The following is a 54,907-nucleotide window of genomic DNA, read 5'->3' as shown; positions in this document are numbered from 1 at the left end:
CGCGGATGATATAGCTCGACTCGGCCTCGAGCTGCTTGAGGTGGGTGGCGCGTTCGGGGGTTATTTCGGACATCGAGATCCCAGATGAATTCAGGGCTCAAGGATTGTAGAGGGAGAGCTTTAAGCTGTAGAGATAAGAGATAAGAGTTAAGAAAAGACAATAATCAAAGGACGGCGAAATCAATCAACGGGCTGACAATGGTGTAGAAAGGAAGGTCAAGGCGTAGGTTCGAGACTCATGGCGATGCTCCACTTCGATTGAGAGATTTAAGCACCTCGCCAACCTGAACCTCCAACATAGGCAAATCTCTCTCAACGGTCTTCCAAACCACATCTAGATCGACCTTGAAATACCCATGCGCCAACGCATTTCGTGTGCCGTAAGCTGCTTTCAGGGGAAATTCCGGATGCTTCGCAGCAAAGTCAGGAAAGTGGTGCTGGATATTACCCGCTGCCTCACCGATGATCTCCAGATTGCGGATCACCGCATCCTGCTTTTCTTCATTCATGAGGAATGCAGCATGGTCAACGTCTATGAGATAGCGCTGAATTCGACCTATGGCCTGCTGAATATGCTCAAGGTAGTCTCTTAAAGCCAACTCATCCCGACGACTCATACTGCCTGAGCCTCATTCAGCACTTCCATTTTCCACCTGTCAGGTAATGCACCAGGGGTCAGCACATCAACCTCCACCCCAAGGAGTTCTGTAAGCTCTTCACGGATAGCACCCACATCAAAGAGTGATGTCTCCTTGGTGGTGTCGATGAGGATGTCCAAATCGCTTCCATCCGTGTCCTGGCCGTGGAGGACAGAGCCGAAGATGCGGGGGTTTTTGGCATGGTGCCGCTCCACGATCTGCCGGATGGCTTCACGATGCTGCTGATATGCAATAGATGGCTTCATGCAGAGCCCCCCATTGGCACTTGAATAGCCAAACTTTAGGCCATGAAGCATTAGCCGTCAATCAGCCAACGCCTGCTTTTCCATATCTTGATTGATGAAAAAGGAATCAGGACAACGTCACCGGACTGGTACATCGTTCCAAACCTCGTCCTCGTCATTGCCCCATAGCTTTTCCATGCTCGATTCCTGTGCCTGAGAAAAGCTTTTCAATTCACTTTTTTCAAGTTTTTGCATCAGAAAATAAGTAAAGTCCAGCACCTCTTCCTGGAGTGACTCGTGAAGCCGGTTGATATTACTGACAATCTTTTCAGACGTGTTCATGATCTAGTCGCCTCGCTAGATAGCCAATAGGAATTCTTACATCTCAAGACTTCCAGCCTTATACTCTTGACCAGCCAAGGTGAAACATCAACACCATCATGAAAGTCCTGTATTGACGAGAGTCTGCCCTGTCGTACCTGCTGGGTTTCGCAGTCTTATGTAGGGCAGCACGCCTGCGGCCTTGTCTGAAAAGATTTCATAGATCTTTTCTCTCAATGCCTTCATGGCTCGCTTGTTCTCGAGGCTTGTCATTGTGCCTTTATCAACAACGATCCACACCCAGACTGCCTCTTCTCCTGAGGCATCGATGCCTGTCTCTACCTCGACGTCGCGGACGAAACCAGGTAATGGCAGGGACTCGATGGAGGTCTTCATCAAGTCCTTGTCAATAAGATTTTGAGCATACATAACGTCACCCTCGATTCGAGCCTTATTGCCAACATTCAGGCGGGCGCCTGGCGGCGCCTATCGCGTCTGAAGATCGCTCCCACAGGAGGCATGGGGCTTTGTCGGGGTCAAGGGGGTCCTTGGCGCTCGATCCTCGGTCCTGGAAGGGCGATCACTCTTTCAGCAGGGCTTCCAGGCTATCGGCACTCAGGATACGCTCGGCCCAGGCTTCCAGCTGGTCGGTGGTGGCACTCTCGAGCCTTTCTCGCCCAGGCGGGCAGCTCGCCGAACTTCAGCATGATCTGTCTGGTGAGCAGCAGGGCCCGGAGCGATCTGCAGGCGGTGACGCCCGCCCCGCCGCCGTGGTGGCGTATGTTCACGTTGCCTTCTTATTCGTAGTTAATAGCGGCTTCGATATCTTCCCGTTCGAGGTCGGGCATTTCCTCCAGGACTTGCTCGGTCGTCAAACCCTGTGCCAGCAGATCAAGCACATCTACTACCCGAATTCGCATCCCGCGAATGCAGGGCCGACCGCCGCACTGGTCGGGGTTAATCGTAATTCTTGATTGAAGGTTGCGCATGATCACCTCCTGACGGGGCACATCCACAAGACTAGACGTTATTGAACCCGCGATACCACTCCACGAGATGAAGACGTCGAGGTTACATCCTTGGGGCCTGACCCTGACGAAATCCCCACGTTTTTCTCGACGTTGATAGCTTGTTCGCCGAAGAAGGCGCCGAGGCCGCCCCTAAGGGATCAGACCCCAGCCAAGTCGCGAAGCCCGTCATAGTGCGTCTTGCGAGCGGATTCGACGCCGCCGGGGTCTGACTCTGCGGCCTCCCCACGAATTTCTCGATGATGGCGGCATGTTCGCCGAGTAAAGGCGCCGAGGCCCGCCCCTATGGGGTCAGACCCCAGCCGAGTTGCCAGGCTTGTCATGGTGCACGTGGCGAGCGGATTCGACACCGCCGGGGTCTGACCCCATAGGGCCTCCCAGCGCTGGCAGCCCACCGCCAAAACGCCCTCAACATGCTGATTTTTCAGTAAGACTCCTGGGGAGGCCTCAGGGTCTAACCCCATAGGGACCGGCAGCGCTGGCAACCTGCCACCCACCCATGCCCAACGCATTGATAATGCAGATATATTTCTGGGGAGGCCTCAGGGTCTGACCCCGTGCCCGATGCGCCTCGGCGATATAGGCTCCCCGCGGTGACCTCGACATCCCGGGGGGCAGGCCCCGGAGGCGGCGCCAGCGTCGGTAACCCGCCCCGCTAGCCGTCTGTCTTCAACTGCCTGGCAGGCTGGCACGCAGCGCCCTCTCCCACCGCTCATCCCGCTGGCCGCAGGCGATGAACCAGGGGTTGAGCACGCTGTCCTGCCGGTTGCAGCGCAGCGGCTCGAGGGTGTTGGCGTCGAGCACCTCGCCGCCGGCGGCGGTGACCACGGCCTGGGCGGCGGCGGTGTCCCATTCGCTGGTGGGCGCGAGGCGCGGGTAGAGGTCGGCGGCCCCCTCGGCGACCAGGCAGAGCTTGATCGAGCTGCCCATGGAGACCCGCTCGTGATGCGGCAGCGCAGCGCAGAAGGCCTCGAAGGTCTCGGCGCCGTGGCGGCGGCTGCCGACCACCTTCCAGGGCTCGACGTCGGGGTCGGGCAGCTCGCGCACCCGCACCTGGGAGTAGATCCCCCTCTTCACCTTGAAGGCCTCCCCACCCACCAGGCCGACCCAGGTGGTGTGCAGCACGGGGGCATGCACGATGCCGAACACCGGCACGCCCTGCTCGACCAGGGCCACATTGAGGGTGAACTCGCCGTTCTTGTTGATGAACTCCTTGGTGCCGTCCAGCGGGTCGATCAGCCAGTAGCGCTCCCAGCCCTGGCGCGTCTCGAAGGGGATCTCGCCGGATTCCTCGGAGAGCACCGGCACGCCCGGCGCCCACCTTTCCAGCAGTGCCACCAGCGCATGGTGGGAGACCATGTCCGCCTCGGTCAGCGGGCTCGCGTCGTCCTTGGTTTCCACCGCGAAGTCCTGCGCGTAGATCGCCAGGACCTCGCGCCCCGCGGTGTGCACGCCCTCGATCAGGCGGGCGCGCAGCTCATTGGTTACGAAATGGGTCAAAACAACTCCTTAAATCAGACGGAAGAGAGAAGAAGGAAGAGGGAAGAGAGTGACGCCCTCTTCTTACCTCTTCATTCTTCAGCCGCGAAGCGGCGTCTTGCCTCTCAAAACCCCCACACCAACGGTATCAGCCCCACCGCGGTGGCGCCGACGATCAGGCTCAGCGGGGCCAGATTCACTCCAGCTCGATCCCATCCGGATAGGCGCGGTTGCTGAGGTAGTCCAACCGTAGTTCTACGTGGTGGCGGATGTCATGGAGGGTGAATTCCTCCTCGGAATAGGCACTACACTGCCCCAGCACCACGCCACCGGCCTTGGCTTTCTCGACCAGCTCCGCGAATCGCTGCGAGACGTCCCCGGCAATGGCGATGGCTGCCTCCTCGGCTTCCGGCGAGTCGATCGTATACACGATGCTGATATCCAGATCGTAGGGATCGTCGGAGGCCAACTCTCTGGCTGGTGAAAAGGACAGCCAGTACCCGACGACGGTGGCCGCCTCGGTCTTCCCGTGCCTTTCCAGGCGCTGAACGACATGCCTCAACCTTTCCACCAAGCTGTCGGGCAAGGCCTGACGGCGGTAACGAGCAGCCAGCCAGCTTTGCAGGATACGCTGGCCGGCCGGCGTCAGCGTGAGGCCGGGGACAGGATGGCATGACGCCAAGGCCGCCTTATCGACTTGACACTTGCGAGTGGCCAGCAGCTCCAGGCAAAGCGGTTCCGCCTCCCCTTCCCAGTCGAGATGCAACTTGCGAGCGTTCTTGGCGTGTCGACAGTTTCCATCAGGAGACGAGACCGGTTGCGCCACAATCAACTCGACAGAGGGCTCTATTCCCAGGTTGTCGTTGGCCAAGTCGCAGTCGTGGGTGACCACTACTCCCCAGCACGCGTCCGCGGCTGCGAGGCCCAAGGCCACCATATCCTCACCGTCAATCAGGCTGCCCTGGGCCCAGGGCATCGTGCGCGTCCAGTCACTCTCCCCCACGGCCTATCCTCGCCGATCCAGCGGCACCGCCACGTCATCGAGCGCCTCACGACTGCCGCGGGCAGCCTCCGTCAATCCCTTATGTCGCTGACGGCCAGCCTGCTCACGCTGGGCGAGCGTCTTGAGCTCATCCAGCGCCTGCTCCAGCGGGGCCCCGCTCTGCAATCGTTCCAGCAGGGTGCCACCACAACGCAGAGGGCGGCGAATCAACTTGCTGATGCGCGGCAACTCGCACGCCGCCACTACGGCAGCACGCTGTTCTAACCGAAGGAGCCTCTCATGTACCTCGGGGCGAGGCTCCTGCCCGTTCAACCAGGCATAGACCGTCGGTCGCGACGTATCGAGCAGCCGTGACAGATCGGTGACCGTCAGCCCCAATGCCTGACGGACCTGCTCCAGCAACTCTGCCGGTGAGCGAAGGTCAGTGTTCCGATCCGGAGCCGATCCAGCGATTTCGATGAACTCGTCCTGGAGCCATTGGTGTCGTGACAGGGCGGCTTCCGGGGTCATGGCACCACCGGAGCCCAGTTCGCCTCCCAGCGTGAAGGGAACCAGGAAGCAGGTTGCGGCCACTGCCACAGTTTGCCGGGCACCAGCGCTCCACCCCCAGGGCGGCTGCGGCGCACCGCTGCTGCCGCTATGTTCGAAGCTTACAGTTGCCATAGCTGCGTCCTCGCCTGCTCAGTGGTCGCCCGCTCGAAGGCCTCGATGATGACATCATGCGAGATATCCAGTTGTCTCTCCACGGACTGGCTATCGAAGGTCTCCCGGCGTTCGACGAAATAGTCACTATCCAGCACAGCGGTTTCCTGGCCTTGCGACGCCGGAATCCGCGCGTCCAGATTCAGCGACATCGGCTGCAGGTCCGGGGGGAGGACCACGCCCTGCGGGGAGATCAGGGTACGCACCACCAGGGTACCTCCCCCTATGGCACTCACCGTTTCCGTCACGGTATGCCTGGGCTGGCCGGCGACCCCGCGGCAGAGCCCGATCAGCCCCGGACTGAGCAGCCGTTCCAGGGGGTAGGCCTCGGAAGGAATGACTGCATCCAGATAGCGCAAGCCGATGCGATCGACATAGGCCAACTCCACTTCCCCATGCAGCGCGCCAAGCCCCTTCAGTACAGTGTCCTTGAAATCAGTGAAGCGGGAGTAGCGAGCCGTCTGAAAGATCAGCGCATCCTTGAGCAGGATGAACCCCTCCTGACGCTCCTGATCGGTGAACACCCAGCGTTTGACCTCTTGCCGCTGCACATCGACCTGAGGCCCGGGCGTCACCTGCATGTGCAGCTGATGATCCTCGCGGAAGTCCGGATAGCCCTGACGGCGTAGCGCATCCTGCAGAGGCCCCACAAAGCTGGCCATCTGCTCGATCCGGTTGAACTTGATCTGAGCGAGGGCATAGAAAACGGGAGCCTGCGACACGGGCGTGGTCATGGCATTGAGCATCCTACTGACACGTGAACATGGAACATCGACAGACCTTTACACCCTACTTTACACCATATACCGCTATGCGTTCCCTCAGAGGCATGATTCTGGTTCATCGCGCATCAACGTGAGCTGCTGTGCAGGAGGCCGCGAAGCGGCGTCTTGCCTCTCAAAACCCCCACACCAGCGGTATCAGCCCCACCGCGGTGGCGCCGACGATCAGGCTCAGCGGGGTGCCCAGCCTCAGGTAGTCGGTGAAGCGATAGCCGCCGGGGCCGAGCACCATCAGGTTGGTCTGGTAGCCGAGGGGCGTCATGAAGCTGGCCGAGGCGGCGAACATGATGGCGATGACGAAGGGCATGAAGTTGACGCCCAACTGCTCGGCCACGGCGACGGCGATGGGAAACATCAGCACCGCCGCGGCGTTGTTGGTGATCAGCTCGGTGAAGACCACCGTCATCAGGTAGACCAGCGCCAGGGCCGCCCAGGGGGCCAGGTCGTCGCTCAGCAGCAGCCACTGGGCGATCTGCGCCGCGGCGCCGGTCTTGGTCATGGCGGCCCCCAGGGCGAAGGAGGCCGCGATGACGATCAGCACCGAGAGGTCCACATAGCGCCGCGCCTTGCTGGCCGGCACGCAACGCGTCACCAGCATGCCGCCGCCGGCCAGCAGCGCCGCTTCCAGGATGCTCAGCAACCCCAGGGCGCTGACGGTGACCATGGCGCCCAGGATGCCCAGCGCCACGGGGGCCTTGCGGAAGTCCGGCGGCGTGGAGTCGTGCAAGCCGCTGACCAGCAGGAAGTCCTTGCGGTAGCGGTACTGGTCGACGAAGTCCTGGGCGGTCTCGAGCAGCAGGGTGTCGCCCACCTGAAAGCGAATGTCACCCAGCTTGCCGGTCAGTCGCCCGCCATGCCGGGAGATCGACAGGATCACGGCCTGGTAGCGGGAACGAAAGCGCGATTCGCTTACCGTCTGGTTCAGGCCGCCGAAGTCGGGGCCGATCACCGCCTCGACCAGGCAGCGGTGGTGGTGGGCGATATCGAGCTTGTGGACGTCGCCGCTGGCGGGCTTCAAGCCATGGATGCGGCGCAGCTCCCGGGCACATTCGGGGTCGCCGATGAACACCAGGATGTCGCCGGCCTGCAGTTCGGTTTCCGGCGGCACCTCGGTCAGCAGCCGGCCGTGGCGCTCGATGTCGGCCAGGTAGCCGTGGCTGAGATGGCGCAGGCCGGCATCGGCGATGGTCTTGCCGACCAGGGGGCCCTTGTCATCGACGATCACGTCAACGGCGTACTCGCGGGCCTGCTCGAGCTGCTCCAGCACGCCCTGGCGGTTGGGCAGAAGCCGGTCGGCGAACAGGTAGAGGAAGCCGCCACCCACCACCACCAGCGGCACGCCGACCCACGCCAGCGAGAACATGCTGAGCCCGATGCCCATCTCGGTCTGCAGCAGGCCGTTCACCACCAGGTTGGTGCTGGTGCCGATGAGCGTGCAGGTGCCGCCGAGAATGGCCGCATAGCTCAGCGGCAGCAGCAGCTTGGAGGGGGGCAGCCGGAGGCGCCCGGCCCACTCCTGCACGGCGGGGATGAACATCGCCACCACCGTGGTGTTGTTCATGAAGGCGCTGAGGCCGGAAGCCGGCAGCAGTACCCGCAGCTGGGCCTGACGCAGGCGATGCGGCTGACCGAGGAGGCAATGGGCCAGCCACTGGATGGCGCCGGTTTCCTTGAGCCCTGCCGCCACCACATAGAGCGTGGCGATGGTCATCACGCCGGGGTTGGAGAAGCCTACCAGGGCCTCGCCGGGGGTGAGGATGCCGCCGATCACCAGGAAGGCCATAGCGGCCATCAGGATCACATCGGGGGCAATGCGCGTGAACGCCAGGGTGCCCAGTACGGCCAGCACGGTGCCCTGGGTCAGCAGGGCAGCTATCGAGAGCGCGTCGGTCAAGTGACTCGTGTCCATCCGTGGCCATGCGGGCACGCTACCGCCCGGGGATCATGCCGGGCGCCTTCCCATGCCCTGGACCAGGTGTGGATACCGAAGGTGGGCGAGCGGCGAGAAAGAACAAGGGGAGCCATGAAGCGCCCTGGAAGGCGGCATGAACGACGTCATGCCGGGGTAGCGGTTCTCCGCCCCCTTCATCGTCCCTTGCCAAGCCTCGGCTCGGCAGCCCCTGCGGTATCGTTTTAATGATCGCGCCATTCTACGTCACCGCACGGCCATGCTCCATGGCTGAGCGCCGAGAGAGCCATCGGCACCCGGGGTACGACCCCAAAGCCCCCTGAGGGGTCAGACCCCTAATTCTGCTTTGGGGTCTGACCCCTCAATCAACTTAGGACGCCTAATGTTCCCACTTCACGACCAGGCGCCCCAGCCACTCGTAGAGGGCGCGCTCCGTCTTGGCCAAGTGCTCGGCGCCCGGGAGCCAGTAGCGCCAGCCGCTGCTCTGCCGGCCCGTCAGGTAATGAGTCGGCGCCGGCAGCGGACGCAGCCCTGCCGCCTCGAAGTGCCGCTTGGCCCGGGGCATGTGCGATGCCGAGGTCACCAGCACGATACTGGCGCCCTCGCCCAGGCGGTCGCGAACGGCCCGGGCCTCTTCGCCGGTATCCCGGGCGGAGTCGAGCACGACGAGGCTCGCTTCCGGCACACCGAGCGCCTGCGCGGCCCGGGCGTAGCCCACCGCCATGCCCGGCAACCACGCCTGGCTGCTGCCGCCGCTGACGATCAGCAGGGCCTCGGGCCGGGCGTGCCACAGCCGCAGGCCTTCCATCAGGCGCGGCAGCGAGGTCTCGGAAAGCTGCGCGGTGACGGGCCACTCCGGTTCCGGCTGCCAGCCGCCACCCAGCACCACGATGGACTCGACCGGCGCATCGGGCGGCACCAGCATGGCCGGATAGCGCCGCTCCAGGGGCCCGAGCAGGCGATCGGCCACCGGTGCCCAACTCGCCAGCATCAGCAGGCTCACCGCCGCGATGCACAGGGCATTCCCCAGGCGGCGCAGGCCGAATTGCCGCAACGAGATACCGACCACCACGGCCACCACCATCATGGGCAGCGGCATCAGCAATTCCGCAGCCAGGCCCTTCAGGGCGTCGTACATGGCATTCTCCTGCTGGGCACCTGCCCCTTTGGGGTCTGACCCTTAAATCCCCTTTGGGGTCTGACCCCAAATTTCGCTTAGGGGTCTGACCCTGAGGCGTTACCAGGCTCCCCCCGCAACGCCTTGTACATGATGTAGGTGTCCACGAGCCCGAACCTGGCATGGTCGTAGCCCTTGGGCACCCTGCCGATCGTGTCAAAGCCCAGCGATTGCCACAGCCTGATGGCGCCTTCGTTCGTCGACACCACGGCGTTGAATTGCATCGCCAGGTAGCCGGCCTCGATGGCCAGCTCCTGGGAGTGCAGGCAGAGCGCCCTGGCGATGCCCCTGCCGCGCGCCTGGGGGGCGACCATGTAGCCGCAGTTGCAGATATGGGCACCCGGGCCTGCGGCGTTGGGCTTCAGGTAGTACGAGCCCAGCACCTCGCCGTTCTCCTTGGCGCAGTAGGTGAACTGCGGGAGCTCGCACCATAGGATGTAGGCGTCTGCGTAACCGAGGCCGGGGTCGAAGGCGTAGGTCTCCCGGGCCGCCACCACCGACTTGAAGGTAGGCCAGAAGCGCCGGAAATCGGCCTCCGTCATCTTCGCTATCTGCATGGGGGTATCTCTCTACCGCACGACAAAGGGGTCAGCTCCCTAACTCCCCTTAGGGGTCTGACCCCAAAGTTTACTCCTCCTTCACGAAGCCAGTGAGCATGTCACGCACCCTCCGCTGATGCGAGAATAGGAGCTTGTAGCCGTTGTCATGGTTGGCCATGTCGCCGGTAACATCCCTGTACGCTGCGTACCGAGTATAACGCAAGGGGGTCGTCGCGGCGGTGAGCCGGCTCAAGATCGACTCGCTGTTCAAGACCCTCTGGCCCTTCGTGCCGACGGCGACCGCCGTGCTGCTGTTGCTGATCCTGTTCCCTTCGCTGACGCTCTGGCTACCGACCACCCCTGGATGCCCCGATGTCGCACATGACTCCCTCCCCTCGATCCGCGTTCGCCTGCCCGGCGATCACCCACCGCGCCGAGCCCGACTGGGCCCGGGTGAACCGGATACCGATCGCCGACTGCGGCGAGCCCCTGGTACCCATGAGCCTCGCCCCCTGGCCGATCCGGGTCTACCCGGCCTATGCCCGGCTGGGCGTTCCCGGCGCGGTGCCCGAGTGCTTCGTGCGCGAGGGGGTCTACCGGCACCTGCTCGCCGCCGCCCGCGCCCTGCCCGAGGGGTTCGGCCTGGTGGTGCTCGACGGCTGGCGGCCCTGGCGGGTGCAGCAATACCTCTTCGATACCCTCAGCGAGGCGATACGGGCCCACCACCCCGCGGCCAGCGAGGCGGAGCTGCTCACCCGCACACGGGAATTCATCTCGGTGCCCAGCCGCGACCCGCAGGCCCCCAGCCCGCACCTGACCGGCGGCGCCGTGGACGTCACCCTGTGCGACGCCGACGGCCTGGCGCTGGACATGGGCACCCTGTTCGACGAGGCCGTGCCCGCCTCGCACAGCGACCACCTCGAGCGGCTCGGCGAACTCGACACCCGCCAGCAACGCGCCCGCGACCACCGCCGGCTGCTGTACAGCGTGATGCTCGACCAGGGCTTTACCAACCTGCCCAGCGAATGGTGGCACTACGACCTCGGCGACCAGCTGTGGGCCCGCTACGGAGGGCACCCGCACGCCGTCTACGGCCCCGCCGAGCTCGACACCATCGAGCACCGCTGGCGGCGGCAGCTTGGCTAACCCCCCTTTGGGGTCAGACCCCTAAATTCGCTTAGGGGTCTGACCCCCGCCAAGCACTAAGCAGATTTAGGGCTATACTGGGCATTGAACCGTCCCCGGCACAAGGAAGTGCGAATATGGCGCGTCCGGCTCGGCTGTTGCTTCCCGATACACCGCTCCACCTGATTCAGCGCGGCAACAACCGCGGTGCCTGCTTCGTTCACCGCAAGGATGCGCTGCACTACCTCGAACTGCTCGATGAGCTGCGGCAGGTGTACCAGATCGCGCTCCATGCCTATGTACTGATGACCAATCATGTGCACCTGCTGGCGACGCCCCGTGAAGAGCCGCAGGGCGTGAGTCAGATGATGAAGGAGCTCGGGCAGCGCTACGCCCAGTACTTCAACCGCCGTCACCAGCGCACCGGCGGGCTTTTCGAGGGCCGCTACCGCTCCTGCCTGGTGGCGGAAGAGTCCTACCTCTTCGCCTGCTACCGCTATATCGAGCTCAACCCGGTGCGGGCCGGCATGGTGGCCCGGCCAGCCGATTACGAGTGGTCCAGCCACCGTGCCAACGCCCTGGGCCGCGACGATCCCCTCGTGCAGCCCCACGCCATCTACACCGGGCTGGGCGCCACCCCGGATAAACGCCGGCACCGCTACCGCGAGCTGTTCCGCAGCGAACTGCCGGCCCCTCTGCTCGACGAGATTCGCCAGCAGACCCGCCGCGGCCGCGCGCTGGGCAGCGAAGTCTTCCAGCAGTCCGTTGCCCGCCGCCTCGGCTCGGCCCCCTAGCGAGGGATTTGTGGGGTCAAATTTGTGGGGTCAGACCCCAAAATTTGCTTAGGGGTCTGACCCCAGGAGTCCTATCAACCCGCTGATTTCAGAGCAACGCCTCAAGCTGTTCGTGGAACCACTCCGCCGAGACGTGATCGCCACATTCCTCTGCAAGTTCCAGCCACTCGGTCGCGGCTTCTCGGGCCCCTTCGTCTTCGCCCATGGCGCGCAGGGTAACGACGAGGAGCATGCCGTTGGTCACGTCGTCGGGGGCCTCGGCGCTGGCCCGAACCACCAGTTCGAGAGCGGCATGGGGCTGCTGCTGATCCAGTTGCCTTGCCGCCAACCACTGCAACGCCGCGGCGGCGGGCAGGCCGCTGAGTCGATCGGCGAGGTCGTGCAGCTTGCGCTCGCCGGTGCGCTCATCGCCCAGCACCTCATAGGCGTCGCCAAGCAGACTGATCGCCTGGGCGTGGTCCGCTGCGTTGCGCGGCGGATTCTCCACGACCACCAGGGCGATATCGCGGGCCTTGTCGGGATGGTTCCGCTCCAGCTCATCATCGCCCAGCAGCAGGCGGACTACTATGGGCGCTTCCTCCAGCGCCGCTTCGCGCTGCTGCTAGGTGAACTGAGACACGGCATAGGCCACAGGTGCCTACCAGGGTGAGGGAATCACCCCCTCTTCCCCCCGGCGTTCAGTCTGGCTACGAAAAGTACTCGGATCACCCTCGACTTCTTCCGCAAAGGCCGACTCGATGATCGGCGCATGGAAGTCCTGGCTGCGGTCACTGCCACAATCGCGGCACCAGGCACGCCACCAGACGAGCACCTCCCCCTCTCTGGAGAAGCCGGCCACCAGGTAATGGAGATACCGGGATGCCGGGTATTCGCGATACCACTGACACAGCAACTCATCCGTCTCCGGCAGCGCCAAATCGATCTCGTAGAAGGTCTGGGTACGATAGGAGAACCAGCGGGCCTGCATCGACGACGGTGCCGGCATAGGGCGGGATAGTGTTACCGTTTTTCCGCCTCTCGGCGGTTGGATATCAAAACCACCGCTCAGGCTACCTGCAGGCGCTCGCCAGGTGGCATCGAAAGTGAGCTCCTCCACCCAGACCGGCCACCCCTTGGGGCCGCCGTTGGTCTTTACCGCAAATACATAGCGGGGCGGCTCTGATTCTGCTGGGCAGGCAGCCATTAGCCACAACAGTGTCAATAACAGCAAGGCTCGACATAGGCGGTGCAATCTAGGCATCCTTACGTTGAACATGCCACTCACCAGGGCGAGGGAATCACCCCCTCTTCCACCCGGCGTTCAGTCTGGCTACGAAAAGTACTCGGATCACCCTCGACTTCTTCCGCAATGGCCGACTCGATGATCGGTGCATGGAAGTCCTGGCTGCGGTCACTGCCACAATCTCGGCACCAGGCACGCCACCAGACGAGCACCTCCCCCTCTCCGGAGAAGCCGGCCACCAGATAATGGAGATACCGGGATGCCGGGTATTCGCGATACCACTGACGCAGCAACTCATCCGTCTCCGGCAGCGCCAAATCGATCTCGTAGAAGGTCTGGGTACGATAGGAGAACCAGCGGGCCTGCACCGACGCCGGTGCGGCCATGGGATGAGGTAACGTGACGATCGCTCCGCTACGGGGAGGTCGTTTTTCGAAACCGGCATTCAGGTTACCTGCAGGCGATCCCCACGAATGATCAAAGGTCAGCTCTTCCACCCATACAGGCCAACCTCGCGGCCCACCAACCGGCTGCACGGAAAACTCGTAGCGTTGCGGTTCCGCCTCGCAGGCGGTTAGTCCCCATGACAGCACCAGTAGCAGTATGGCTCGCCCCAGGCGCAGCAAATCAGGCATCCTGGGCCTCCCGCGCCTCGTTGAATACGCCGCCGGGACGGTTGGCAAAGACACGGCGAACACCAGAGACCTCGGGGGCATGGGCCATGCTCTCCTGCCGGTGGGAGGTATGGATATAGCCTTGCAGGTAGTTTCGGGCGTCCTCCAGACGGGCGCCGGATTGCTTCCAGGCATCGAGGGCATCTTGGAGCTCGCTGGGGAGGATATGGTCTGCATCATTTCTCAGCTCATCCAAGGGCACACCGAGCTGCTGCGCCAGGCGATGCATCTGGTGCAGGGCGTGGATCGCCAGCTCCTTGCGGGTGGCGCGGCGTTCGATCTCGAGCACATCGGGTGGCTCCACGCGCAGTTCCAGCCCCCGTGCCGCGGCCTCCTCCTGCGCCAGGCGAATGGTTCGCCCGTTGCTGCCCAGCCCGCCCCGGCGGCGTACCAACAGCTCCTCGTGGTTGGCGAAATCCACCTCGGGATTCTCGTAGCCCCCACCCACATCCGAATGCGCTCCCGGCAGTGCGATCTCGCTGAAGCTGCCGGGCAGATTGCCCTGGGGATCGGCCAGGCTGCTGAGGGGAAAGTTGCGGCGGATCTCGTGGTGGGCGGTCAGCTGCACGACCCGCGTGGCGCTGCCCGGCGCCAGGTGCAGGTTGAAGTCGAGGTTGCGGGCGTTGCCGGGCAGATAGAAGCTGCCCACGGTATCGAACAGCCCCACGAAGCGGACCTGGGGAAAGGGGATGAAGCCGGGCGGGAAGGCCTCGATGCGGCGCAGCGGCACTGGGGGTGTCGGCAGCCCCGGGCGAAAGTCCGGCACCAGCAGCGTCTCCGGCCAGCGATGGATCAGGTTGACGAAGTGCCGGGCCAGGGCCGCGCCGCGGCTGAAGCCGAACACATCGAAGATCACCGTGGTGCCTTCGTTTCCCTGCAGGATCGGGCGGAGCTGCTCCAGGGCCAGCTCGATACGGGCATGGCCCCCTTCCGGGCCGACGCCAAAGGCCAACCCCGATAGATTGCGCAAGGCCGCAAGCCTGTCTGCAGCTTCATCGCCAGTCACCGTACCAACCCCATGCGCATAGACCCGGTGATAACCTTGGTCTTCGTTTTCCAGGTACAGGTCAAAAAGCTTGGCCACATTGGTGATATCGCGATCCGTCCGCCGGCGGTCGTTCTCCCTGTTGTTGCCGGTGCCATCGAAGAAGATGCCGATCTCGAGGATGCGCTCCCTCGGTGGCTCGGGAGCCGCCGGCGGTGGTGGTGGTGCGGGCTCCCGCCGTGGCTCGGGCGGCGACGCAGGGCGCGACACCGCCCAGGCGGGATACCGGGCCTGCCTGGCCTCGGCCGGGCCCAGGCCACGTTCATTGAGCCGGGGCAGCTGGTGCCTGAGCAGGCTCTCGTAGTGGAAAGGCAGCACACCGGGGGCCTTCACCCAGCGGCTGCCGTCCCACTCGACGATCGGCGAACGGGGATGCTCCTCGACCAGGACCAGGTCGCCCTCGCCCACCTGCTCTAGCAGCCGTCGATACCCGCGCTGCCCCTCGGATGACGAGAGGTTCAAGTTGACGCCGAGCGTCCAGAGCTCGTTGCCCGGGGCCCGGGCCTGCTGCCTGACCCGCTCCCGAGCCTGGTACGGCGACTCGACATGGGGCAGGTCGATATCGCGCAGGCGAAAAGGCGATGTGAGCTTCATGCGCTTCCCTTGCGGTCCACTCGTTCCGGAGATGCCGGGAAGGAAAGCCGCGGACCCTGACCGGTCGGCCATGGTCGCGCCTCCCTGCCCTCTGCCGCGCGCCTTGCCGGTTGCGTGACACACCGATCAGGTTACGGATATCGACGGCCGGCACCATAGCCGATCGCTTACATCGCCATAAGCGAGCACTCATAAAAGGGGTGCGAGATTGGCGGCGGAGGCCTCAGGATTCCTCAGGGTCAGACCCCAAAATCCGCTTTGGGGTCTGACCCCAAAATCGAAATCCGTGGCATCATCGGGCATCGATCCCATGAGCAAGGAGCCCCCCATGAGTCCTATCATCACCCCGGATATCTGCGACGCCCACCCCGAGGTCCGGGTCCTCGACCCGATCTTCATCAACTTCGGCGGCCTCGAGGCCTTCTCTGGCCCGATCCGCACCGTCAAGTGCTTCGAGGACAACTCCCTGGTCAAGCAGGCGGTCGGCGAAGCCGGCGAGGGCGCGGTGCTGGTGGTGGATGCCGGCGGCTCCCAGCGCTGCGCGATGCTCGGCGACATGCTGGCCGAGCAGGCGCTGGAGAACGGCTGGGCCGGCGTGGTGATGTACGGCTGCGTGCGCGACGTCGACGTGCTGGCCGAGACCGGGCTCGGCGTCCAGGCGCTCGGCGCCCACCCGCGCAAGAGCGAGAAGCGCGGCGAAGGCCAGCGTGACGTCCCGGTCACCTTCGCCGGCGTGACCCTGACCCCGGGCCAGTGGCTCTACGCCGACAACAACGGCATCCTCGTCGCCGAGGCACGGCTGCCGCTGGAAGGCTAACCACCCTGTGGGGTCAGACCCCAAAGCGGATTTAGGGGTCTGACCCCAACTGCCTGAATCCGGCCGACTTGCCTGGCGGGTCCTGGCGGTGCCACCCTGATGCCATGCGACCCACCATGACACCCTGCCCATGCTGGCCCTTCCGCAACTGAGTCACGCGGTGCTGCGCAGCCTGCGCGAGCATCTGCGTCCTCTGGTGGCCTACCACCTCTTCTTCACCCTGCTGGCCTCGAGCCTGGTGCTGCCCGCGGTGGCCTGGACCCTGACGCGCCTGCTGGGCCAGTTCGGCCGGCCGGTGCTGACCAACGCCGAGCTGGTCGACATCCTGATGAGCACCGGCGGCATGCTCTGGCTGCTGGCGGCCATCGGCCTGACCTTCCTGGTGCTCTACCTGCAGCAGGCCGGGATGATCCTGGTGGCGATCCGCCCGCGGGACAACCACTACTGGCTCGCCTTCGAGTCGCTCTGGGCGACCCTGCACCGCCTGCCCGCACTGGCGGGCCTGGTGGTGGTCCAGGTCGGCACCCACCTGCTGCTGCTGATCCCGGTGGCCTTCGCCGTGGCCTGGCTCTACGGCGCCTTCCTCGGCGGCCTGGACCCCTACTACGTGCAGCGCGTTCGCCCGCCGGCGATGTGGCAGTTCCTCGCCGTGGCCAGCCCGCTGCTGGTGATCTGGGTGGCGCTGGCCGCGACCCTCTACTTCCGCTGGATCCTCGCCCTGCCGCTGGTCGTCATCGAGAACCTCTCGCCGCTGAAGGCCCTGACCCGCAGCCACCACCTGACCCGCAGCCGCCGCCACCACATCGCCGTGGCGGTGATCGCCCTGCTGGTGGTGATCATCGCCCTGCCGTTCCTGGCCACCAGCCTGTTCGACCGGGTCTTCACGCCGATGCTGTGGTGGCTGCCGGAGCGCAACGCGGTGCTCATCCCGGCCATGTTCGGCTATCTCACCGCCTATGTGCTGCTGACGCTCGCCATCACCTTCGTCGGCATCGCCGCCAACGCCCTGCTCGGTGCCTGCCTCTACCTGCGCCTGGCCCATCGCGAGCCGCGCCCCGCCCCACCGCCGGCGGACGCCCACCCGGGCCGACTGGCCTGGGGGGTGGAGCTCGGCGTGATCGCCTTTGCCCTCTTCCAGGCCTGGTTGATCGTCAACAGCTTCGAGCTTCGCGACCGGGTGACCAACATCGCCCATCGCGGCAGTTCCCTGGTCGCACCCGAGAACACCCTGGCCGCGGTGAAACGCGCCGTGGCAGATGGCGCCGACTACGTGGAGATCGACGTGCGCCTCACCGCCGACGAGCAGGTGGTGCTCTACCACGACCGCAGCCTCACCCGGCTGACCGGCGACCCCCGGGACCTGCGCGAGCTGGGCCGCGAGGAACTGGCCGCCTTCGACGTGGGCAGTTGGTTCGGGGATGCCTTCGTCGGCGAGCGGATCCCCGGCCTCGACGAGGCGCTGGCGGCGGTACGCGGCCGCAGCCGCCTGATGATCGACATGAAGCCCGACCCGGGTCGCGAGGTGGCCCTGGTCGAGGCGGTGATCGAGGCCCTGCACCGGGAAGCCGAGGCACGTGCCGCCTGCCTGGGCGCCACCCTCAACGCCCTCGAGGCCGCGGCCTGCGGCGATCCGGACGTGTTCGGCGAGACGCGCCTGGCCACCATGTCGCCATCGCTGTTGCCGGAGATCAAGGCGCGGGAACCCGCCCTCAAGACCACCCTGCTGGCCCAGCTGATCCTGCCCGGCACCCTGGATCGCCGCAGCTTCGATGCCCTGGGGTTGCGCCACAACCGCATCACCGAGAACGAGATCCGCCTCGCCCAGGTCTACGGCTACGAGTTGCACGCCTGGACCATCAACAACCGGACGCGGATGTCGCAGCTGATCGACCTGGGGGTCGATGCCATCATCACCGACCGCCCCGAGCTGCTCGCCGAGCTGATCGACGACCGCCGGGACCTCAGCGACGGCGCCCTGCTGCTGGTCAAGTTGCGCAACTGGCTGAGGACCTAATCGCCCATCACCACCCCTTCGCGGCGCGGGTCGGCGCCGCCGAAGAAGCCCGCCTCGGTGCGCTGGATCGCCTGCAGGCCGCTCACCAGCTCGCGCTCGCTGGCGTCATGGCCGCGGGCGTTGAGCGCCTCCAGGGTCGCGGCCGGGTAGCGCCCCGCCTCCAGGAACACCGGCCCGCCCAGGGTGATGGCGTGGGGCAGGTCGAGCGCCTGCTGGGCGTCGAGCCCCCAGTCGAGCATGGCCACCAGCGCCTTGGCGGTGTAGTGGATGATCGCCGCGCCGCCCGGGGAGCCCAGGCTCGCCACCAGCTCGCCGCCGTCACGCTCGAAGACCAGGGTGGGGCTCATGCTCGAGCGCGGCCGCTTGCGTGGCTCGACGCGGTTGGCGATGGGGCTGCCCCTCTCGTCCTCGGGGGTGAAGGAGAAGTCGGTGAGCTCGTTGTTGAGCAGGTAGCCACCGGGCAGGCCGGTGCCGCCGTCGGCCATGATCCGCGAGCCGAAGGCCGACTCGATGGTGGTGGTCATGGCGATGGCGTTGCCCTCCTCGTCGATGATGCTGATATGGCTGGTGCCGTACTCGGGCTGGTCGGGCTGTACCGCCCAGGCGGTGGCCAGCTTCCCGGGGTTGCCGGGCGTGGCCCCGTCGCTGCCCAGGCTCTCGTCGCCGACCAGGTCGGCGCGCAGGGCCAGGTAGTCGGGGTCGAGCATGCTCGACCAGCCGCCGCCGGGGGGGTCGACGAACGCCGGGTCGGCGATGTACTTGCCGCGGTCGGCGAAGGCCAGCCGGGACGCCTCGAGGAACTGGTGCAACCAGGCCTCGCCGGGCAGGCCGTCCACCAGCGGCTCCTCCACGGCCGGCAGGTGCTCGAGGATGCCGAGAATCTGCATCACGGTCAGGTGGCCGGAAGATGGCGGCGGGAAGCCGCACACGCTGTAGGCCTGCCAGTCGGTACACAGCGGGTCGCGCGCCTTGGCCGCATAGCTCGCCAGGTCCTCGAGACTCAGGCGGCCGGGGCGCTCGTGGTGTTCCTGCACCCGGAACACCAGGTCCTCGGCGATGGGGCCGGTATGCAGCGCTTTGCTGCCGTTCTCGGCGATCTCGCCCAGGATGGCCGCCAGCGCCGGGTTCTTGAGTTCGTGGCCCACCGCCAGGGGCGCGCCGTCGTCATCGTAGTAGAAGCCACCGGCGAGCGGGTCGTCGCGCAGCCGCTCCTCCCCCGCCAGGCTGGAGTGCAGCCGCGGGCTGACCGGGAAGCCCTGCTCGGCCAGGGCGATGGCCGGGGCGAAGAGCTCGGCCCAGGGCAGCTTGCCGTGCTCCTTGTGGGCCATCTCCAGCATGCGCACCGTGCCGGGCACCCCCACCGAGAGGCCGCTGGCGGCGGCATCCATGAACGCCAGCGGCTCGCCCTCCTCGTCCAGGAAGAGGCTTTCGTCCACCTCGCCCGGGGCCGTCTCGCGACCGTCGAAGGCCGTGACCTCCTCGCCGTCGAAGTGCATCAGGAAGGCCCCGCCGCCGATGCCGCTCGACTGCGGCTCCACCAGGGTCAGCACCATCTGCACGGCGATGGCCGCATCGATGGCGCTGCCCCCCGCCTTGAGCACCTGATAGCCGGCGTCGGTGGCCAGCGGGTTGGCCGCCGCCACCGCGAAGCGCTCGGTGGCCCAGCCCGGCTTCTCCTCGAAGCCGGAGCTGACTTCCGGCGCGATGGCCGGAATGTCGTACGCGAAGGCCTCCTCGGTCTCGACCTCGGCCGGGGCCGACAGCGGCAGGCCGATCATCAGCGCCGCGGTGACCGGCACCAGCACGCAACGGCGGAAGGGCATGGCGGGGGTCGTCATGGGCAACTCTCCTTGTAGTCGTTGGCGGAACGGAGAGTAACAGCATAGGCGATAACGCATACGAGACGCCCGGCTGACTCGCGTCGGCCGGGCGTGGTCCTGCATCGGGGTCAGACCCCTAAGTCAATTTTGGGGTCTGACCCCACAGGGGGCTTAGCCGAGGGTCTCGCCGGCGAGCATGAACCAGGTCTCGAGGACGGCGTCGGGGTTGAGCGAGACCGAGTCGATGCCCTGCTCCATCAGCCACTTGGCGAGGTCCGGGTGGTCCGACGGGCCCTGGCCACAGATGCCGACGTACTTGCCCTGGGCCTTGCAGGCCTGGATCGCCATGGCCAGCAGCTTCTTGACCGCCGGGTTCCGCTCGTCGAAGAGGTGGGCGACGATGCCGGAGTCGCGGTCGAGGCCGAGGGTGAGCTGGGTCAGGTCGTTGGAGCCGATGGAGAAGCCGTCGAAGTGCTCGAGGAACTCGTCGGCGAGCAGGGCGTTGGCCGGCAGCTCGCACATCATGATCACCTTGAGCCCGTTGTCGCCGCGGGCCAGGCCGTTGGCGGCGAGCAGCTCGACCACCTCGCGGGCCTCGTCGGTGGTGCGCACGAAGGGCACCATGATCTGGATGTTGTCCAGGCCCATCTCCTCGCGCACGCGCTTGAGCGCCCGGCACTCCAGCTCGAAGCAGGGACGGAAGGAGTCGGAGATGTAGCGCGCGGCGCCGCGGAAGCCGAGCATCGGGTTCTCTTCGCCGGGCTCGTAGAGCTTGCCGCCGATCAGGTTCTCGTACTCGTTGGACTTGAAGTCCGACAGCCGCACGATGACCGGCTGGGGGTGGAAGGCGGCGGCCAGGGTGGCGATGCCTTCGACCAGCTTGTCGACGTAGAAGCCGACCGGATCGGTGTAGCCGGCGGTGCGCAGGTCGATGGTCTGCTGCAGGTCGGCCGGCAGGGTGTCGTACTCGAGCAGCGCCTTGGGGTGCACGCCGATCATGCGGTTGATGATGAACTCGAGGCGTGCCAGGCCGACGCCGGCATTGGGCAGGCCGGCGAAACCGAAGGCGCGGTCCGGGTTGCCCACGTTCATCATGATCTTGAACGGGATCTCGGGCATGGCGTCGACGCTGGTCACCCGGCGGTCGAACTCGAGCAGCCCCTCGTAGACGTGGCCGGCATCGCCCTCGGCGCAGGAGACGGTGACGTCGCGGCCCTCGGGGAGCAGCTCGGTGGCCTCGCCGCAGCCGACCACCGCGGGAATGCCCAGCTCGCGGGCGATGATCGCCGCGTGGCAGGTACGGCCGCCGCGGTTGGTGACGATCGCCGAGGCCCGCTTCATGATCGGCTCCCAGTCGGGGTCGGTCATGTCGGTGACCAGGACGTCGCCCGGCTTGACCTTGTCCATGTCGTCCGGCGAGAAGACGATCTTCACCGCCCCGCTGCCGATGCGCTGGCCGATGGCGCGGCCGGCCACCAGGGTGCGGCCCTTCTCCTTGAGCTGGAAGCGCTCGAGCTTGCCGCCCTCCTGCTGGGAGACCACGGTCTCGGGACGGGCCTGGACGATGTAGAGCTGGCCGTCGTCGCCGTCCAGCGCCCACTCGATGTCCATGGGGCGACCGTAGTGCTGCTCGATGGTCACCGCCTGGCGGGCCAGGGCCATCACCTGGTCGTCGTTGACACAGAAGCGTCCGCGCTCCTTGAGCGGGACATCCACGGTGGCCACCGACTTGCCGGCACTGGCATCGTCGGTGTAGACCATCTTGATCAGCTTGGAGCCCAGGTTGCGGCGCAGCACGGCGGGGCGGCCGGCGGCCAGCGTCGGCTTGTGCACGTAGAACTCGTCGGGGTTGACCGCCCCCTGCACCACGGTCTCGCCCAGCCCCCAGGAGGCGGTGACGAAGACCGCATCGCGGTAGCCGGACTCTGTGTCCAGGGTGAACATCACGCCGGAGGCGCCGGTCTCGGAGCGCACCATCTTCTGGATGCCGGCGGAGAGCGCCACGTTCTCGTGGGCGTAGCCGCGGTGCACGCGGTAGGAGATGGCGCGGTCGTTGAACAGCGAGGCGAACACCTCGTGCACCGCGCGCTTGATGTTGTCGAAGCCCTCGATGTTGAGGAAGGTCTCCTGCTGGCCGGCGAAGGAGGCGTCCGGCAGGTCCTCGGCGGTGGCCGAGCTGCGCACCGCGGCCTTTAGGTTGGGGTGCTGGGTGACGAGCTTGTCGTAGGCCGTGCGCAGGTGCTCCTCGAAGAGCGGCGGCAGCGGGGTGTCGATCACCCACTGGCGGATCTCGGCGCCGACGCGGGCCAGCTCGCCCACGTCGTCGACGTCGAGCCGGGCCAGCGCCTGGTTGATCCGGTCGTTGAGCCCTTCGTGGGAGAGGAATTCCCGGTAGGCGTGGGCCGTGGTGGCGAACCCGCCGGGCACGGTGACACCGGCACCGGAGAGGTTCGAGATCATCTCGCCGAGGGAGGCGTTCTTGCCACCGACCCGCTCGACGTCGTCCATGCCCAACTGATCGAACCACAGAATGTAATCGTCCACGTGACCTCCGAGTATATATCGACGATAGGTGCTTCATGCCGGATGACGGTGCCGGTCGCTTGGGCATGAAGGGATGGTCGCGACTCTAACAGCGGCCAACCATATTCGCCATTGGTCTAACATCGAAGTCACTGGAGGATTTTTACAACAATCGGCCGATTCGCCGGTTTTCTGTAGTGGCAAGGGCCGGGAGCACAAAGGTCCCGCCGCTTGTCCGCGGCCTGGCCAGCATCGACAATGGGCCCCATCTCCCGCCCGAGCGACTGGACCGACCATGACCCGTACCGCCTTCTTCATCTCCGACGGCACCGGCATCACCGCCGAGAGCCTGGGCCGCAGCCTGCTGGCCCAGTTCGAGAACGTCGAGATCCGCATGATCACCAAGCCCTACATCGACTCGGTCGACAAGGCCCGCGCCCTGGCGGAGGTGATCGAGGCCACGGCCGTTCACGACGGGGAACAGCCGATCATCATCGATACCATCGTCGACGAGAAGATCCGCGAGGTGATCCGCGGCGCCATCGGCTTCAAGATCGACATCTTCTCGACCTTCCTCGCGCCCCTGGAGCAGGAACTGGAGACCCACTCCAGCTACACCGTGGGCCGCACCCACTCCATCGGCAAGGATGAGGTCTACATGGACCGCATCCACTCGGTGCACTTCGCGTTGGACAATGACGACGGTGCCCACACCCACCAGTACGGCAAGGCCGACGTGATCCTGATCGGCGTCTCGCGCTGCGGCAAGACGCCGACCTCGCTCTACCTGGCGTTGCAGTTCGGCATCCGCGCGGCCAACTACCCGCTCACCGAGGACGACCTCGACGAGGACGGCAGTCTCAGGTTGCCCCGGGCCCTGGCGGCCCATCGCCACAAGCTGTTCGGGCTGACCATCGACGCCCGCCGCCTGGCGGCGATCCGCCACGAGCGCCGCCCCAACAGCCGCTACAGCTCCATGGACCAGTGCGTGCAGGAGGTCGGCCAGGCCGAGGGGCTCTACCGCCAGAAGCACATCCCCTTCATCGATACCACCCGCTTCTCGGTGGAGGAGATCTCCACCCGGATGATCGCCGAGATGGGGCTCACAAGGCGCTTCTCGCCGCGCTGAAGCCCCCTGAGGGGTCAGACCCCTAAGCCCCCTGAGGGGTCAGACCCCTAAGCCCCCTTTGGGGTCTGACCCCAAGGTTTTCTTAGCGCACCACCCCTGTCCGTCTCAGCCGGGCGATGTCGTCCGCGGTGAGGCCCATCTCGGCCAGGATGGCGTCGCTGTCCTGGCCGAGCCGCGGCGGGGCGACCTCGCTGGTGGCGGGCTCGCCGTCGAAGCGCAGCGGGTTGGCGACCTGGGGCACCTCGAGCTCGCCCCGCGACAGGGTACGCCGCATGCCGCGGTGGCGTACCTGGGGGTCGTCGAACACCTCGCTGAGGGTGTTGATGGGGCCGGCGGGAATGCCGCGGGCCTCGCACTCGGCGAGCCAGTCGTCGCGCCCGCGGGTGAGCATGATCTTCGCGATCAGCGGCACCAGCACCTCGCGGTTGCCGACCCGGGCGGCGTTGGTGGCGTAGGCCGGGTCCTCGGCCCATTCGGGGTGGCCGAGCAGGCTGGCGAAGCGGGCGAACTGGGTGTCGTTGCCCACGGTGACCACCAGGTGGCCGTCGGCGCAGGCGAAGGCCTGGTAGGGCACGATATTGGGGTGGGCGTTGCCGTGGCGCTCGGGCGAGACGCCGCTGACCAGGGCGTTGAGGGCCTGGTTGGCGAGGGTGGCCACCTGGACGTCGAGCAACGCCACGTCGATATGGCGGCCGACGCCGGTGCGCCCGCGCTCGTGCAGCGCCGCCAGCACGCCCACCGCGGCGTAGAGCCCGGTCATGACGTCGGTGATCGCCACGCCGGTCTTCATCGGCATGCCGTCGGGCTCGCCGGAGAGGCTCATCAGCCCGCCCATGGCCTGGATCATGAAGTCGTAGCCGGCGCGATGGGCGTAGGGGCCGTCCTGGCCGAAACCGGTGATCGAGCAGCCGATCAGCCGCGGGTTGAGGGCGTGCAGGCTGGCATAGTCGAGCCCGTACCTGGCCAGGCCGCCGACCTTGAAGTTCTCCAGCAGGATGTCGGCGCCCTTCGCCAGTTCGCGGACCAGCCGCTGCCCCTCTTCCGTGGCGATGTCCACGGCCAGCGAACGCTTGCCGCGGTTGGCGCACAGGAAGTAGGCCGCCACCCGCTCGGCGTCGCCGCCCCGCTCGAGGTCTTCCGCCAGCCAGGGCGGGCCCCAGCCGCGGGTGTCGTCGCCGCGCCCGGGATGCTCGATCTTGATCACCCGGGCGCCCAGGTCGGCGAGCAGCTGGCCGGCCCAGGGCCCGGCCAGCACCCGCGAGAGATCCAGCACCACCACGCCCGACAGGGGTCCGCTCATGAAATGCTCCATTGAGGTATTACAAACGTCACGAGCGACGGCCAGGCAAGGCGAAATCAGCCGAAAAAGCGGAGTTTACGTGGTTGTAAATGAGCATTTTAAGGCTGATTTCAACGCCGCATGGCCTAGCGCAGTAGTTTGTAGCGTCAATTGGCGAAGGCCTGGATGCCGGTCTGGGCCCGCCCCAGGATCAGGGCGTGCACGTCGTGGGTGCCCTCGTAGGTGTTCACGGCTTCCAGGTTCATCATGTGGCGGATCACGTGGTACTCGTCACTGATGCCGTTGCCGCCGTGCATGTCGCGAGCCACGCGGGCGATGTCCAGCGCCTTGCCGCAGTTGTTGCGCTTGATCAGCGAGATCGCCTCGGGCACCAGCTGGCCGTCGTCGATCATCCGGCCGACTCGCAGGGCCGCCTGCAGCCCCAGGGTAATCTCGGTCTGCATGTCGGCGAGCTTCTTCTGGATCAGCTGGTTGGCGGCCAACGGGCGACCGAACTGCTTGCGATCCAGGGTGTACTGGCGGGCCGCGTGCCAGCACGCCTCGGCGGCGCCCATGCTGCCCCAGGCGATGCCGTAACGCGCCCGGTTGAGGCAGGAGAACGGACCCTTGAGGCCCTGCACGCCGGGCAGGCGCTGCGCGTCGGCGACCTCGACGTCCTGGATGGCGATCTGGCCGGTGATCGAGGCGCGCAGGCTGAACTTGCCCTCGATCTTGGGCGCGGACAGCCCCTCCATGCCCTTCTCGAGGATGAAGCCGCGGATGACGCCCTCGTCGTCGCGGGCCCAGACCACGAAGACGTCGGCGATGGGCGAGTTGGTGATCCAGGTCTTGGTGCCGTTGAGGCGCCAGCCGTTCTCGGTGCGGGTGGCGCGAGTGCTCATGCCGCCCGGGTCGGAGCCGTGGTCCGGCTCGGTGAGGCCGAAGCAGCCCACCCACTCGCCGGTCGCCAGCTTGGGCAGGTACTTCTCGCGCTGGGCGTCGCTGCCGAAGGCGTGGATCGGGTACATCACCAGGCTCGACTGGACGCTCATGGCGCTGCGGTAGCCGGAGTCGACGCGCTCCACCTCGCGGGCGATCAGGCCGTAGCTGACGTAGTTCAGGCCGGCACAGCCGTAGCCGTCGAGGGTGGCGCCGAGCAGCCCCAGCTCGCCCATCTCGTTCATGATCTCGCGGTCGAAGTGCTCGTGGCGGTTGGCCTCGAGCACGCGCGGCAGCAGCTTCTCCTGGCAGTAGTCGTAAGCGGTCCGCTGGACCATGCGCTCGTCTTCGCTGAGCTGGTCGACCAGGCGGAGGGGGTCTTCCCAGGTGACGGGGGTGATCTGGCTCATGACGGGGTTCCTCGACGGGTGGCGATAATTTCTACATTTTCATTAAATGTAGAGTATACACACGCCCCTGCCAACCCCCTGCCGCGATCTTTTGCCCGCTTCGGTTCAGGCGCCGAGGATGCCTCCCTGGGGGCCAGAGCCCGAGGGATCCCCAGGAATCCTGCTGAAAAATCAGATTGTTGAGGGTGTCTTGGCGGTAGGTTGCCAGCGTTGGGAGGGCCCTATGGGGTCAGCCCCCGACGGCGGCGAATCCGCTCGTCACGTGCACCATGACAGGCTTGGCAACTCGGCCGGGGTCAGACCCCTAAGGGGATTTTGGGGTCTGACCCCAAGGCGGGGTTAGGGTTTATCCTCGCCGGCGCGGTACAGCTTCTGGATGCTGGAGAAGTCCAGCCTGCCGTTGCCCTGGGCGCTGTGCAGGGCGAAGAGGTTGCGCGCCTGGGAGCCCATGGGCACGGTCGATTTCGAGCCCAGCGCCAGTTCCCAGGCCAGGCCGAGGTCCTTGGCCATCAGGTCGGTGAGGAAGCCGCCCTGGTAGTCGCGGGAGGCCGCCGAGCCCTCCATCACCCCGGGCCAGGGGTTGTAGACGTTGAGCGCCCAGTTGCCGCCGCTGCTCTGCTTCATGATCTCGGAGAGCACCGCGGGGTCCATGCCGTTCTTGACGCCCAGCGCCAGGGCCTCGGCCGTCCCCGACATCAGGATGCCGAGCAGCATGTTGTTGCAGATCTTGGCCACCTGCCCCGCGCCGATCTCGCCGGCATGGAAGATGTTCTTGCCCATGCCCTCGAGCACCGGTTTCGCTTGCGCGTATCCCTCCTCCGATCCACCGACGATAAAGGTCAGGGTGCCGGCCTTGGCGCCGCCCACCCCACCGGAGACCGGGGCGTCGAGATAGGTCAGGCCACGCTCGGCGGCGGCGGTCCCGACGAGGCGGGCGTCCTCGGGCGAGATGGTCGAGGCCTCGATGATCAGCGGCTTGTGGTCGAGGGCGTCGAGCAGGCCGCCCTCGCCGTCACGGCCCAGGTAGAGCCCGCGCACATGGGCACCGGCCGGCAGCATGGAGATGACCACTTCGGCACCGCGGGTGGCGGCCGCGGCGCTCTCGGCGCGTGTCGCGCCCTCGGCTTCCAGGGCCTGGATGGCGCTCTCGACCAGATCGAAGACACGGACCTGGTGGCCGGCCTTGATCAGGTTGGTGGCCATGGGCGCGCCCATGTTGCCGAGGCCGATAAAGGCGATGTTCATGGTTGGCTCCTGATGATTGTTAAGTTGTATTTGGGGTCAGACCCCAAAGTGGGGTTAAGGGTCTGACCCCGAAGCGGGGTTACCTTCGTTATGAAGTGTAGGGGTACGGCCGCGCGTCAGCCGAGGCGATGTCCCGTGCCGAGATCGCGCAGCGGATGCGACGCGTCGGACCACAGCGGCGCCATCAGCGCCAGGATGTCCTCTTCGGGGACGCTGGCCGCGTCCGCATGCTGCCAGCGGGGGGTCTTGTCCTTGTCGATCAGCAGGGCGCGCACGCCCTCGACCAGCTCGCCCCGGCGGCAGCACTGCACCGAGAGGCTGAGCTCGTCGCGGAAGGCGTCGGCCAGGCTGGTGTGGGCGTGACGCTCGAGCATGCGCCACACCAGCTGGGCGCTCATCGGGCAGCCGGCCTCGAGTCGCGCCCGATTGGCGGCCAGCCAGGCGTCGTCGGTCTCGTCGCGCAGGATGCGCCTGACGGCGGTGGCGGCATCCACATGCCCGACCAGCGACTGGATATGATCGAGATGCGGCCATACCTGGCCGGCGGGAACCCGGCTGCGATCCTCCATGTCGTTGAGCACCGCCTGGACGCCGGCGCGCAGGTCCCGGGGGGTGCGCTGGCCGTAGTCGGCCTCCTCCAGGGCGCTAAGCAGCGCCTCGCGGCGCTCGCGGGGGACGAAGCGGTCGGCCAGGCCCAGGTCGAGGGCGTCGCGGGCGTTGAGCGGGGCACCGGTGAGCCCCAGGTAGGCCCCCACGCCGCGCGGCATCCGCCCCAGGAACCAGCTGGCACCGATGTCGGGATAGAGGCCGATGGTGATCTCGGGCATGGCGATGCGGGTGGTTTCGGTGACCAGCCGCTGGAAGCCGCCCGCCATCAGGCCGAGCCCGCCGCCCATGACGATGCCGTCGCCCCACACCAGCAGCGGCTTGGGGTAGGTATGGATGCGGTAGTCGAGGTGGTACTCGGCGCTGAAGTAGGTCTCGGCGAAGACGCTGTCGCGACCGGCGCCGCGATTCTCGCCCTCCTCGGTCAGCGAGCGGTAGAGCGCGACGACGTCGCCGCCGGCGCAGAAGGCCTTGTCGCCGGCCCCCTCGAGCCACACCGCCACCACGCTGCGATCCACCGCCCAGGCCTCGAGCTTGGCCTCGAGCTGGCGGATCATCTCCAGCGACAGGGCGTTGAGGGACTTCGCGGCGTTGAGGGTGGCGACCCCGATGCGCCCGCCGTCACGGGTCGGCAGCTCGTCGAAGATCACTGCAAGGTCCGACATCAGTAGGTTCTCCTGTTGGCTATTGAAGCGACTCGACCACCCCGTCGGCGAGCAGCCGGCGGGCGACGATCACGCGCATGATCTCGTTGGTTCCCTCGAGGATCTGGTGCACCCGAGTGTCACGCACCATGCGTTCCAGGGGAAACTCCTTGAGGTAACCGTAGCCACCGTGGAGCTGCAGGGCCTCGTTGCAGACGGTGAACCCCATGTCGGTGGCGAAGCGCTTGGCCATGGCACAGTGGGCGGTGGCCTCGGGGTCGCCCTGGTCGAGTCGCCAGGCCGCCTGGCGCACCATCAACCGCGCCGCAACGAGCTCGGTGGCCATGTCGGCGAGCTTGAACTGCAGCGCCTGGAAGCTCGAGAGCTCGCGGCCGAACTGCTTGCGCTCGCCGAGGTAATTGCGGGACAGGGTCAGCGCCTGCTGGGCCGCGCCCAGGGAGCAGCTGGCGATGTTGAGGCGGCCACCGTCGAGCCCCTTCATGGCGAGCTTGAAGCCCTCGCCCTCCGCGCCCAGGCGGTTGCCCACCGGGACCCGCACCGCATCGAAGCTGACCAGGCGGGTCGGCTGGCTCTTCCAGCCCATCTTCTCCTCGTTCTTGCCGTAGCCGATGCCCTCGGCATCGGCCGGCACCAGGATCGCCGAGATGCCCCCCGCCCCGCTGTCGGGGTCGCCGGTGCGCGCCATCACCACCAGCACGTCGTTGGCGCCGGCGCCGGAGATGAACATCTTCGAGCCGCTGATCACGTAGTCGTCGCCCTCGCGGACCGCCCGGGTCCTGAGGCTGGCGGCGTCGGAGCCCGCACCCGGCTCGGTGAGGCAGTAGCACCCCAGGCATTCGCCACTGACCAGGCGATCGACCCACTGCTCGCGCAAGGCCTCGCTGCCCCAGCTGGCGACCATCCAGGCGACCATGTTGTGGATGGTAAGATAGGCCGTGGTCGAGATGCAGCCCTGGGCGAGTTGCTCGAAGATCAGCGAGGCATCCAGGCGCGAGAGCCCCAGGCCACCGCGCTCTTCGGGAATGTAGATGCCGAGGAACCCGGCCTCCCCGGCCCGGCGAATGACGTCGACCGGAAAGTGTGAGGTGGCGTCCCACTCGGCGGCATGATCGGCCAGCTCGGCCCTGGCGAAGTCGGCGGCCGCCTGGCTCAGCGCCTTCTGATCGTCGGTCAGGGAAAAGTCCATGGAAGTACCCTCGTCTCGGCATAGTGTGGATTGGCGTGCATTGTCGTTGTCGCGTGCAGGCCCAGCGACCAACCTAGCACTTGCTAGGTTTATCACACATCGGCCCATGGTCGACAAGCACTTTACGTTAACGTAAAGCTCGGCTAGTGTTGCGGGTACGTGGCGGCGGTTGCGCCCCTGCCTGCCAATATAAAGTATAAGGAAGACGCTCATGAGCAAGCGCACATCGGCCCCCCAGGAGCCGGCCAACGGCGGCCTGTCCCGACAGCGTCGCACCTATACGATCGGCGAACTGGCCCGGATGTTCGAGGTGACGCCGCGGACCATCCGCTTCTACGAACAGGAGGGCCTGCTGGCGCCGGAACGCCGTGGCCAGGCCCGCATCTACCACGAGAAGGATCGGGTACGCCTCAAGCTGACGCTGCGCGGCAAGCGGTTGGGGTTCTCGCTGGCCGAGATCCGCGAGGTGGTGGAGATGTACGACGCCATGCCCGACGGCAATGCGCGCCAGCTCAAGCGCCTGCTCGAGATCCTCGCCGACAAGCGGGCCAACCTGGAGCGCCAGCTCGAGGACATCCGCCTGATGCATCGCGAGCTCGACGATGTGGAGAGCCGCGCCCGCGAAGTCCTGGCCAGCCTGGAGACGGAGTCGACCGGCCGCTGACGCTCCTGCGCCACCACGCCCTATTGCAACAACAAGAGACGGGAAAAGATGACACGCCAACACACTCCGATCAGCTATGTCAGTGGCATCAGCGACACGCCCCTGAAGGGCCAGACCATCGGCGACTGCTTCGACGACACCGTTGCCCGCTTCCCCGACCGCGACGCCCTGCTCAGCCTGCACCAGGGGCTGCGCTACACCTGGGCCGAGTTGCAGCAGGCGGTGGATCGGGCGGCCCGCGCCCTGCTGGCGGTGGGTGTCGGGGCAGGCGACCGGGTCGGCATCTGGTCACCCAACTGCGCCGAATGGACCATCACCCAGTTCGCCACCGCCAAGATCGGCGCCATCCTGGTCAACATCAATCCCAGCTACCGCACCCACGAGCTCGAGTATGCGCTCAAGCACTCCGGCGCCTCGACCCTGATCCTGCAGGGCGCCTTCAAGGGCTCCGACTATGTGGCCACGCTGGCCGAGCTGGCCCCGGAGCTCCATGAAGAGAAGGCTCCGGAGCTCCATGAAGAGCTGGCCCCGGAGCTCCATGAAGAGAAGGCTCCGGAGCTCCATGATGAGAAGGCTCCGGAGCTCCATGATGAGAAGGCCCCGGCCCCCCTTTCCTGTGCCAGGCTGCCCGAGCTGAAGCGGGTGGTCTGCCTCGACGCCGAGCTCGCGCTGCCCGGCATGCTCAGCTGGCAGGGGCTGCTGGCCCACGCCGACGAGGTCTCCGCCGAGCAGCTGGCCGAGCGCCAGGCGACCCTGCAGTTCGACGACCCGATCAATATCCAGTACACCTCAGGCACCACCGGCGCCCCCAAGGGGGCGACGCTATCCCACCACAACATCCTCAACAACGGCTTCTTCGTCGCCCGCACCATGGGCTTCAGCGAGCGGGACCGGCTGGTGATCCCGGTACCGCTCTACCACTGCTTCGGCATGGTGATGGGCAACCTCGGCTGCATGACCCACGGCGCCGCCATGATCTATCCCGGTGACGGCTTCGACCCGGAAGCGACCCTGCGTGCCGTGGCCGAGGAGCAGGCCACCGCGCTCTATGGCGTGCCGACGATGTTCATCGCCGAGCTCGAACACCCGGACTTCGAGCGCTACGACCTCTCCACCCTGCGCACCGGCGTCATGGCCGGCTCGATCTGCCCCATCGAGGTGATGCGCAAGGTGATCGAGCGCATGCACATGCAGGACGTCACCATCTGCTACGGCATGACCGAGACCAGCCCGGTGAGCTTCCAGACCCAGACCGACGCGCCGCTGGAGAAGCGCGTGACCACGGTGGGCACCATCCATCCCCACCTGGAGGTCAAGCTGGTCAGCCCCGAGACCGGCGCCGTGGTGCCCCGCGGCGAGACCGGCGAGCTGTGCACCCGCGGCTACAGCGTGATGCTCGGCTACTGGGAGAACGAGGAGGCCACCGCCAGGTCCATCGACGGCGCCGGCTGGATGCACACCGGCGACCTGGCGACCATGGACGAGGAGGGCTACGTGGCCATCGTCGGCCGCATCAAGGACATGATCATCCGCGGCGGCGAGAACATCTACCCGCGCGAGATCGAGGACTTCCTCTATACCCACCCGGCCATCTCCGACGTCCAGGTGATCGGCGTGCCCGACGAGAAGTACGGCGAGGAGGTGATGGCCTGGGTCAAGCTGAGCGAAGGCGAGTCCCTCACCGCCGACGAGCTCAAGGAGTTCTGCAAGGGCAAGATCGCCCACTACAAGGTCCCGCGCTACGTGAAGTTCGTCGACGAGTTCCCGATGACCGTCACCGGCAAGATCCAGAAGTTCAAGATGCGCGAGGAAGCCACCCACGAGCTGGGGCTAGGCTGACGTTATGGGGTCGACCGACCCTGGCGGCTACCGCCCCGTGCCCTGCTCCTCCGCCTACAATCCCTTCGGCGCGAAGATCCCCGGGGCGTTGCGCCAGTAGCCCTTGTAGTCCATGCCGAAGCCGAAGACGTAGCGGTCGACCACCTCCAGGCTGCAGTAGTCGGCCTTGAGTCCGGGCACCGCCTTGCGCGCGTGCTGCTTGTCGACCAGCACCGCGGTGGCGATGCTCGCCGCCCCGGCCTCTCGACAATAGGCGAGGATGGCGGCGAGTGTGGCGCCCTCGTCGAGGATGTCGTCGACGATCACCACATGGCGGCCGGCCATGGGAATCTCCGGCGAGACGCGCCAGAACAGCTCGCCGCCACGCAGGCCGCCGCGGTAGCGGGTGGCGTGCAGGTAGTCGACCTCGAGCGGGAAGCCGAGCCGGGTCAACAGGTGGCCGGTGGTGATCAGGCCGCCGTTCATCACGCAGTAGAAGACCGGCAGCTTGTCGCCGAGGTCACGGGTGATCTCGTCGGCCATGCGGTCCAGGGCGCGCTCGACCTCGGCCTGGGTGATCAGGCAGTCGGCGTTGTCCATGACGTCGCGCATGTCGGAGAGCGACTGGTGAAAATCGGCGTCGAGTTTGGGCATCGGCTATCGGCTCGCGGTCGGCGTGGGTACGGAGGGAACAGGAATAACTCAGTGGGCCGCCAGGGCCTCCAGGCGGGCATGCACGCGGCGCCAGCGGGAGAGCGCCCCCAGGGCGGCGAGATCGGGCCGGGCGCGGGCGTAGCGCAGCTTGAGCAGGCGCCGGGAGACCCTCCCCTGGCAGGCGTCGAGCACCTCCAGCGCCGCGGCGCGGTCGTTGCACACCAGCAACATGTCGCAGCCGGCCGCCAGGGCCGCCTGCGCCCGCTCGGCGGGGGTGCCGGCCGTCCGGGCGCCGGCCATGCTCAGGTCGTCGGAGAAGATCACGCCCTTGAAGCCCAGGCTCTCGCGCAGCAGCCCCAGCCAGGCCCGGGAGAAACCGGCCGGGCGCGGGTCGAAGGCGGGATAGACCACATGGGCCGGCATCACGGCGCCGAGCCGTGTCGCCAGCTCCTTGAAGGGTACCAGGTCGTGGGCGCGCAACTCGTCGAGCGGACGCTCGTCGACGGGCAACGCATGGTGGGAGTCGGCCGCCACCCCGCCGTGGCCGGGAAAGTGCTTGGCCACCGCCACCATGCCGGCCTCGTGCAACCCCTCGACGAAGGCACCGCCCATCGCCGCCACGGCCTGCGGGTCGCCGGAGAAACTGCGATCACCGATCACCGTGGAGAGCCCGCGGTCCACATCCAGCACCGGCGCGAAGCTGAGGTCGAGACCGCAGGCCGCCATCTCCATGCCCAGCAGCCAGCCGGTATCCTGGCAGAGCCGCACGGTCACCTCCGGCAGCGCGGCGAAGTCGCGCCCCAGCCGCCCCATGGCGGGCAGGCGGGTGACCCCCTCGCGCAGGCGCTGCACCCGCCCCCCCTCCTGGTCGATCGCCAGCAGCAGCTCGGGCCGGACCCGACGGATCTCGCTGCACAGCTCGCGGACCTGGGCGGCCGATTCGGTGTTGCGGGCGAACAGGATCACGCCACCGACCTCGGGGCGTGCCAGTAATTCGCGCTCTTCGTGCGTCAGGCGGGGACCGTCCAGATCCAGCATCACCGGGCCGAGGGACTGGGTCATGGTCATGCTCCTTGGCGTGGAAGGGGGCAGATTCTAGAACAAAGTCACCCGCCGGGACAGCCGAACGGGTGGCTCAGCCAAGGGTATTGCAGGCTGACCTTCTCATCGACCTGTACCCGGCGCCCCTCGTCATGTCCAACGGCGATAGCCCTGGTGGCTCCGCTCAGTCGTGGAGCCAGACCGGGGTGCCGGGCACGGCCAGTTCGAAGACGGCCAGCAGGTCGGCGTCGCGCAGGCGGATGCAGCCGTGGGACCGGGGCTCGCCCATGAGCTGATCGGGCGGCGTGCCGTGCAGATAGATATAGCGACGCTGGGAGTCGACGTCACCCCCACGGTTGTGGCCGGGCTCGAGGCCGCACAGCCAGAGAATGCGGGTCAGGATCCAGTCGCGCCCCGGGTGAGCGGTGGCCAGTGCCGGGGAGAACACCTCGCCGGTGGGGCGACGGCCGCGGAACACCGTGCCGGCTGGCTGGCCGGCGCCGATGGCGGCCCGCACGTAGTGCCAGCCCAGCGGAGTCTGGCCGCTGCCCTCGCGCTGGCCGGTGCCGGCCGCCCCGGTGGATACCGGGTAGTCGCCCAGTGGCTCGCGCCCGCGCCACACCACCAGCCGCTGCCCGGCGGTGTCGATCTCGAGCCAGTGGCCCTGCGCGGGGGGCAGGTCGTCGAGTCGCGGGGTGCGCATCAGCTCGCCTCGGCCCTGGGCTCGACGGGCTCGGGGAGCGGCGCGTTCATCGCCGCCACCACCACGGGACGCAGGCGACGGATCAGGTCGCGCACCGAGACATGCTCGCCGTAGTCCTTCTCGGCGATGTCGCGTAGCGCATCCAGCCCCGAGAGGGTGAAGATGACGGTACCCAGCACGAAGTGCAGGCGCCAGAAGCGTTCGGTATCGGGCAGGTCCGGGGTGGCCAGGCGGACGAGTTCGCTGAAGCGAGTGAAGACGCTGCCGTACTCGTCCTGGATATGGCGGCGCAGATGGCCCTGGGCCTGGCTGTAGGCGAGCCCGAGCAGGCGCATGAACACCTTGAGGCTGTTGCGCTCGGCGGGCACCTCGAGCACGGTGCGGGCCATGGTCTCGAGCAGCACCTCGAGGGGGATCACCTGGCCGGCGTAGCGGGCCTCGAGCTCGTCCAGGGCGCCGTGAAAGCGCTCGGTGAAGGGATCCAGGTAGCGGGAGAAGACCGCCTGGATCAGCGACTTCTTGGAGCCGAAATGGTAGTTGACCGCCGCCAGGTTGACCCTGGCCTTGCTGGTGATATTGCGCAGCGACGTCTCGGCGAAGCCGCGTTCGGCGAACAGCACCTCGGCCGTATCGAGGATCCGCGTGACGGTATCGGTCTGACCCATGAGCGATGACACCCTGCCTGGAAACAGCTGTTTTAAACGTGACGGAATTGTACGTCAGGCAAGGGCCGCCCCTCAACGCTAAATCGACGAGCGGTGTTTCAAACGCGCCCCGGGTCGAAACTTTTACTGGATGAACTTCCATGCTGTATACTTGACCAATGAATGGGTGATCCGGACTGCCGATCGCCACCCTCAGCCACCCGGAGGTCGTATGACACGCCCCCTGACCCCGCGCCAGCAGAACGTCCACGACTTCATCGTCAAGACCATCCACGAGCAGGGCTACCCGCCGACCCGCGCCGAGATCGCCCGGGCCCTGGGGTTCCGCTCCCCCAACGCCGCCGAGGAGCACCTGCGGGCCCTGGAGCGCAAGGGGGTGATCCGCATGATCCCCGGCACCTCCCGCGGCATCCGCCTGCCCGCCCAGGAGCCCGAGGCCGTCGAGGGCGAGACGGCCGCCACCCAGGGGCTGCCGATCATCGGCGAGGTGGCCGCTGGCAGCCCGATCCTGGCCGCCGAGCATATCGATCGCTACTGCCCCCTGCCCCCGGAGTACTTCACTCCCCGCGCCGACTACCTGCTCAAGGTGCGCGGCCTGTCGATGAAGGACGTGGGCATCCTGGAGGGCGATCTGCTCGCCGTGCACCGGACCGACCGGGTACGCGACGGCCAGATCGTGGTGGCGCGCCTCGAGGACGAGGTGACGGTGAAGCGCTTCCATCGCCACGGCCATCGGGTCACCCTCGCCGCCGAGAACCCCGACTTCCCTCCCATCGAGGTCGACCTGCGCCAGCATGAACTGGAGATCGAGGGTATCGGGGTTGGGGTGATCCGCGGTGGTAATGGCCAGGCCCTCGGCTGAGCGCAAGATCCTTCACGCCGACTGCGACTGCTTCTACGCCGCGGTGGAGATGCGCGACGATCCCAGCCTGCGCGACATCCCGCTGGCGATCGGCGGCAGTCGCGAGCGCCGCGGAGTGATCGCCACCTGCAACTACCCGGCGCGGGCCTTCGGCATCCATTCGGCGATGCCCACCGCCCGGGCGCTGCGCCTCTGCCCCCACCTGACCCTGCTCCCCGGCGACTTCGACCGCTACCGCGAGGTCTCGCGGCGGATCCAGGCGATCTTCCACGAACTCACGCCCCTGGTGGAGCCGCTCTCGCTGGACGAGGCCTTCCTCGATGTCACCGCGGTCGAGCGCTTCTCCGGCAGCGCCACCTGGATGGCCCACTGGCTCAAGCGGGAGTGCCTGGCCCGCACCGGCATCACCGTCTCGGTGGGCGTGGCGCCCTCGAAGTTCCTGGCCAAGATCGCCAGCGACTGGGACAAGCCCGACGGCCTCACGGTGATCCCCCCGGCGCGAGTCGACGACTTCGTCAGGCCCCTGCCGGTCAAGAAGCTGCACGGCGTCGGCCCGGCCACCGGGGCGCGGCTCGATGCCCTGGGCATCACCACCTGCGAGGAGCTTCGCCGGGTGCCGCTGGAGCGGTTGCTCGAGGAGTTCGGCAAGTTCGGCCGACGGCTGTTCGAGCTCTCCCGCGGCATCGACGAGCGCGAGGTGCGCGTCGAGCGCGAACGCAAGTCGATCAGCGCCGAGACCACCTTCGAGCGTGACCTGCCGGACCTGGCGAGCTGCCAGGCCGCCCTGGCGTCGCTGTGCGAACGGCTCGAGGCACGCCTGGCCCGCCATGGCCACCCACCGCTGGCGGGCATCTTCGTCAAGGTGCGCTTCGACGACTTCAGCCTCACCACCCTGGAGAGCCGGGGGCTGTTGCCCACCCCGGAGAGCTACGCCCGCCTGCTCGAGCAGGCCTGGGCCAGGGCCCGCCGGCCGGTGCGACTGCTCGGCGTCGGCGCCCGGCTGGTGCCCGAGGACGCCCGGCGCCAGCTGGTCCTGCCGATCGAGTGAGCCCCCTAGGGGGAATGAGAGCGCTCCGGGATGAGCCGCCAGCGCGGGGAGGCCCTATGGGGTCAGACCCTGCCGAATCCCCACATTTTTCTCGACGTTGATAGCTTGTTCGCCGAAAAAGGCGCCGAGGCTGCCCCTATGGGGTCAGACCCCAGCCAAGTCGCGAAGCCCGTCATGGTGCGTCTTGCGAGCGGATTCGACGCCGCCGGGGTCTGACCCCATAGGGACCGGCAGCGCTGGCAGCCACCCACCCACCAATGTCCAACGCATTGATAATGCTGAAGTATTTCTGGAGATGCCTCAGGGTCAGACCCCGGCCGAGTTACCGGGCCTGTCATCGTGCACATGGCGAGCGGATTCGACCCCGCCGGGGTCTGACCCCATAGTGGCGGGCCACGGCGGTTTCTCCGTCGAACGTACTGCCATCGTCGAGATATTCGCGGGGAGGCAACGACGCCGACCCTGGCTACTTGGTATCGATATAGCGGTGGTCATTGAAGGTCGCCACCCAACTGGGGTGGTAGACCAGCAGGATGCTGAGCAGCATCCCGGTGATGAAGGCCTCGGAGGGCATCAGCAGCGGCAGGAAACGGGCGTACTCGAGCGCCTGGTGCATGACCTCGGGGTCGCTGGCCCCCAGTGCCATCAGCCCCACCGCCGAGAGCCCCGCCGCCAGGGTGGCCAGGGCCGTGCCGAAGAAGCCGCAGACGAACAGGAAGACCATCAGGTTATCCGGCAGGCGCCGGTCGACGAGCCGCCAGACCAGCACCATCACCAGCACCGGCACCACCCCGGTGACCAGCAGGTTGACCCCGAGCAGCGGCCAGGCGACCCGCCCCAGCACGACCATCGCCAGGTTGGCCAGCAGGCAGGAGAGCAGCGCCAGCGGCGCCTTGAACACCAGGGTCAGCAGTGCCGTGAACATCAGGTGCAAGGTCAGCCAGTCGACCGCCTGGGCGCGCAGCTGCCAGAGCAGCGTGACGGCCAGGGTGGCGGCCAGCCAGCGATGCTGCAGGGCGTGGTCGGCGAGCAGCGCCCGCCAGGGACGCTGGGCCAGCGCCAGGCCGACCATCCCCAGCGACACCAGGGAGGCGACCAGCAGCAGCCAGGGCGAGAGCACCGGGGCAGCGAAGGACATCGCGAGGCTCCGTCAGGCGAACACCACGGTCTTGTTGCCGTGGATCAGCACCCGATCCTCCAGGTGCCAGCGCAGCCCGCGCGCGAGCACCGCCTTCTCCACGTCGCGGCCGAAGCGCACCAGGTCATGCGGGGTGTGGCAGTGGCTGACCCGGTGGATGTCCTGCTCGATGATCGGCCCGGCGTCCAGCTCCTCGGTGACGTAGTGGCAGGTGGCGCCGATCAGCTTGACGCCGCGCTCGTAGGCCTGGTGATAGGGCTTGGCCCCGGCGAAGGAGGGCAGGAAGCTGTGGTGGATGTTGATGACCCGGCCGGCATACTGCTCGCAGAGGGCCGGCGGCAGGATCTGCATGTAGCGCGCCAGCACCACGCTGTCGGCACGGGCCTCCTCGACCAGGCGCTGCATCTCGGCGAAGGCCCCGCCCCTGTCGCCGGGGGATACCGGCACATGGTGGTAGGGAATGCCGTGCCACTCCACCAGGCCGCGCAGGTCCTGGTGGTTGGAGATCACGCAGGGGATGTCGCAGTCGAGCTCGCCGGCCGTCCAGCGGTAGAGCAGGTCCACCAGGCAGTGGGACTCCCGGGAGACCATCAGCACCACCCGCGGGCGGCGCCGGGTATCGGTCAGCGCCCACTGCATGCCGAACTCCCGCGCCACCGGGGCGAAGGCCACGCGCAGGGCTGCGGCGTCCATCCCGATCGAGTCGGCGAGGATCTCGTAGCGCATGAAGAAGCGGCCTGCCTCCAGGTCGGAGTGCTGGCTGGCCTCGGTGATCGAGCCGCCATGGCCGGCGATGAAACCGGAGACCCGGGAGACGATCCCCACGCGGTCGGGGCAGGAGACCACCAGGCGATAATAGTGTGACATCGAATGACCGTCGCTGGCTGAAAACAACAGGAACAAGGACGGCATTGTAGCGAATGCCGCCGCCGTCGGCACGGCCGCTTCGTTGTGGCCCCCGGCGGCGATCCCGTATAGTGAAGCGCATACTTTCCACGGTTTGCACTCCCCCGATGCCCCAACCTCGTGTCCAGATCCGCCCCCGCCGCCGCCCTCCCCTGCACTTCCTGCCACTCGGCGGCTGCGGCGAGATCGGCATGAACCTGAGCCTCTATGGCTTCGAGTCGCACTGGATCGCGGTGGACTGCGGCATGATGATCCGCCAGGACCTGCCCGACAGCCCGCTGCAGGTGCCCAACCTGGACAGCCTGACGACGCTCGGCATCACCCCCCGGGCACTGATCATCACCCACGGCCACGAGGACCATATCGGGGCGGCCGCCTGGCTCTGGCCGCAGTGGGGGTGTCCGATCCACGCCACCCCGCTGGCCGCCGGCCTGCTGCGGGCCAAGTTCGCCGCGCGCGGCCTCGCCACCGATGCCATCCGGGTCATCGCGCCCGGCGAGGCCCTGGAGTCCGGCCCCTTCACCCTGCGCTACCTGCCGCTGACCCACTCGATTCCCGAGAGCTGCGCACTGCTGATTACCGCCGGCGACCATCGGGTGCTGCACAGCGGCGACTGGAAGCTCGACCCCGAGCCGCTGATCGGCGCACCGGTGTCCGCCTCGACCTTCCGGGCCATCGCCCCGGTGGACCTGGTGGTGGGTGACTCGACCAATGCGCCGCTGCCCGGCCATTCCCGCAGCGAGGGTGAGGTCGCCGTGGCCCTGGAACACGCCATCGCCCGTTGCGAGGGACGGGTGGTGGTCTCCTGCTTCGCCAGCAACCTGGCCCGGGTGCTGGCCATCGGCCGCGCCGCCGAGCGCTGCGGCCGACGGGTCAGCCTGATGGGACGCTCCATGGAGCGCATGGTGGGTGTGGCCCGCGGGCTCGGCTACCTCGACGACTTCCCGCCGCTGGTGCCGGTGAGCGACCTCGGCTACCTGCCGCCGGAGGAGGTGCTGGTGATCGCCACCGGCAGCCAGGGCGAGCCCCGCGCCGCGCTCCATCGCCTGGCCCGGGGGCGCCATCCGACCTTCGAGCTGGGCCGGGGTGACAGCGTGATCTTCTCGGCCAGGGCCATTCCCGGCAACGAGCTGTTGATCGAACGGCTCAAGGCCGGCCTCAGGCACCTCGGCGTCGCCCTGCTCGACGAATTCAATCACCCCGAGTTGCACGCCTCCGGACACCCGGCCCGGGAGGAGCTGCGCACCTTCTACGGCTGGGTGAAACCCGGCCACCTGCTGCCGGTGCATGGCGAGCCACGCCACCAGCAGGCCCACCAGACACTGGCCGAATCGCTGGGCATCCGCACCCCGCTGATCCCGACCAATGGCGACCTGATCCGCCTGGACGCCGATGGCCTGACCCTGGAGGCCCGTCACCCCCAGCCGCCCTGCATCGTCAGCCAGGACGCCGTGACGCCACTGCCCGGCCTGGCCGGCGAGACGACCCGCTCGCGCCATGGCAGCCTCTATCTGGCCCTCTCGGTCACCGCCACCGAGGAGCGTGGCTGGACGCGCATCGGCCGGCTGATGCTCGATACGAGCCAGACCGGCCACCTCGATGAGGACGCCTTCGCCGACTGGCTCGACATGCAACTGCCGGAGCTGCGTGCCGAGACCCTCGCCGAGCTGCGCCTGGCACTGCAGCCGAAACTGCTGGCCTGGTTCGCCGATCACCTGCGCCGGGTACCGGAGATTCACCTGCAGATCCTGGCGGTGGAGGCCCCCAGCTTCAGCGACCTCGACTGAACGTCCCCGGCACCCGGCCCGCCGGATGCCCCCCGAAATGCCGAGAGGCGAACCCGAAGGTTCGCCTCTCTTATTCTGCCGGTCCTGCCGACTCCCTCCCTTCGACCCTTACCGGTCGAGGCGATGTCGCTTACGACATGACTTACGCCTTGTTGGCGTTGGCGTTCTTCGGTGGACGACCGCGCTTGCGGCGGGGTTGTTCCGGCACCAGGTCATCGAGCGAAAGACCGGCGTCGTTGAGCGCTTCGCGTATCTCGGCCAGCTTGCGCTCCTTCTGCGCTTCCTCTTCCTGACGTTGCAGCTCTTCGTCCTTCTTCTGTTCGATGACCTCGCCGATCACCTCTGCCAGCTTATGGAGCTGTTCCATGCTCAACTGGCGTGCCGCGGCTCGAGCCACGTTCTTGTTGCGAGCGATGCGCTCCAGGGATTCGCTGGACATTGGCCCCCTCCATGCGATTGAACGAAAAAGGTTATTCATGACACTGTACGTCAAAAGTATATGCACCCTTCGGGACTTGGCAAGAAAATACGTGCAATTATTTTCATCGAACCATCGGCCAAACCCCGCGGTTCCCTGGGGGGATCCTCACGCGAAGACGGCGCCATCCTGGCGCCGTCTTCAAGTGGGAAGCGAATGAATTCGGCATTCAGCCACCGGTCATGTTCATGAAGCGCACCACCTGGACATCGCCGTCGGTGGTGAAATGATGGCGCTCGGGCTTGAGGGGCATGGCCGCGACGATGCGTTCCTTCAGGGTATCGATATCGCCCGGATGACGCCGCAGCACCTCCCGCAGGTCCACCGAGTGCTCGTTGCCGAGGCAGAGCAGCAGGCGCCCTTCCACGGTCACCCGAACCCGATTGCAGGTGGCGCAGAAATTGTGGCTGTGGGGCGAAATGAAGCCGACGCGGGTATCGCTGTCGGGCATGCGAAAATAGCGCGAGGGCCCCAGGGTGGTCTCGGTGGTGGGGATCAACTGGTGGCGAGTCTCGATGAGCGCCTGCACCTCGTCGCTGGAGCAGTAGGTCTCGTCCCGGTTATGGTCCGAGACGTCCCCCAGTGGCATCTCCTCGATAAAGCTGATGTCGACCCCTTCCCGTCGCGCGAAATCGACCAGCTCGATCACCTCGTCGTCATTGCGCCCCTTGAGGATGACCGCGTTGAGCTTGATGCGATCGAAGCCGGCCTCCCGGGCGGCGTGGATGCCATCGATCACCTTGGCCAGGTCGCCGGTGCGGGTCAGGCGACGGAAGCGCTCCGGGTCCAGGGAGTCGAGGCTGATGTTGAGCCGCTTGAGTCCGGCCTGGCGGAGCCGATGGGCATACTTGCCGAGCCCCGCGCCGTTGGTGGTCATGGCGAAATCCCTGAGCCCGGGCAGCGAGCCGATATCCTCGACCAGTCGGTCGATGTCGCGACGCACCAGGGGTTCGCCTCCGGTCAGGCGCACCTTTTCCACGCCGAGCTCGATGAAGGCCCGCGCCACCAGCGCCAGCTCTTCCAGCGTCAACACCTGGGCACGGGGCAGGAAGGTCATCTCCTCGCTCATGCAGTAGACGCAGCGGAAATCACAGCGATCGGTGACCGAGATGCGCACGTAGCGCACCCGCCTTCCGAAGTCGTCGATCAGCTCATCGGTTAGTGCCATCGTCATGTCTCCCAGCGGTGGGCATCCTGGTGATCCGAATCACGCTCTGACACCCAGTAGTCGCCGTCGGTGGCGTGTTCCTTCTTCCAGAACGGGGCGCGAGTCTTGAGGTAATCCATGATGAAGTCGCAGGCCTCGAAGGCGGCACGCCGATGGGCACTGGCGACCACCACCAACACGATAGGGTCTCCCGGGGCGAGGCGTCCAATCCGGTGGATCACACGCACCCCCTCGAGCGGCCATCGCGCGTCGGCTTCCTGGACGATATCGTCCAGGGCCGTCTCGGTCATGCCGGGGTAATGCTCGAGGGTCAGGGCCGTGACCTCGGGCCGTTCGTTGAAGTCGCGCACCAGCCCGGTGAAGCTGACCACGGCACCGACGTCGGTGCGACCCGCCAGCAGCGCCTGCTGTTCGGCGCCCGCATCGAAGGGCGCCTCCTGGACACGAATCATGCTCAGCCTCCGGTCACCGGGGGGAAGAAGGCGACCTCGTCCTCGTTGGTGATCGGCGTGTCGTCGGCGGCCATCACCTGATTGACCGCACACAGCACCCGCCCCTCGTCGAGCCGCGAGAAGCGCGGGTCGAGCACCTTGAGGGCCGCCTTGAGGCCGGCCACGTCGGCACTCGCCAGGCTGTCGAACGGCACCGAAAGATCGCCGACGCCGAGCCGCTCGCGCAGCTCGGCCAGGCACTTGACCCGCACACAGGGCGAGGCGATATCGCAGCGGTTACCCACCGACACCTCCCCGGCACTGCCCTCGCCGGTAACGATGGGCGCGACCGAAGCGACGGCGTCGCCGTCACGGCGATAGTCGCCCGAGCGGCCGCCGCTCTTGGCATCGAGGTGGATGGCGCCGATCTCCATCCCCTTGTCCACCGCCTTGCACATGTCGTAGAGGGTCAGACAGGCCACGGAAACCGCGGTCAGCGCCTCCATCTCCACCCCGGTGCGGCCGTTGAGCCGGCAGGTCGCGGTGACCTCGACACAGGAGGCGGCCTCGTCGAGGCGGAAGTCGATGGCCACCTTCGACAGCGCCAGGGCATGACACAGCGGGATCAGTTCGTGGGTCCGCTTGGCGGCCTGGATGCCGGCGATGCGCGCGGTGGCCAGCACGTCGCCCTTGGGCAGGCCGCCCTCGGCGAGCAGCGCCAGGGTCGCCGGCTGCATGCGGATGTGTCCCGAGGCGCTCGCCTCGCGCCGGCTCTCCGGCTTGTCGGCAACGTCGACCATATGGGCTTCGCCGCGGGTATTGAGATGGGTCAGTGACATGGAAAGCGCCTCATGGAAGTCGATGAAGAGGATGAATGGTGACTGCCTCGCCGGGCGCGGCGACCTCGCGGTCGGCGGCGAGCTCGATCAGACAGTTGGCCTTGACCATGGACGAAAGGATGCCCGAGCCCTGGGCCCCGGTGCTGGCGACCGTGAGCCGGCCCCGGTCGTCGCCGCGGTAGACGCCGCGCAGATAGTCGACGCGCCCGATGCGGCTCTTGAGCTCATGCTCGGCCAGCGCGGTGAGGGTCGCCGGGTGCCGCTCGACACGCCCCTGCAGGCGGGCCAACAGGGGGGCCACGAACCGCAGGAAGGTGACCATCACCGCCACCGGGTTGCCGGGCAGCCCGAGGAAGGGCACCCCACCCTCGCCCAGGCGACCGCAGGCCAGCGGCCGCCCCGGGCGGATGGCGATGCGCCAGAAGCCGAGTTCGCCGAGCTCGGCCAGTGCCGCCCGGGTGAAGTCGGCCTCGCCCACCGAGACGCCGCCACTGGTGATCACCAGGTCGGCCCGCCGTGCGGCGGCGCCCAGGGCGGCGACCAGGGCGGCCCGGTCGTCGGGCAGGATGCCGAGGTCGAGCACCTCGCCCCCCTGCTCCGCCACCAAGCCGCGGAGGGTGAAGCGGTTGGCATCGTAGATGCCGGCCGGGGGCAGCGACGCGCCCGGGGCGGTGACCTCGTCACCGGTGGAGAAGATCGCCACCCGCGGCCGGCGTATCACCCTCGCCTCGGCCAGGCCGAGGGAGGCCAGCAGGCCGAGCTCGGCCGCCGACAGCCGGGTGCCGGCCGCCAGTGCCGGGGCACCGCGGGCGATGTCCTCGCCGGCCCGACGCACGTTCTGGCCGCGCCGGACCCGCTCGGGATGCGCCACGACCACCCGGTCGTCGCCCAGCACCTCGAGCTGCTCCTGCATGATCACGGTGTCGGCCCCCGGGGGCAACGGCGCCCCGGTGGTGATGCCCAGGCACTCGCCCGGCCCCAGCGGGGTCGCGTGGCGCTGCCCGGCGAACAGCTGGCCGACCCGTCGCCAACCCTCGGGCCAGGGGCCCGCCTCCGGCCAGGCCAGGGCGATGCCGTCCATGGCGGCGTTGGTGCTCTGGGGCACGTCGAGGGGCGAGACGACGGTCTCGGCCAGAACCCGGCCATGCAACTCGGCCAGCGCCACTTTCTCGGCCGGCAGCGGCCCGGCGACCAGCTCGGCCAGCGCCGCGCCGGCCTCCTCCACCGAGAGCATGCGTTCGCCGAGATCGAAGCAGGAGAGCGTCATCTCGCCGTCTCCTCCGCGAGTGTGCGCGGGGTCCGCTCGCCGGGCCAGCGCGCCGGCCAGGCGGCGATCCAGGCGGCGATGGCCTCGAGGTCGTTGAGATCCAGCGCCTCGACGCCCTCGGGCAGCGGCTGGGGGGCGTCGCTCGCCACCGCCTTGACCCAGGGATCCTCGGCCACCCGCAGCGCCTTGCCGACCTCGGGGCGATAGAGCTCCAGCTTGGGTAATGGCCAGGCCTTGAAGCCCTCCACCAGCACCAGGTCCGGCGCCTGGAGCCGCACCATCTCGACCAGCTGCCCGAGGTCGGGCTCGTCGCGGCCCGGGGTCTCCATCATCAACGCCAGCCGCGTCCGCGAGGCGACCAGCATCGGCGCCGCCCCCGCCTGACGCAGGCGGTAGCTGTCCTTGCCGGGCTGGTCGACGTCGAAGCCATGGTGGGCGTGCTTGATCACCGCGACGCGCAGCCCGCGTTCGCCTAGCCGCGGCAGCAGCCGCTCGAGCAGGGTCGTCTTGCCGGTGCCGCTCCAGGCGGCGATGCCCAGCAGCGGCAGTCGCTCGTCGAGGTCCAGCCGGGTCTGGCTCATGAGGTCGGGGACTCCTTGTGCGCCTGCTCCAGGCGCCGCTTCTCGTCGTCGGTGTTGAGGTTGGCGAAGGCCTCGGGACAGTCGGAAAAGTCCACCTCGCACCAGGCATGGCGGGCGTACCAGCGGTCGATCTTGCGCTCGCCGGCGGTCAGGGCCGCGGCCAGGTCGTCGGCCAGGGCGGTGCGCAGCAGCGCCACCACCGGGTGCAGCCGCTCGCCGTCGTGGGCCACGGCGATATCGGCCCGGCCGACCCCCGCCACCAGCCGCGGAACCAGATCGTCGGGCAGCGCCGGGCTGTCGCAGGGCACCACCACCAGCCAGGGCGTGGTGGCGGCCCGCAGGCCACTGTAGATGCCCATCAGCGGCCCCTGGAAGCCGTCCTCGGCATCGGTGATCACCCGATCGGCCAGCGCCCGGTAGACATCGAGGTGGCGGTTGGCGTTGATCATCACCTCGGCCACCCGCCCCTCGAGGCGCTCGATGACATGGGCGACCAGCGGGCGTCCGGCGAAGGGCTCGAGCCCCTTGTCGCGCCCTCCCATGCGGCGCCCCTGGCCGCCGGCCAGGATCATGCCGCTGAGCTCGCCTTGCGTGATCATGGGCTCTCCTGCTGTCCCGGATTCGTTATCGAGTGTTGCTGTTGCCCATGATGCCTGAGCCGGGCGGGTGGTGCCATGCCGCCGGGCGCCGGTACTGATGCCGATCAAGGCGGCGGTTTATCGGCGGTCGGCCGAGCGGGTATCATGGTGTCAAGGATCTTCAACGATCACAGGTTCCCAGACGACAGGACACCCGATGCAAGGATTCGATGTAGGGGCTCGCCTGCGCCAGCTGCGCAATGCCCGCGGCCTCTCCCAGCGCGAGCTGGCCAAGCGAGCCGGCGTCACCAACAGCACCATCTCGCTGGTCGAGCAGAACAGCGTCAGCCCCTCGGTGAGCTCGCTGAAGAAGATTCTCGATGCCCTGCCGGTGTCGATCAGCGCCTTCTTCGCCGGCGACGAGCTGAGCCAGCCGCGCCCCTTCTACCCGGCCGCCGAGCTCACCGAGATCGGCGACGGCCACCTCTCCTGGCGGCTGGTGGCGGCCCGCCGGCCCGACCGCAGCATGTCGATCATCCATGAGCGCTACCCCCCCGGCGCCGATACCGGCGAGGAGATGCTCGAGCACGAGGGCGAGGAAGGCGGGGTGGTGATCTCGGGCACCATCGAGATCACCGTGAACGGCGAGGTCGCGGTGCTCGGCGCGGGCGATGCCTACTACTTCGACTCCCGCCTGCCCCACCGCTTCCGCAACCCGGGCGAGACGGAGTGCGTGATCGTCAGCGCCAACTCCCCGCCGACCTTCTCGGAGGGCGGGCAGGAGCTGCATCACGCCTGAGGCCATGTCTCCCACTGTCTGTGCCCATGGGGCCAGATGCCAGGCTCGTCCCTCCACCCCGGCAAGTCTTCTCAATACTGCCCTTGTCTGGTCACTTCCAACATACAAGCTTGGCTCCGCCGAGCGATCGGCGCCGATGCCGAACACCAGGATCAGCGGAGCCGGGGGCGACTACCGAGTGCCGAAGATCTTGTCTCCCGCATCGCCGAGTCCCGGGACGATATAGCCGTTCTCGTCCAGGTGGTCGTCCACCGCGGCGGTGTAGATCTCGATCTCGGGATAGGCCTCCTGCACCCGCTTGATGCCCTCGGGGGCGGCCACCAGCACGATCACCTTCATCTGCTGGCAGCCACGATCGCGCAGCATGTCCAGGGTGGCCACCATGGTGCCGCCGGTGGCCAGCATCGGGTCGATGACGATGGCCAGGCGCTCGTCGAGGTCGTTCGCGAACTTGGCGAAATAGGGCACCGGCTCCAGGGTCTCCTCGTCGCGATAGAGCCCCACCACGCTGACCCGGGCGCTGGGGATCAGGTCGGTGACCCCGTCGAGCATGCCGAGCCCGGCACGCAGGATCGGCACGATGGTGACCTTCTTGCCCTTGAGCAGCTGCACCGGGATGGGCTGGCCGCTCCAGCCGTCGATCTCCTGGGTCTCGAGTTCCAGGTCCTGGGTCGCCTCGTAGGTGAGCAGCTTGGCCAGCTCGCCAGCCAGTTCGCGGAAGCTCTTGGTGCTGATGCCGGCTTCGCGCATCAGTCCCAGCTTGTGCTGGACCAGTGGATGGTGAATGGCGTGAAGGCTCATGGAAGGGACCTCTTGAGGGCAATGGATCGGGAACGACCTTCATCGGAGGGACGGCACCGACAAATTGCGCGTCATTTTACCGCCATCCACCGTTGAGGGTAAGGCTCCCGGTCAGGGGGTGGGGGGCAGCTGCCAGTCGACCGGCGTGCGCCCATGCTCGGCCAGGAAGGCGTTGGCCCGGGAGAAGTGGTGGTTGCCGAAGAAGCCCCGGTGCGCCGAGAGCGGCGAGGGGTGCGGCGACTCCAGCACCAGGTGGCGCGAGGTATCGACCAGCGCCTTCTTCTGCCGGGCATGGCTGCCCCACAGCAGGAACACCGAGGGCTCGGCGTGGGCGTTGACCGCGGCGATGGCGCGGTCGGTGAAGGTCTCCCAGCCGCGGCCGCGGTGGGCGCCGGCATTGCCCTGCTCCACCGTCAGCGAGGTGTTGAGCAGCAGCACCCCCTGGCGCGCCCAAGGCTCCAGGTTGCCGTGATCCACCGGCGTGAAGCCCACGTCGGCGGCCAGCTCCTTGTAGATGTTGACCAGCGACGGCGGCACGGGCACGCCGGGGCGCACCGAGAAGCAGAGGCCATGGGCCTGGCCGGGCCCGTGGTAGGGGTCCTGACCGAGGATCACCACCCGCACCCGGTCGAGCGGCGTGAGCTCGAAGGCCCGGAACCAGTTCGAGGAGTGCGGGTAGATCACCTTCCTGGCCGCCTTCTCGGCGGCCAGGAAGTCACGCAGGGCCTGCATGTAGGGCGCCTCGAACTCGGCGCCCAGCCACCGCTGCCAGCTGTCGGGAAGTGGACAGGCCATGGTTCAGCGCTTCACCTGGTCGACCAGCGGCTCGACATAGGCGATGCCCATGTCCCAGGGGAACTGGATCCAGCAGTCCTGGGCCACCTCGGTGAGATACTGGTCCACCAGCGGCCGCCCCTCCGGCTTGGCATAGACCGTCACGAAGTGGGCCCTGGGCAGCATCTCGCGTACCTTGCGTGCCGTCTTGCCGGTGTCGACCAGGTCGTCGACCAGCAGCCAGCCGTCGCCGTCGTGATCGACGCCCTTCATCACCTCGAGCCCGCCCTGGTCCATGTGGTCATAGCTCTTGATGCACACGGTATCGATCAGGCGCACGTTGAGCTCGCGGGCGATCAGGGCGGCGGGGATCAACCCGCCCCGGGTGATGGCGACGATGCCCTTGAAGTCACGCTCGATCAGTCGATGGCAGAGCTCGCGCACGTCGCGGTGGAGCTGGTCCCAGGAGACGGTGAAGTGCTGGTGGTAGCGGTGGGTGCTCATGGCGGGAGACTCACTCGTCCTCGGTGAAGGAACAGACCGCGAAGACGCCGAAGCCGGCCTCGCGGATGCGCTGCGCCCCGCCGAGATCCGGCAGGTCGATGATGGTGGCGGTCTCGACCACCCGGCCACCGCTGCGGGTGATCAGCTTGGCGGCGGCCAGCATGGTGCCGCCGGTGGCGATGAGGTCGTCGACGATCAGGATGCGATCGTCCTGGCGGAAGGCGTCGGAGTGCAGCTCGACCTCGGCCTCGCCGTACTCCAGGGTGTAGGTCTCGCTGATGGTCTTGAAGGGCAACTTGCCCTTCTTGCGCACCGGCACGAAGCTGCAGCCCAGCTCGTAGGCCAGCGGCGCGCCGACGATGAAGCCCCGGGCGTCGATGGCGGCGATGGCATCGAGATCCATCTCCTGGTAGCGGTGCACGAAGCTGTCGATCAGCTTGCGAAAGGCGGCGCTGTTCTGCAGCAGCGGGGTGATGTCGCGGAAGTTGACCCCGGGCTGCGGCCAGTCGGGGACGGTGCGGATCACGGACTTGATGTAGTCGCCGTAGATGCTCATCAAAACAGGTCTCGGTGTGTGAATGCGGTCGGTATGGGTCAGTCGATGAAGAGGAACTTGGTCGCGAACAGCAGCGCCAGCACGATCACCGCCGGGTTGAGGTCCTTGAAGCGCCCGGACAACGCCTTGATGGCAGCGTAGCTGATGAAGCCCAGGGCGATGCCCTCGGCGATCGAGAAGGTCAGCGGCATGGCCAGGGCGGCGATCAGCACCGGGGCGGCATCGGTGGGGTCTTCCCAGTTGGCGTGGGCCAGGCTGCCGGCCATCAGCACCGCCACGTAGAGCAGCGCCCCGGCGGTGGCGTAGGCCGGAATGGAGCCCGCCAGGGGGGCGAAGAACAGGCTGACCAGGAAGAGCACGGCCACCACCACGGCGGTCAGGCCGGTGCGCCCACCCGAGGCGATGCCCGCGGTAGACTCGATGTAGCTGGTGGTGGTGGAGGTGCCGAGCACGGCACCGGCCATGGAGGCACCACTGTCGGCCATCATGGCGCGCCCGAGCCGGGGTAGCTTGCCGTCCTTGTCGAGCAGGCCGCCGCGGTGGGCCACGCCCACCAATGTGCCGGAGGTGTCGAACAGGTCGACGAACAGGAAGGCGAAGATCACGCTGAGCATCGCCACATCCAGGGCGCCGGCCAGGTCGAGCGCCATGAAGGTCGGGGCGATGGAGGGCGGCATGGACATCAGGCCGCCGTACTCGTTGTGACCGAGAATCATGGCCAGCACGGTGATGCCCAGTATGCCGATCATCACCGCCCCGGTGACCTTCAGATAGGCCAGCGCGGTGATGACGAAGAAACCCAGCAATGCATAGATCGCCGGTGGCTGCGACAGGTCGCCCAGCGACACATAGGTGGCCGGATTGGCGACCACGATGCCGGCGTTCTTCAGCGCGATCATCGCCAGGAAGAGGCCGATACCCGCGGCGATGCCCAGGCGCAGGGAGAGCGGGATCGAGTTGATGATCCACTCGCGCACCCGGAACACGCTGAGCAGGAAGAAGCAGAAGCCGGAGAAGAATACCGCCCCCAGCGCCGCCTCCCAGGTGTAGCCCATGCCCAGCACCACGCCATAGGTGAAGAAGGCGTTGAGCCCCATGCCCGGCGCCTGGGCGATCGGATAGTTGGCCCACAGCCCCATGATCAGAGAACCCAGGGCCGCGGCGAGGCAGGTGGCGACGAAGACGGCGCCAGCGTCCATGCCCGTCTCGGAGAGGATGCTGGGGTTGACGAAGATGATGTAGGCCATGGTCAGGAAGGTGGTGATCCCGGCAATGACCTCGGTCTTTACATCGGTATTGTGCTCGGCCAGCTTGAAATGCTCGTCCATCAGGCGTTTCAGCATCGTTGTCGTTCCTGCGCGGGGACGGTGTCGTCGTCCGGAGTGCGAGAAAAGCCGCCTATGGTACCCAATGCCCTGTCGGGATGCGAGGCAGCGGGCCGCCCATGATACGGCTCGGTCTGCCTTATATAAGCAACCAACGGGCCATTCGCCAGCCGAGCTTCCAACGCAGACTTGACGGAGTGGTCAAGCCAGCCTCCTGGTCAGGCCCCGCGCGCGGCCAGGACACGCTCCACGGTCTCGACGATGGCCTGGGTCTGGGGGTCGATCTCGATATTGACGAGATCCCCGGGCGCTCGATCGACCAGGATGGTGCGTGCCAGGGTCTCGGGAATCAGGTTGACGCAGAAGCGCGGCCCCCGGGTCGCCGTGGCAGGCTTCACCTCGCCGATGGTCAGGCTGATGCCGTCCACCCCGATGTAGCCCTTGTCGAACAGGAAGCGCCCCAGGGCGTGGGGCAGCTCGAACCATAGCCGCCGGTTGTTGGGTGCCTCGTCGAGCTCCACCAGTTCGGCCATGGCCATGACGTGACCGGACATGGCGTGACCGCCGATCTCGTCGCCGAAGCGTGCCGCCCGCTCGATGTTGACGCGATCCCCCACCCGCAGCGCACCAAGATTGGTCAGCCTGAGGGTCTCGCGCATCAGGTCGAAGCTGACCCGTTCGCCGTCGATGGCGGTCGCCGTCAGGCAGACACCGTTGTGGGCCACCGAGGCGCCGATCTCGAGCCCGCGGCACAGCGCCTCGGGCAGCGTGACCACATGGGTGCGAAAGGCCTCGGCCTCCTCGATGGCGACCACTTCCGCCGTGCCCTGCACGATGCCTGTAAACATTGGCGCTCCTCGCTATTGCGGTCATCGGCCGCGGAATATCGGAAAGCCTGACAGTGTAGGGAATTCCCGGGCCCGCCGTCCATGCGCCGAGGATGCCCCGCAGGGCTATCGCAGATGGCGGTAACGCTCGAGGCTGTTCCGGCGCCTCTCTCTTTGGGTAGCGGCGATTGCCCTGGGAAGGTCCGAGGCCGCCAGCATCAGAAAATCATTCTGCTTTTCCTGCATATTCGGGACGATCTACTGATCGGAAAGCGTAACGATGGGACCATTCACCAGCAAGCTTGACAGCTTTCGGCTTTGGTCTTAGCCTTCGCCCCACATTTTGAAGGCGCCGATTTGTACCCGGATTGCGGGCGCCAGCGTCGCGCCTGCCTCCTCGAGGCAGGCGCGGCGAAGTGCAGCTAAAAGGGTGTGTCCAGCGTTGATGGCCACCCTCCAAGGGTGGCTTTTTTTGCCCTCGCTGCACGGCCCGCACCGCCCGGGCGCCCTCCCCCCGCGGAGGCTTCCATGATCCGACTGCACAATGTTTCCAAGACCTACTATCTCAAGGGCCACCGCCAGGGGCGCTCAGGGAACCACGGCGCCCCGCCCGGGCGAGACGCCGACCCCAGGGTCGTCGAGGCCCTGAAGAACGTCGACCTGCACGTTCCGCCGGGGCAGATCCACGGCGTGATCGGCCTGTCCGGGGCCGGCAAGTCGACGCTGATCCGCTGCGTCAACCTGCTCGAGCGCCCCACCGCCGGTACCGTCACCGTCGACGGCCAGGAGCTCACCGGCCTCGCCAACGGCGCCCTCAACCAGGCGCGCCATCGCATCGGCATGATCTTCCAGCACTTCAACCTGCTGACCAACCGTAACGTCTTCGACAACGTGGCGCTGCCGCTGGAGCTGATGGGCATGACGCGCGCGGCGATCCGCGAACGGGTCACCCCGCTGCTGGAGCTCGTCGGCCTGGCCGACAAGGCCGACCAGTACCCCGCCCGGCTCTCCGGCGGCCAGAAGCAGCGGGTCGCCATCGCCCGGGCGCTCGCCAGCCGCCCGCGGGTGCTGCTGTGCGACGAGGCCACCTCGGCACTCGATCCCCAGACCACCGGTTCGATCCTGGCGCTGCTGCGCGACATCAACCACAAGCTCGGCCTGACCATCCTGCTGATCACCCACGAGATGGAGGTGGTCAAGTCGATCTGCCATCGGGTCAGCCTGATCTCCGATGGCGAGCTGGTCGAGGAGGCCGACGTCGGCGACTTCTTTACCGCCCCGCGCACCCGGCTGGGCCGCGACTTCCTCAACGACTTCCTGCAGCTCGAGCCGCCCCGGGCGCTGATCGAGCGTCTCGAGGAGACCCCCGGCGAGCACACCCATCCGGTGGTGCGCCTGGCCTTCTCGGGCGACGCCGTCTCGACCCCGCTGATCTCGCGGCTGGCCCGGGAGTGCGGCGTGGACGTGAGTATCCTGCAGGCCAAGGTCGAGTCGATCCAGGAGCGCACCCTGGGGCTGATGATCGCCGAGCTGATCGGCGCGACGAGCGAGACCGCCCGCGCCATCGACTATCTCGAAACCCATGATCTTCACGTGGAGGTGCTCGGCCATGTCCAGCGCGATGCTTGAGCTCATCCTCAGGGCCACCCTGGACACCCTCTACATGGTGGGGGTCTCGGGGCTGATCTCGGCGCTGCTCGGCGTGCCCCTGGGCGTGCTGCTCTACGTCACCCGCCCGGGGCAGGTACTGGCCCACCCCCTGGCCAGCCAGGTGCTCGGCACCGTGACCAACGTCGGCCGCTCGGTGCCCTTCATCATCCTGATGGTGGCGATCATTCCCTTCACGCGGCTGCTCGTCGGCACCTCCATCGGCACCAACGCCGCCATCGTGCCGCTGACCATCGCCGCCATCCCCTTCGTGGCGCGGCTGGTGGAGGGCGCCCTGAACGAGGTGCCGCCCGGCCTGGTGGAGGCCGCCCAGTCCATGGGGGCCACGCCCCGGCAGATCATCCTCAAGGTGCTGCTGCCGGAGGCCAGGGGCGGTATCTTCACCGGGCTGACCATCACCGTGGTGACCCTGATCAGCTATTCGGCCATGGCCGGCGCCGTGGGCGGCGGCGGCCTGGGCGACCTGGGCATCCGCTACGGCTACAATCGCTTCGATCCCACGGTGATGCTGATCACCGTGGTGATCCTGGTGGTGATGGTGCAGGGCTTCCAGATGCTCGGCGACCACCTGGTGCGGCGTACCGACCACAAGTAACCGGGGAGCACTGATTTATTGCTGCGCTCGAGATCCTGGCCGCCGGCGGTGCTCACAATCCTCATTGAGCACCCCAGTCAACTCCGGTTGTTGCGCTCCGGCGGCGACCAGCCTCTCTTCGCTCGCGACATAAATCAGCGCTCCCCTGGCACCCGATTTCACAGCCTCGCCACCTGAGCGCGGCACGCAAAGGAGAGTAAGACCATGCAACTGACCCTACCCCGTCTGCTCGGCGCCGCCACCCTGGCCGGCGCCACCCTGCTGGCCGGCTGCGGCGACGACGACGCCGACGAGCCCCGGTCCATCAAGATCGGCACCGTGGCCGGTCCCGAGACCGAGGTGATGGAAGTCGCCGCCGGCATCGCCCGCGAGGAGTTCGGTCTCGAGGTGGAGATCGTCGAGTTCACCGACTACGTCTCGCCCAACGCCGCGCTGGCCGACGGGAGCCTGGACGCCAACGCCTACCAGCACGAGCCCTACATGCAGAGCATGGTGGAGGATCGGGGTTACGACTTCGCCA

At 67.1% G+C, this 54,907-nt stretch carries 56 protein-coding genes and 1 pseudogene (2 of these 57 cut by a window edge); 14 read left to right on the top strand and 43 right to left on the bottom strand.

All coding sequences use genetic code 11. The annotated features are described in order from the left end of the window. From CR157_RS13255 to CR157_RS13195, 13 genes and pseudogenes are all read right to left on the bottom strand, one after another. Positions 1-73 (bottom strand): annotated as a pseudogene (locus CR157_RS13255) (phosphoadenosine phosphosulfate reductase domain-containing protein); its annotated part reaches 193 nt to the left of the window's first position; the annotation flags it as partial. 163 nt (positions 74-236) lie between these two features. Beyond that, positions 237-617, bottom strand: coding sequence for a HepT-like ribonuclease domain-containing protein (locus tag CR157_RS13250; protein ID WP_110283975.1), 381 nt, complete (start codon positions 615-617; stop codon positions 237-239). After that, complete coding sequence (locus CR157_RS13245; protein WP_110284046.1) at positions 614-904, bottom strand: nucleotidyltransferase family protein; 291 nt, start codon at positions 902-904, stop codon at positions 614-616. The genes CR157_RS13250 and CR157_RS13245 overlap by 4 nt, the downstream gene beginning before the upstream one ends. Positions 905-1,021: 117 nt before the next feature. Beyond that, complete coding sequence (locus tag CR157_RS13240; protein ID WP_110283974.1) at positions 1,022-1,225, bottom strand: DUF2281 domain-containing protein; 204 nt, start codon at positions 1,223-1,225, stop codon at positions 1,022-1,024. A 96-nt stretch (positions 1,226-1,321) separates the two neighbouring features. Then, entirely contained in the window at positions 1,322-1,600 is a 279-nt protein-coding gene (locus tag CR157_RS13235) for a hypothetical protein (protein ID WP_146218691.1), read from the bottom strand. A gap of 401 nt (positions 1,601-2,001) precedes the next feature. Beyond that, positions 2,002-2,193 (bottom strand): DUF433 domain-containing protein, encoded by a 192-nt coding sequence (locus CR157_RS13230; protein WP_110283972.1) that lies wholly within the window; start codon positions 2,191-2,193, stop codon positions 2,002-2,004. Between the two features lie 708 nt (positions 2,194-2,901). Continuing rightward, positions 2,902-3,732 carry a 3'(2'),5'-bisphosphate nucleotidase CysQ gene (cysQ, locus tag CR157_RS13225; RefSeq protein WP_258364159.1) on the bottom strand — a complete coding sequence of 277 codons (831 nt, stop codon included), beginning with the start codon at positions 3,730-3,732 and terminating at the stop codon, positions 2,902-2,904. Between the two features lie 175 nt (positions 3,733-3,907). Then, positions 3,908-4,687, bottom strand: a complete 780-nt coding sequence (locus CR157_RS13220) for a hypothetical protein (RefSeq protein WP_146218690.1) — start codon at positions 4,685-4,687, stop codon at positions 3,908-3,910. 30 nt (positions 4,688-4,717) lie between these two features. Further along, positions 4,718-5,377: a helix-turn-helix domain-containing protein gene (locus CR157_RS13215; RefSeq protein WP_110283970.1), complete on the bottom strand. Its 660-nt coding sequence runs from the start codon at positions 5,375-5,377 to the stop codon at positions 4,718-4,720. After that, on the bottom strand, positions 5,365-6,150 hold the full coding sequence (locus CR157_RS13210; protein WP_181422059.1) for a TIGR04255 family protein: 786 nt from the start codon (positions 6,148-6,150) through the stop codon (positions 5,365-5,367). Before CR157_RS13210 ends, CR157_RS13215 begins: the two co-directional genes overlap by 13 nt. A gap of 163 nt (positions 6,151-6,313) precedes the next feature. Continuing rightward, positions 6,314-8,092: an SLC13 family permease gene (locus CR157_RS13205; RefSeq protein WP_258364158.1), complete on the bottom strand. Its 1,779-nt coding sequence runs from the start codon at positions 8,090-8,092 to the stop codon at positions 6,314-6,316. 394 nt (positions 8,093-8,486) lie between these two features. Next, a complete protein-coding gene (gene elyC, locus CR157_RS13200) occupies positions 8,487-9,245 on the bottom strand; it encodes an envelope biogenesis factor ElyC (protein ID WP_110283967.1) in 759 nt (252 codons plus the stop codon). 77 nt (positions 9,246-9,322) lie between these two features. Next, a complete protein-coding gene (locus CR157_RS13195; protein WP_258364157.1) occupies positions 9,323-9,841 on the bottom strand; it encodes a GNAT family N-acetyltransferase in 519 nt (172 codons plus the stop codon). Between the two features lie 354 nt (positions 9,842-10,195). Here CR157_RS13195 and CR157_RS13185 point away from each other — a divergent pair, with 354 nt between their 5' ends. Together CR157_RS13185 and CR157_RS13180 are read left to right on the top strand one after the other, a co-directional pair. Further along, on the top strand, positions 10,196-10,969 hold the full coding sequence (locus CR157_RS13185; protein ID WP_258364156.1) for a M15 family metallopeptidase: 774 nt from the start codon (positions 10,196-10,198) through the stop codon (positions 10,967-10,969). 116 nt (positions 10,970-11,085) lie between these two features. Next, positions 11,086-11,742 (top strand): transposase, encoded by a 657-nt coding sequence (locus tag CR157_RS13180; protein ID WP_110283966.1) that lies wholly within the window; start codon positions 11,086-11,088, stop codon positions 11,740-11,742. Between the two features lie 88 nt (positions 11,743-11,830). Here the strand turns inward: CR157_RS13180 and CR157_RS22275 are convergent, their stop codons facing one another. The 4 genes from CR157_RS22275 to CR157_RS13160 form a co-directional block, all read right to left on the bottom strand. After that, positions 11,831-12,235 carry a hypothetical protein gene (locus CR157_RS22275; RefSeq protein WP_146218689.1) on the bottom strand — a complete coding sequence of 135 codons (405 nt, stop codon included), beginning with the start codon at positions 12,233-12,235 and terminating at the stop codon, positions 11,831-11,833. Positions 12,236-12,379: 144 nt separating this feature from the next. Further along, positions 12,380-12,925: a DUF2931 family protein gene (locus tag CR157_RS13170; RefSeq protein ID WP_258364172.1), complete on the bottom strand. Its 546-nt coding sequence runs from the start codon at positions 12,923-12,925 to the stop codon at positions 12,380-12,382. Positions 12,926-13,002: 77 nt separating this feature from the next. Further along, positions 13,003-13,599, bottom strand: a complete 597-nt coding sequence (locus tag CR157_RS13165; protein WP_110283964.1) for a DUF2931 family protein — start codon at positions 13,597-13,599, stop codon at positions 13,003-13,005. After that, entirely contained in the window at positions 13,592-15,277 is a 1,686-nt protein-coding gene (locus tag CR157_RS13160) for a T6SS phospholipase effector Tle1-like catalytic domain-containing protein (protein ID WP_181422058.1), read from the bottom strand. The genes CR157_RS13165 and CR157_RS13160 overlap by 8 nt, the downstream gene beginning before the upstream one ends. A 328-nt stretch (positions 15,278-15,605) precedes the next feature. Here CR157_RS13160 and rraA point away from each other — a divergent pair, with 328 nt between their 5' ends. After that, complete coding sequence (rraA, locus tag CR157_RS13155) at positions 15,606-16,094, top strand: ribonuclease E activity regulator RraA (RefSeq protein ID WP_110283963.1); 489 nt, start codon at positions 15,606-15,608, stop codon at positions 16,092-16,094. 130 nt (positions 16,095-16,224) lie between these two features. Then, positions 16,225-18,108 (top strand): glycerophosphodiester phosphodiesterase family protein, encoded by a 1,884-nt coding sequence (locus CR157_RS13150; protein WP_110283962.1) that lies wholly within the window; start codon positions 16,225-16,227, stop codon positions 18,106-18,108. Here the strand turns inward: CR157_RS13150 and CR157_RS13145 are convergent. Together CR157_RS13145 and ppsA are read right to left on the bottom strand one after the other, a co-directional pair. Further along, positions 18,105-19,946 (bottom strand): gamma-glutamyltransferase family protein, encoded by a 1,842-nt coding sequence (locus tag CR157_RS13145; protein WP_373681018.1) that lies wholly within the window; start codon positions 19,944-19,946, stop codon positions 18,105-18,107. The genes CR157_RS13150 and CR157_RS13145 overlap by 4 nt on opposite strands. A gap of 153 nt (positions 19,947-20,099) precedes the next feature. Then, positions 20,100-22,472, bottom strand: a complete 2,373-nt coding sequence (gene ppsA, locus CR157_RS13140; RefSeq protein ID WP_110283961.1) for a phosphoenolpyruvate synthase — start codon at positions 22,470-22,472, stop codon at positions 20,100-20,102. Positions 22,473-22,746: 274 nt separating this feature from the next. On the opposite strand from ppsA, the gene ppsR reads away from it, so the two are divergent. Further along, entirely contained in the window at positions 22,747-23,580 is an 834-nt protein-coding gene (gene ppsR / locus CR157_RS13135) for a posphoenolpyruvate synthetase regulatory kinase/phosphorylase PpsR (protein ID WP_110283960.1), read from the top strand. An 82-nt stretch (positions 23,581-23,662) separates the two neighbouring features. Here ppsR and CR157_RS13130 read toward each other — a convergent pair whose 3' ends face one another. The 5 genes from CR157_RS13130 to CR157_RS13110 all read right to left on the bottom strand — a co-directional run bounded on the left by CR157_RS13130 (position 23,663) and on the right by CR157_RS13110 (position 29,910). Then, positions 23,663-24,880, bottom strand: coding sequence for a CaiB/BaiF CoA transferase family protein (locus CR157_RS13130; RefSeq protein ID WP_110283959.1), 1,218 nt, complete (start codon positions 24,878-24,880; stop codon positions 23,663-23,665). 146 nt (positions 24,881-25,026) lie between these two features. Then, positions 25,027-26,208: an acyl-CoA dehydrogenase gene (locus CR157_RS13125; protein ID WP_110283958.1), complete on the bottom strand. Its 1,182-nt coding sequence runs from the start codon at positions 26,206-26,208 to the stop codon at positions 25,027-25,029. Positions 26,209-26,547: 339 nt separating this feature from the next. Beyond that, a complete protein-coding gene (gene mmsB / locus CR157_RS13120; protein WP_110283957.1) occupies positions 26,548-27,453 on the bottom strand; it encodes a 3-hydroxyisobutyrate dehydrogenase in 906 nt (301 codons plus the stop codon). A 116-nt stretch (positions 27,454-27,569) separates the two neighbouring features. Beyond that, positions 27,570-28,724 carry an enoyl-CoA hydratase/isomerase family protein gene (locus CR157_RS13115; RefSeq protein WP_110283956.1) on the bottom strand — a complete coding sequence of 385 codons (1,155 nt, stop codon included), beginning with the start codon at positions 28,722-28,724 and terminating at the stop codon, positions 27,570-27,572. A gap of 19 nt (positions 28,725-28,743) precedes the next feature. Beyond that, positions 28,744-29,910 (bottom strand): acyl-CoA dehydrogenase family protein, encoded by a 1,167-nt coding sequence (locus CR157_RS13110; RefSeq protein ID WP_110283955.1) that lies wholly within the window; start codon positions 29,908-29,910, stop codon positions 28,744-28,746. A 211-nt stretch (positions 29,911-30,121) separates the two neighbouring features. Here CR157_RS13110 and CR157_RS13105 point away from each other — a divergent pair, with 211 nt between their 5' ends. Next, positions 30,122-30,574, top strand: coding sequence for a MerR family transcriptional regulator (locus CR157_RS13105; protein WP_110283954.1), 453 nt, complete (start codon positions 30,122-30,124; stop codon positions 30,572-30,574). Between the two features lie 48 nt (positions 30,575-30,622). Then, positions 30,623-32,413, top strand: coding sequence for an AMP-binding protein (locus CR157_RS13100; protein ID WP_110283953.1), 1,791 nt, complete (start codon positions 30,623-30,625; stop codon positions 32,411-32,413). 54 nt (positions 32,414-32,467) lie between these two features. Here CR157_RS13100 and CR157_RS13095 read toward each other — a convergent pair whose 3' ends face one another. From CR157_RS13095 to CR157_RS13080, 4 genes are all read right to left on the bottom strand, one after another. Beyond that, the gene (locus tag CR157_RS13095; protein ID WP_110283952.1) at positions 32,468-33,046 is read right to left on the bottom strand and encodes a hypoxanthine-guanine phosphoribosyltransferase; all 579 of its coding nucleotides are present in this window, start codon (positions 33,044-33,046) and stop codon (positions 32,468-32,470) included. Positions 33,047-33,094: 48 nt separating this feature from the next. Further along, on the bottom strand, positions 33,095-34,108 hold the full coding sequence (nagZ, locus tag CR157_RS13090; RefSeq protein ID WP_110283951.1) for a beta-N-acetylhexosaminidase: 1,014 nt from the start codon (positions 34,106-34,108) through the stop codon (positions 33,095-33,097). Positions 34,109-34,271: 163 nt separating this feature from the next. Further along, positions 34,272-34,790, bottom strand: a complete 519-nt coding sequence (locus CR157_RS13085) for a L,D-transpeptidase (RefSeq protein ID WP_110283950.1) — start codon at positions 34,788-34,790, stop codon at positions 34,272-34,274. After that, positions 34,790-35,455 (bottom strand): TetR/AcrR family transcriptional regulator, encoded by a 666-nt coding sequence (locus tag CR157_RS13080; RefSeq protein ID WP_110283949.1) that lies wholly within the window; start codon positions 35,453-35,455, stop codon positions 34,790-34,792. Before CR157_RS13080 ends, CR157_RS13085 begins: the two co-directional genes overlap by 1 nt. A 211-nt stretch (positions 35,456-35,666) precedes the next feature. Between CR157_RS13080 and lexA the strand changes: the two genes are divergently transcribed. Both lexA and dinB read left to right on the top strand, forming a co-directional pair. After that, positions 35,667-36,317, top strand: a complete 651-nt coding sequence (lexA, locus tag CR157_RS13075; RefSeq protein ID WP_110283948.1) for a transcriptional repressor LexA — start codon at positions 35,667-35,669, stop codon at positions 36,315-36,317. After that, positions 36,298-37,365, top strand: coding sequence for a DNA polymerase IV (gene dinB, locus CR157_RS13070; protein WP_110283947.1), 1,068 nt, complete (start codon positions 36,298-36,300; stop codon positions 37,363-37,365). The genes lexA and dinB overlap by 20 nt, the downstream gene beginning before the upstream one ends. Before the next feature lie 466 nt (positions 37,366-37,831). Here dinB and CR157_RS13060 read toward each other — a convergent pair whose 3' ends face one another. Beyond that, the gene (locus CR157_RS13060) at positions 37,832-38,503 is read right to left on the bottom strand and encodes an energy-coupling factor ABC transporter permease (protein ID WP_110283945.1); all 672 of its coding nucleotides are present in this window, start codon (positions 38,501-38,503) and stop codon (positions 37,832-37,834) included. Positions 38,504-38,515: 12 nt separating this feature from the next. Then, entirely contained in the window at positions 38,516-39,370 is an 855-nt protein-coding gene (purU, locus tag CR157_RS13055) for a formyltetrahydrofolate deformylase (RefSeq protein WP_110283944.1), read from the bottom strand. A gap of 230 nt (positions 39,371-39,600) precedes the next feature. On the opposite strand from purU, the gene CR157_RS13050 reads away from it, so the two are divergent. Continuing rightward, positions 39,601-41,196, top strand: coding sequence for a ribonuclease J (locus CR157_RS13050; RefSeq protein WP_110284039.1), 1,596 nt, complete (start codon positions 39,601-39,603; stop codon positions 41,194-41,196). A gap of 142 nt (positions 41,197-41,338) precedes the next feature. Here the strand turns inward: CR157_RS13050 and CR157_RS13045 are convergent, their stop codons facing one another. From CR157_RS13045 to mobA, 7 genes are all read right to left on the bottom strand, one after another. Continuing rightward, complete coding sequence (locus tag CR157_RS13045) at positions 41,339-41,635, bottom strand: H-NS family histone-like protein (RefSeq protein ID WP_110283943.1); 297 nt, start codon at positions 41,633-41,635, stop codon at positions 41,339-41,341. A gap of 208 nt (positions 41,636-41,843) precedes the next feature. Then, positions 41,844-42,842 carry a GTP 3',8-cyclase MoaA gene (gene moaA / locus CR157_RS13040; protein WP_110283942.1) on the bottom strand — a complete coding sequence of 333 codons (999 nt, stop codon included), beginning with the start codon at positions 42,840-42,842 and terminating at the stop codon, positions 41,844-41,846. Positions 42,843-42,844: 2 nt separating this feature from the next. Beyond that, positions 42,845-43,294, bottom strand: coding sequence for a molybdopterin synthase catalytic subunit MoaE (gene moaE, locus CR157_RS13035; RefSeq protein WP_110283941.1), 450 nt, complete (start codon positions 43,292-43,294; stop codon positions 42,845-42,847). A gap of 2 nt (positions 43,295-43,296) precedes the next feature. Further along, positions 43,297-44,112, bottom strand: coding sequence for a cyclic pyranopterin monophosphate synthase MoaC (gene moaC, locus CR157_RS13030; RefSeq protein WP_110283940.1), 816 nt, complete (start codon positions 44,110-44,112; stop codon positions 43,297-43,299). A gap of 10 nt (positions 44,113-44,122) precedes the next feature. Beyond that, positions 44,123-45,379 carry a molybdopterin molybdotransferase MoeA gene (gene moeA, locus CR157_RS13025; RefSeq protein WP_110283939.1) on the bottom strand — a complete coding sequence of 419 codons (1,257 nt, stop codon included), beginning with the start codon at positions 45,377-45,379 and terminating at the stop codon, positions 44,123-44,125. Further along, positions 45,376-45,960, bottom strand: a complete 585-nt coding sequence (mobB, locus tag CR157_RS13020; RefSeq protein ID WP_110283938.1) for a molybdopterin-guanine dinucleotide biosynthesis protein B — start codon at positions 45,958-45,960, stop codon at positions 45,376-45,378. The genes moeA and mobB overlap by 4 nt, the downstream gene beginning before the upstream one ends. Then, on the bottom strand, positions 45,957-46,559 hold the full coding sequence (mobA, locus tag CR157_RS13015) for a molybdenum cofactor guanylyltransferase MobA (protein WP_110283937.1): 603 nt from the start codon (positions 46,557-46,559) through the stop codon (positions 45,957-45,959). The genes mobB and mobA overlap by 4 nt, the downstream gene beginning before the upstream one ends. Positions 46,560-46,755: 196 nt before the next feature. On the opposite strand from mobA, the gene CR157_RS13010 reads away from it, so the two are divergent. Next, the gene (locus CR157_RS13010) at positions 46,756-47,337 is read left to right on the top strand and encodes a cupin domain-containing protein (RefSeq protein WP_110283936.1); all 582 of its coding nucleotides are present in this window, start codon (positions 46,756-46,758) and stop codon (positions 47,335-47,337) included. 171 nt (positions 47,338-47,508) lie between these two features. Here the strand turns inward: CR157_RS13010 and upp are convergent, their stop codons facing one another. From upp to CR157_RS12980, 6 genes are all read right to left on the bottom strand, one after another. Next, the gene (upp, locus tag CR157_RS13005) at positions 47,509-48,138 is read right to left on the bottom strand and encodes a uracil phosphoribosyltransferase (RefSeq protein WP_110283935.1); all 630 of its coding nucleotides are present in this window, start codon (positions 48,136-48,138) and stop codon (positions 47,509-47,511) included. 111 nt (positions 48,139-48,249) lie between these two features. Then, a complete protein-coding gene (gene ung, locus CR157_RS13000) occupies positions 48,250-48,933 on the bottom strand; it encodes a uracil-DNA glycosylase (RefSeq protein ID WP_110283934.1) in 684 nt (227 codons plus the stop codon). Positions 48,934-48,936: 3 nt separating this feature from the next. Next, positions 48,937-49,416 (bottom strand): xanthine phosphoribosyltransferase, encoded by a 480-nt coding sequence (gene gpt, locus CR157_RS12995; RefSeq protein ID WP_110283933.1) that lies wholly within the window; start codon positions 49,414-49,416, stop codon positions 48,937-48,939. A gap of 10 nt (positions 49,417-49,426) precedes the next feature. After that, positions 49,427-49,972, bottom strand: coding sequence for an adenine phosphoribosyltransferase (locus CR157_RS12990; protein WP_110283932.1), 546 nt, complete (start codon positions 49,970-49,972; stop codon positions 49,427-49,429). Positions 49,973-50,010: 38 nt separating this feature from the next. Then, positions 50,011-51,315, bottom strand: coding sequence for an NCS2 family permease (locus tag CR157_RS12985; protein WP_110283931.1), 1,305 nt, complete (start codon positions 51,313-51,315; stop codon positions 50,011-50,013). Between the two features lie 200 nt (positions 51,316-51,515). Next, positions 51,516-52,145 carry a riboflavin synthase subunit alpha gene (locus tag CR157_RS12980; protein WP_110283930.1) on the bottom strand — a complete coding sequence of 210 codons (630 nt, stop codon included), beginning with the start codon at positions 52,143-52,145 and terminating at the stop codon, positions 51,516-51,518. 507 nt (positions 52,146-52,652) lie between these two features. Between CR157_RS12980 and CR157_RS12975 the strand changes: the two genes are divergently transcribed. The 3 genes from CR157_RS12975 to CR157_RS12965 all read left to right on the top strand — a co-directional run. Beyond that, positions 52,653-53,753: a methionine ABC transporter ATP-binding protein gene (locus CR157_RS12975; protein WP_110283929.1), complete on the top strand. Its 1,101-nt coding sequence runs from the start codon at positions 52,653-52,655 to the stop codon at positions 53,751-53,753. Beyond that, positions 53,734-54,387, top strand: coding sequence for a methionine ABC transporter permease (locus CR157_RS12970; RefSeq protein WP_110283928.1), 654 nt, complete (start codon positions 53,734-53,736; stop codon positions 54,385-54,387). Before CR157_RS12975 ends, CR157_RS12970 begins: the two co-directional genes overlap by 20 nt. A gap of 204 nt (positions 54,388-54,591) precedes the next feature. Continuing rightward, positions 54,592-54,907, top strand: the 5' end (the start) of a protein-coding gene (locus CR157_RS12965; RefSeq protein ID WP_110283927.1) for a MetQ/NlpA family ABC transporter substrate-binding protein. Its footprint extends 497 nt past the window's final position; 316 of the gene's 813 nt are visible here — the first part of the coding sequence; its start codon is at positions 54,592-54,594; the stop codon falls past the right edge of the window.

It is taken from the genome of Halomonas sp. LBP4, assembly GCF_003202205.1.
Classification (GTDB): Bacteria; Pseudomonadota; Gammaproteobacteria; order Pseudomonadales; family Halomonadaceae; genus Halomonas; species Halomonas flagellata.
Note: the sequence above shows the minus strand (reverse complement) of the source record. Positions and strands in the feature narration are given on the sequence as shown.

Coding starts and splice junctions, on each gene's coding strand:
- CR157_RS13230 (WP_110283972.1), bottom strand. CDS start 2,193: ATGCGCAACCTTCAATCAAGAATTACGATTAACCCCGACCAGTGCGGC.
- CR157_RS13250 (WP_110283975.1), bottom strand. CDS start 617: ATGAGTCGTCGGGATGAGTTGGCTTTAAGAGACTACCTTGAGCATATT.
- CR157_RS13145 (WP_373681018.1), bottom strand. CDS start 19,946: ATGACGACCCCCGCCATGCCCTTCCGCCGTTGCGTGCTGGTGCCGGTC.
- CR157_RS13045 (WP_110283943.1), bottom strand. CDS start 41,635: ATGTCCAGCGAATCCCTGGAGCGCATCGCTCGCAACAAGAACGTGGCT.
- CR157_RS13050 (WP_110284039.1), top strand. CDS start 39,601: ATGAACCTGAGCCTCTATGGCTTCGAGTCGCACTGGATCGCGGTGGAC.
- lexA (WP_110283948.1), top strand. CDS start 35,667: ATGACACGCCCCCTGACCCCGCGCCAGCAGAACGTCCACGACTTCATC.
- CR157_RS13115 (WP_110283956.1), bottom strand. CDS start 28,724: ATGTCGGACCTTGCAGTGATCTTCGACGAGCTGCCGACCCGTGACGGC.
- rraA (WP_110283963.1), top strand. CDS start 15,606: ATGAGTCCTATCATCACCCCGGATATCTGCGACGCCCACCCCGAGGTC.
- CR157_RS13080 (WP_110283949.1), bottom strand. CDS start 35,455: ATGGGTCAGACCGATACCGTCACGCGGATCCTCGATACGGCCGAGGTG.
- CR157_RS13060 (WP_110283945.1), bottom strand. CDS start 38,503: ATGTCCTTCGCTGCCCCGGTGCTCTCGCCCTGGCTGCTGCTGGTCGCC.
- mobA (WP_110283937.1), bottom strand. CDS start 46,559: ATGATCACGCAAGGCGAGCTCAGCGGCATGATCCTGGCCGGCGGCCAG.
- moaE (WP_110283941.1), bottom strand. CDS start 43,294: ATGATTCGTGTCCAGGAGGCGCCCTTCGATGCGGGCGCCGAACAGCAG.
- CR157_RS12980 (WP_110283930.1), bottom strand. CDS start 52,145: ATGTTTACAGGCATCGTGCAGGGCACGGCGGAAGTGGTCGCCATCGAG.
- gpt (WP_110283933.1), bottom strand. CDS start 49,416: ATGAGCACCCACCGCTACCACCAGCACTTCACCGTCTCCTGGGACCAG.
- CR157_RS13195 (WP_258364157.1), bottom strand. CDS start 9,841: ATGCAGATAGCGAAGATGACGGAGGCCGATTTCCGGCGCTTCTGGCCT.
- CR157_RS12985 (WP_110283931.1), bottom strand. CDS start 51,315: ATGCTGAAACGCCTGATGGACGAGCATTTCAAGCTGGCCGAGCACAAT.
- CR157_RS13110 (WP_110283955.1), bottom strand. CDS start 29,910: ATGGACTTTTCCCTGACCGACGATCAGAAGGCGCTGAGCCAGGCGGCC.
- nagZ (WP_110283951.1), bottom strand. CDS start 34,108: ATGACCCAGTCCCTCGGCCCGGTGATGCTGGATCTGGACGGTCCCCGC.
- dinB (WP_110283947.1), top strand. CDS start 36,298: ATGGCCAGGCCCTCGGCTGAGCGCAAGATCCTTCACGCCGACTGCGAC.
- CR157_RS13160 (WP_181422058.1), bottom strand. CDS start 15,277: ATGAAGCTCACATCGCCTTTTCGCCTGCGCGATATCGACCTGCCCCAT.
- ppsR (WP_110283960.1), top strand. CDS start 22,747: ATGACCCGTACCGCCTTCTTCATCTCCGACGGCACCGGCATCACCGCC.
- CR157_RS13130 (WP_110283959.1), bottom strand. CDS start 24,880: ATGAGCGGACCCCTGTCGGGCGTGGTGGTGCTGGATCTCTCGCGGGTG.
- CR157_RS13185 (WP_258364156.1), top strand. CDS start 10,196: ATGTCGCACATGACTCCCTCCCCTCGATCCGCGTTCGCCTGCCCGGCG.
- ung (WP_110283934.1), bottom strand. CDS start 48,933: ATGGCCTGTCCACTTCCCGACAGCTGGCAGCGGTGGCTGGGCGCCGAG.
- CR157_RS13100 (WP_110283953.1), top strand. CDS start 30,623: ATGACACGCCAACACACTCCGATCAGCTATGTCAGTGGCATCAGCGAC.
- CR157_RS13170 (WP_258364172.1), bottom strand. CDS start 12,925: ATGGCTGCCTGCCCAGCAGAATCAGAGCCGCCCCGCTATGTATTTGCG.
- moaC (WP_110283940.1), bottom strand. CDS start 44,112: ATGTCACTGACCCATCTCAATACCCGCGGCGAAGCCCATATGGTCGAC.
- moaA (WP_110283942.1), bottom strand. CDS start 42,842: ATGGCACTAACCGATGAGCTGATCGACGACTTCGGAAGGCGGGTGCGC.
- CR157_RS12970 (WP_110283928.1), top strand. CDS start 53,734: ATGTCCAGCGCGATGCTTGAGCTCATCCTCAGGGCCACCCTGGACACC.
- CR157_RS12990 (WP_110283932.1), bottom strand. CDS start 49,972: ATGAGCATCTACGGCGACTACATCAAGTCCGTGATCCGCACCGTCCCC.
- CR157_RS13245 (WP_110284046.1), bottom strand. CDS start 904: ATGAAGCCATCTATTGCATATCAGCAGCATCGTGAAGCCATCCGGCAG.
- CR157_RS13150 (WP_110283962.1), top strand. CDS start 16,225: ATGCTGGCCCTTCCGCAACTGAGTCACGCGGTGCTGCGCAGCCTGCGC.
- CR157_RS13105 (WP_110283954.1), top strand. CDS start 30,122: ATGAGCAAGCGCACATCGGCCCCCCAGGAGCCGGCCAACGGCGGCCTG.
- CR157_RS13240 (WP_110283974.1), bottom strand. CDS start 1,225: ATGAACACGTCTGAAAAGATTGTCAGTAATATCAACCGGCTTCACGAG.
- purU (WP_110283944.1), bottom strand. CDS start 39,370: ATGTCACACTATTATCGCCTGGTGGTCTCCTGCCCCGACCGCGTGGGG.
- CR157_RS13010 (WP_110283936.1), top strand. CDS start 46,756: ATGCAAGGATTCGATGTAGGGGCTCGCCTGCGCCAGCTGCGCAATGCC.
- upp (WP_110283935.1), bottom strand. CDS start 48,138: ATGAGCCTTCACGCCATTCACCATCCACTGGTCCAGCACAAGCTGGGA.
- CR157_RS13180 (WP_110283966.1), top strand. CDS start 11,086: ATGGCGCGTCCGGCTCGGCTGTTGCTTCCCGATACACCGCTCCACCTG.
- CR157_RS13095 (WP_110283952.1), bottom strand. CDS start 33,046: ATGCCCAAACTCGACGCCGATTTTCACCAGTCGCTCTCCGACATGCGC.
- CR157_RS13165 (WP_110283964.1), bottom strand. CDS start 13,599: ATGCCTGATTTGCTGCGCCTGGGGCGAGCCATACTGCTACTGGTGCTG.
- mobB (WP_110283938.1), bottom strand. CDS start 45,960: ATGAGCCAGACCCGGCTGGACCTCGACGAGCGACTGCCGCTGCTGGGC.
- mmsB (WP_110283957.1), bottom strand. CDS start 27,453: ATGAACATCGCCTTTATCGGCCTCGGCAACATGGGCGCGCCCATGGCC.
- CR157_RS13210 (WP_181422059.1), bottom strand. CDS start 6,150: ATGACCACGCCCGTGTCGCAGGCTCCCGTTTTCTATGCCCTCGCTCAG.
- CR157_RS13085 (WP_110283950.1), bottom strand. CDS start 34,790: ATGCGCACCCCGCGACTCGACGACCTGCCCCCCGCGCAGGGCCACTGG.
- elyC (WP_110283967.1), bottom strand. CDS start 9,245: ATGTACGACGCCCTGAAGGGCCTGGCTGCGGAATTGCTGATGCCGCTG.
- CR157_RS13235 (WP_146218691.1), bottom strand. CDS start 1,600: ATGAAGACCTCCATCGAGTCCCTGCCATTACCTGGTTTCGTCCGCGAC.
- CR157_RS12975 (WP_110283929.1), top strand. CDS start 52,653: ATGATCCGACTGCACAATGTTTCCAAGACCTACTATCTCAAGGGCCAC.
- moeA (WP_110283939.1), bottom strand. CDS start 45,379: ATGACGCTCTCCTGCTTCGATCTCGGCGAACGCATGCTCTCGGTGGAG.
- CR157_RS13220 (WP_146218690.1), bottom strand. CDS start 4,687: ATGCCCTGGGCCCAGGGCAGCCTGATTGACGGTGAGGATATGGTGGCC.
- CR157_RS13125 (WP_110283958.1), bottom strand. CDS start 26,208: ATGAGCCAGATCACCCCCGTCACCTGGGAAGACCCCCTCCGCCTGGTC.
- CR157_RS13215 (WP_110283970.1), bottom strand. CDS start 5,377: ATGGCAACTGTAAGCTTCGAACATAGCGGCAGCAGCGGTGCGCCGCAG.